Below are 47792 nucleotides of genomic sequence, written 5' to 3'. Positions count from 1 at the left end.
CGTTGCTGCGTCAGGCTTTCGCCCATTGCGCAATATTCCCCACTGCTGCCTCCCGTAGGAGTCTGGGCCGTGTCTCAGTCCCAGTGTGGCTGATCGTCCTCTCAGACCAGCTACCCGTCGTCGCCTTGGTGGGCCGTTACCCCACCAACAAGCTGATAGGCCGCGAGCCCCTCCCGAAGCGGAATCCATTTCCTCACCAGACCATGCGATCCGGTGGGGACATCCGGTATTAGCAGCGGTTTCCCGCTGTTATCCCGGTCTTCGGGGCAGGTTGCTCACGTGTTACTCACCCGTTCGCCACTAGGTCTTCACCGGTATTGCTACCGGATGGACCCCGTTCGACTTGCATGTGTTAAGCACGCCGCCAGCGTTCGTCCTGAGCCAGGATCAAACTCTCCATCGAGATCTACTCACCACGAGGGCGAGCAAACCAGAGAGCCGGACAAGCTCTGGCGAACTTGTCCAACTGGCATCGGACGGAATGTTGTCCGTCTAATGCTGAATTGATGGCATCACAGCACCGATCGAGACCGGCGCGGAGATGCCCGCACTAGCTTTTAACTTCCTCTGTTCCGTTTTCAAGGAGCACTGCTGCGGAGCGCACACGGCCCTTCCAGAAGAAGGGCCGGAGGTGTCTCTCCGACTTGGTCCCGGAGGCCGCGGTTCGAACCGCGGCCCTTTGGGAATCCCCCGAGAACGCCTTACGGCTCTCAGGGGCGGCTTCTCAGCCTACCGGCTGCCCGGTGGAGTGTCAACCTGGGTCGACCCGGGGAGGCGGCGGCCTTCGAAGCGGAACCTCACCGTATCAGATACGCCGCCCGCCATCGGCGTCGGATCACCCGCTACCGGATGACTACCTGCACCACCCCGGCCATGTTGGCGGTGGGAACGGGCACGACCTGGACGTCGAGGCCCGTGTGGGGGGCCTCCACCATCATCCCGTTGCCCAGGTAGACGGCGACGTGGTCGACGAAGGTCGGATCGTTGGGGTCGTAGGTCCAGAACAGAAGATCACCGGGCTGGGCCTGCGACAGCTGGATGTGCACGCCGGTGAGGAACTGCTCGGCGGCCGTTCGCGGCATGAGGATCCCGGCCTGGCGGAACGCCCACTGCACCAGACCGGAGCAGTCGAACTGGTCCGGGCCGGCGGCGCCCCACACGTACGGCTGGCCCACCTTCGACAGGGCGGCTGACACGATCCTCGCCCGGGTCGAGCTGCCGAGCAGGTTGCCACCGGTGATCTGCACCTGGGACGGCCTCAGCAGCTCGACCGTGGTGCCGGGGAGGGCCTGCTCGATCTCGCTCTGGAGGCTCGCCCCGGCGACGCTCGGGGCGCTGACGACAGCGGCGGTGTTGGGAGAAAGCGCCAGGTCCGACGAGTACGCCTTGTCCACGACCATGTCGACGCCCGGCAGGCCGAGCGAAGCGAACGCGCCCATCCATCCCTGGGTCGACTGGTTGGACCCCGCAGGGGTGATCGAGTCCTCAACCCCCAGTTGCAGGTGGCGGTCGGTGGCCATGTCGTACGAGGAGACGAGCGCTCCCCCCGCCAGGTACTGCCAGAGCCTGTCCACCGAGGCGCTCGACTGCGGCGTGAACGCCCGGAAGGTGGCCGGGTCCACGCCGTAGGTCACGACCTGCGCCCCGGCGAGGTTGACGGTCCCGGTGTCGGCGATGTTGACGGCGGTCACACCCTTCAGGTGCGACAGGCGGGCCTGCTGGGCGCTGCTCATCGGATTCGAGAACATGACGATGGCGTCGGCGCTGTGCAGCGTCCGCAGCCCCGCCACCGACGGCAGCTGGCCGGCCCGCGGCACTGGCAACGACGCAGGCACCGACGACCCTGCCCCACCGGAATCTCCTGCGGCGACGGGCGGAAGCGTGCCGACCGGGATACCAGAGGCCGGGGCCCGCATGCCCGCGTGCAGGTAGCCCACCGCCGACCCCTTGCCCTGGCCGGCCTCGGATCCGAAGGCGGCCTGGGAGATGGCGGATCCGGGGCGCGGCGGGGAAACCGTCGCCGCGGTCGCCACACCCGCCGCCATGAGGGCGGCAACGCAGCCGGCGAGTGCCTTCGGTAGCCTCACCCGCCCCCTTCCAAAGAGGCCGGGCGGGGGCTCGGGGCGGGGGCTGGGCAGGTCATCAGGGGGGCACGCCGAAACGAAAGGCTTCCGATGAGGATTCCGCGGCGGCGCGCGGATCTCCTGCCCGCCGGGGACCGAGGAATTTCAGCCCGACCGGCGTACCACAGGCCGGGACAGACCTGGGTGATCCCCCACGGCGAACCGCCACGGGAGGTCGGTCCCCACCGAGATGCCGACCCGAGCGGTGCCCGCCGGCGATTCGGGCGGGGCGACCCCGTCGTCGGCGATCCAGACCGGCGAGGACGGCCGGGTCAGGTCGATCCCGTCGTCGGACCGGTCTATCCCCATCGCCTGGCACAGCCGCCCGGGCCCCCGGCACAGGTCGCGATCGTCGCGGCGCCGCTGGTCCCGCCAGCGCGCCGCTCGCATCAGGTCGAGGCCCTCGACCGGCTGGAGCGCACGCAAGAGCACGGCCTGGGCCTCACCTTCGGGACCGCAGACCACGTTGGCGCACCAGTGCATCCCGTAGCTCAGGTAGACGTAGAGATGCCCGCCCCGGCGGAACATGGTCGCGTTGCGGGCAGTACGCCCGCGGTAGGCGTGGCTGGCGGGGTCCTGGGCGCCCCAGTACGCCTCGACCTCGACGATGCGCCCGGAGCGTCCGTCGGCGGTGACGAGAAGCTTGTTGAGCAGGAGCGGAGCGACGACCAGCGGCGAACCCGTATAGAACGTCCTACCGAGCCGCCTGGACTTGCTACGCGGTCCCATCCGAATCGAACGAAGTCCGGGCCATGGGCGACTCTGCGAGGCTCATCAAGCGGCCCTCGGCTTCCTCGAGATGGGAGGCGAAGCGCTTGAGCTGCTCCGACACCGGTGCGGGCCCGGCTCCGCCCGGCGTCGTGCGGCGGGTCACCGCCACGCCGGGCGCCAGCAACTCGACCGCCTCCGCACCGAGCGCTGGATGCGCCTCGACGAGCTCGGCGAGCGGGACGTGCCGTTGGACGGCGTCGCGTACGAGGGCACCCACGATGCCGTGTGCCTGCCGGAAGGGGAGGCCCCGTTCGACCAGCCACTCGGCGAGGTCGACCGCGGCTGCGTAGGGGGTGTCGGCCGCTTCACGCATCCTTTCGGGGTGCCAGGTAGCGGTTGCCAAAAGACCGGACAGCGCGGACAGTGCGCCTGAGACCTGGTCGAGCGAGTCGAACAGGGGCTCCTTGTCCTCCTGCAGGTCCCGGTTGTAAGCGAGGGGCAGCCCCTTGAGCGTGGCCAGGAAACCGGTGAGGTGCCCGAGGAGGCGCCCGGAACGGCCGCGTGCAAGCTCGGCTATGTCGGGGTTCTTCTTCTGCGGGAGCATGGAGCTCCCGGTGGCGTACTCGTCCGCGAGGGAGACGAACCCGAACTCCTCGCTCGACCACAGCACGATCTCCTCCCCCAGGCGGGAGAGGTGGACCCCGAGCAGAGCGAGGTCGAACAGCGCTTCGGCTACGAAGTCGCGGTCGGAGACCGCGTCGAGTGAGTTCTCGAACCGCCGCGCGAAGCCGAGCTCGGCAGCGACGAGATCCGGCTCGAGGGGCAGCGAGCTCCCGGCAAGAGCGCCGGCGCCGAGGGGCGAAACGTCGAGACGGCGCCGGGTGTCCTCGATTCGGTCCACGTCCCTTGCGAGCGCCCAGCCGTGCGCCAGCAAGTGGTGTGCCAGCAGGACCGGCTGCGCTCTTTGCAGGTGGGTGTAGCCGGGCAGGTAGCTGTCGCCGGCCTCCTCCGCGCGGGTGAGAAGCACACGTTGCAGCCCGACGATCCGTCGGGCCACCGCGAGAAGCTCGCGCTTGGTGAAGAGGCGGAGGTCGGTGGCGACCTGGTCGTTGCGGCTGCGCCCCGTGTGGAGGCGGGCCCCCACTTCACCTGCCAGCTCGGTGACCCTGCGCTCCACAGCGGTATGGACATCCTCGTCGCCGGGTCTGAACTCGAAGGTGCCCGTGGCGAGCTCGTCAGCGACCCGGTCGAGAGCGGCGAGCAGGATCTTCCCGTCGCCGTCGGTGAGGATCCCCGCCGCCACGAGGCCGCGAACGTGCGCCTTCGAGCCGGTGACGTCGTCGGCGGCCAGGCGCTTGTCGTAGGGAAGGCTCACCGTGTAGGCGAGCAGTTCCTCCGCCGGGGCGCCCGACCCGAAGCGCCCCTGCCAAAGCGTCACGAGCGGTTGACCTGGCGGGCGGCCCAGGTCGACACGCCGAGCCCCCAGAGACGCACGAACCCCTCGGCGTCCTGGTGGCGGAAGCGGTCAGCCGCCTCGTAGGTGGCGAGCGAGTAGTCGTACAGGCTCACATCGCTTCGCCGGCCCGCCACGATGCAACGACCCGGCAACTCGCAATGAAGCCTCACGTCCCCGCTCACGAACTTCTGGCTCTCGTCGACGAAAGCATCTAGCGCCTGCTTCAGCGGCGAGTACCACAGGCCGTCGTAGACGAGTTCGGCGTAGCGCGGCTCGAGCCGCGCCTTCTCGTGCGCGAGGTCCCGCTCGAGAGTGAGGTCCTCGAGGTCAGCGTGCGCCATCAAGAGCGCCAGCGCGCCGGGGCACTCGTACACCTCGCGGCTCTTGATCCCGACCCTGCGGTTCTCGACCATGTCGATCCGGCCCCAGCCGTATGAGCCGACGATGCGGTCGACCTCCCCGATCAGCTCCGCGAACGACATGCGCTTTCCGTCGAGAGCGACTGGAAGCCCCTGCTCGAAGGTGATCACGATCTCCGTCGGACCAGTGGCGGTCGGCGTCGTGAGCTCGAACACCTCCTCCGGCGGTTGCTCCCAGGGGTCTTCGAGGATCCCGCACTCGATCGTGCGGCCCCACAGGTTCTGGTCGATGCTGTAGGGGCTCGACTTGGTGACCGTGATGGGGATGCCCCATTTCTCGGCCAGCTCGATCGACTCCTCGCGTGTGATGCCCCACCCGCGTACGGGTGCGATGACCTCGAGGTCGGGAGCGAGGGCAGCCGTGGAGACTTCGAAGCGGACTTGGTCGTTGCCTTTACCGGTGCAGCCGTGCGCCACCGCGTCCGCTCCGTGCTGTCGCGCTGCGGCGACGAGGTGCTTCACGATGATCGGCCGCGACAGCGACGAGATCAACGGGTACTTCCCCTCGTACTTCGCGTTCGCGCGCAGCGCGGGGGCCACGAAGTCGTCGGCGAACTCGTCGCGCAGGTCGAGCACGATCGCCTCGACCGCGCCGGCAGCGACCGCGCGCTGCTTGATCGCCTCCCAGTCTCCTCCCTGGCCGACGTCGGCGGCGACGGCGATCACCTCGACGCCCATCTCCTCGATCATCCAGCGGACGGCCACCGACGTGTCCAATCCCCCGCTGTAGGCCAGCACAACTCTCTTCGCCACTATCGGAGCTACCTTTCTTCTTGTCTCGGAGGTTATGGCCTTCGGGTGTTCACAGGCCGGCGAGATTGCGCAGGCGCCGGGCGAGCCCCGCGCCGCCGGTCCTCTCCGCCGCGACCACGAGGATGGTGTCGTCGCCGGCGACGGTGCCGACGATGCCGGCGAGCGATGCCCTGTCGAGGGCGGAGGCGACCACGTGAGCGGAACCCGGGGGGGTCCGCACAACGACCAGGTTGGCGGACGACGCCACCTCGACAACCCACTCGCCGAGGACCCTTCTCAGGTGGTCGCCCGGTGCGACACGGTCCTTGGGATGCTCGGGGATCGCGTAGACGGCTTCTCCTCCTGCGGCGCGGACCTTCACCGCACCGATCTCCTCGAGATCGCGCGACACCGTCGCCTGAGTGGCGGGGATTCCCGCCTTGGCGAGCAGCTCCACGAGTTGTGCCTGGCTCGTGACAGCAGACTGCTCGAGGATCTGCTCGATCCGGTGGTGGCGCTGGTTCTTCGACAACCTCATCTGTCTCGCGCGTCGAGAAGCCACATCAACAGGCCGCGAGCCGCGTGCATGCGGTTCTCCGCCTGGTCGAAGACCACGCTTGCCGGGCCGTCGATCACCTCGGCGGTCACCTCCAGGCCCCGGTGCGCCGGAAGGCAGTGCAGGAAGACGGCGCCGGGCGCCGCGGCGGCCATGAGCTCGGCGTTGACCTGGTAGCCGGCGAAGGCGTCCTGGCGCTCCGCCGCCTCTGCCTCCTGGCCCATCGAGACCCACACGTCGGTGTAAACAGCATCGGCGCCCTCGACCGCAGCGCGAGGGTCCCGCTCCGGCACCACCGAACCCCCTGAAGCCCGGGCCCCGTCCACCGACGCCTCGTCCAGTTCGTGGCCAGGCGGGCACGCAAGGCGAATCTCCATGCCAGCCAACGCGCAACCCAGGGCCAGGCTGCGGGCCACGTTGTTGCCGTCACCCACCCAGGCGAGGCTCCGGCCTTGGAGGCTCCCCCACCGCTGGCGGAGGGTCAGCAGGTCTGCGAGCACCTGGCAGGGATGAGAGTGGTCCGAGAGCAGGTTCACGATCGGGACCTCGCCGACGCGGGCCATCGACTCGAGCAGGGTGTGGTCGAAGACACGAGCGGCTACAACGGCGTGATACCGGGCCAGAACCCTCGTCACGTCCTCGACCGACTCGCGGACACCGAGTCCGATCTCGTCCCCGCGGATCGTTATGGGATGCCCTCCGAGCTGCACCACCGCCATCTCCGTCGAGTTGCGGGTCCGGTTCGACGGTTTCTCGAAGATGAGAGCGGCACCCCGCCCCGCCAGGACCGGCCGCGTAGGAGCCTCTGCGAGATCGAATACCTGAGCCAGCTCGTCGCGGGTCAGGTCATCCATATCCAGAAACGAGCGCATCATTGCTCGCCGACCCTGTCGATCGCACGGGCGATAATGCCCACCGCTTCGTCGATCTCCCCTTCTGTGACCAGCAATGACGGGGCCAGCCGCAGCGCCGACGCGGTCACCGCGTTCACGACCAGACCGAGATCGAGCGCGTGAGCCGCGACGTCGCCGGCTCCTTTCCCGTCCTCCAGCTCCACGGCGACGAGGAGTCCCATCCCCCGCACCTCCCGTACCCCCTCGACCTCGGACAGCTTCGACGTCAGGTACGCACCCGCCTCCCTCGCCCGCCGCGGCACGTCCTCCGACTCCATCACCGCGAGGACCGCACGTGCCGCAGACGCCGCCAGGGGTTGACCGCCGAACGTCGTGGCGTGGTCGCCCGGACCGAACGCCGACGCGACGTCGTCGCGCGCCCAGCAGGCTCCGATCGGCATCCCGTTCCCGAGCGCCTTGGCGACGGTGACGACGTCGGGAAGAACGCCGTAGTTCTGGAAGCCGAACCACTCCCCTGTGCGCCCGAGGCCGGTCTGCACCTCGTCGACGATGAACAGCACGCCGCGCTCGTCGCAGAGCCTGCGGACGTCGCTGAAGTACTCGGCGCCGGCAGGGTTGACGCCACCCTCGCCCTGCACCGCTTCGAGGAGCACCGCCGCGACGCTGGGGTCCAGCGAGGACGCGAGCGCCGCGGCATCCTGCCAGGCGACGTGACGGAAACCCTCGGGCAACGGCTGGTACGGCTCGTGTTTGGTCGGCTGGCCGGTCGCATGGAGGGTCGCGAGCGTCCGGCCGTGAAACGACCCGTACGCGCTCACAACCACGTGGCGCCCAGGTCCCGCCCAGCGGCGCGCGAGTTTGATCGCGGCCTCGTTGGCTTCGGCACCGCTGTTGCAGAAGAACACCTTCCCGTCGCCGGCGTCGACGAGGCGGTTCAGCGTGGCGGCCACCTCCTGCTGCGGAAACGTCGCGAAGAGGTTCGACACGTGCAGGAGGGTTCGTGCCTGGTCGCAGATCGCGTCCGCGACCGCGGGGTGCGCGTGACCCAGGGATGTGACGGCGAGACCGCTGAGGAAGTCGAGGTAGACCTTGCCCGAGTCGTCCCAGACGCGGCTGCCCTCACCCCGCACGAACGTGACCGGCTGCGGCGGGTAGGTGTCCATCAGCCGGGTCGCCGCAGCAGGCGAGGCGCTCATCGGATCGCTCCGGATGTGATCATGGTGCCGATCCCCTCCCGTGTGAAGATCTCGAGCAGCAACGAGTGCGGCAGCCGGCCATCGAGGATGTGCGCCTGGCCGACACCGTTCCGAACGGCCCTCACGCACGAGCGGACTTTCGGGATCATCCCGCCGTCGACGGTGCCGTCGGAAAGCATCACTTCGAGCTCCGCGTCCGTGGCGGTCGAGATCCTCGAAGCCGGGTCGTGACGGTCGCGGCGGATCCCGTCGACATCCGTGAGGTAGACCAGCTTCGCGGCGTTCAGGGCTTCCGCAACCGCGCCTGCCGCAGTGTCGGCGTTGATGTTGTACGCCTGCCCGGTGTCGTCGGTTCCGATGGTCGCTACGACAGGTATCAGATCCTCGGCGACCAACCGCAGCAGCAGGTCCGGGTTGACGGACGCGACGTCGCCGACGAAACCGAGTTGCGGGTCGCGGGCCTGCGCGCTGATCAGGCCGGCGTCCTCACCCGAGACGCCAACCGCGAGAGGGCTGTGCACGTTGATCGCGCTGACGATGTCGCGGTTCACCTTGCCGACCAGGACCATGCGCGCGATGTCGAGGGTTTCTGCGTCGGTCACGCGCAGCCCGTCGACGAACTCGGGGACCTTGCCCAGGCGCGCCATCAGATCGCCTATCTGCGGTCCGCCGCCGTGCACGACAACGGGGCGCATCCCCACGGAACGCATCAGGACCACGTCGCTCGCGAACGAGGACAGCGCGTCCTCGTGCCCGCCGTCCCCGGCCGCTGCGAGCGCGTTGCCCCCGTACTTGACGACCACGGTGCGTCCCCAGAACCGGCGTATGTAAGGGAGCGCTTCGATCAACACGCCGGCTTTCGTGGCGGGATCGATATCGGTTTGGGGAGCCAAGGCGCCGCCGGTCACGGGTAGAGGCCGACCAAGGGAAGGCCGGTCGTCTGCTCGAGGCCGAGCGCGATGTTCGCGCACTGGATCGCCTGGCCGGCAGCTCCCTTGGTGAGGTTGTCGATGGCCGATATCACGACGATCCAGCCGGTGCGGCTGTCTGTCCGAGCGGTGATGTGGGCGCAGTTCGAACCGAGCGTGGCTTTGGTCGAGGGCAAGCGTTCGTCGACCACGACGAACGGCTCGCCCGCGTAGAAGTCCTCCAGCACACGCAGCGGATCCGGCGCGGCAGTCCCTGAAGAGGCAGGGCGCGCGTAGCAGGTGGCGAGGATCCCACGGTTCATCGGCGCGAGATGCGGGGTGAAGAGAACCTCCACGCCGGCGGCCTGCTCGATCTCCGGAGTGTGCCGGTGAGTCAGCAGCCCGTACGCGGTGAAGTCCTCGTCGACCGTGTTGAAGTGGGTGCTGGGTTTGGGAGCCCTCCCCGCCCCCGAGACGCCGCTGGCCGCGTCGACGACGACTCCTGTCGCCTCGATGGCCCCTGCTCTCGCCAAAGGGGCCAGCGCGAGGGCTGCCGCGGTCGGGTAGCAGCCCGGGGCGGCGATGAGCCTGGCTCCGGGCAATGCTTCCTTGAACAGCTCAGGTATCCCGTACACCGCTTGTTCGAGTAGTTCCGGATGGTGGTGCTCCTCGCCGTACCAGACGGGATACAGCGAGGTGTCGGACAATCTGAAATCTGCGGCGAGGTCGACGACGGTGCCGTTGCGTTCCAGGAGATCCGGGACGAGATCCTGCGAAGCCCCGTGGGGCATCGCGAGAAAGACGAGGTCCAGACCGTCCGCCTCGCTCTTGTCGGAAGCCGTGAAAACCAGCGACCGGTACGCCGAGGCCAGGCTGGGATACAGGTCCGCAACCCTGCCTCCCGCCTGCGTGTCGGCGGTGGCGAGGACCACGTCCATCGCTGGATGGCCGGCCGCGAGTCGCAGTAGCTCGGCGCCCGCGTACCCCGAGGCTCCGAAGACCCCTACCTTCAACTTGGCGGACACAGCGCAAGACTATACACAAGACTGCATAGTGATGCACACGGGTCGCTCACGCCCCGTTGCGTCAGCTTCGCAGCGACGCCTCGAACCTGGCGGTGACCGATTCGATGGCCAGCTTCCGTAGGTCGGCCAGCTCGCTCTCACCGAGGGTCCGGTCGCTGGCGCGGAACCTGAGGCGGAACGCCAGGCTCTTGTTGCCGTCGCCGATCTGGACACCGCGGAACACGTCGAACAGCCAGACGTCCTCGAGCACGTCCCCGGCCGACTGGTCCAGCGTTTTCCTGACCTCGGCCGCCAGGACTGGCTCCGCTACGACGAACGCGAGGTCGATGTCGCTCGCCGGGAACCGGCTCACCGCCTTGGCTTCCCGTGGTAGTCGAGGGTGCTCGTAGACGGCGTCCAGGGAGAGCGACAGGAACCCCACCCGCCCGGCGATCCCGTAGGCGGCGAGGACGTCGGGATCGACCTCTCCTGCGACCCCGAGCGCAGATCCTGACGGGCCGGCGAGCTTGACGGCGCGAGCGGGATGCCATCCGCCGGTCTGCTCGGGCGTCATGGAGCCATGTTCGAGTCCCAGGGCTTCGCTCAACGTCCTCCAGGTCGCTGCAGCGGCGTAGGCAGCGGACCCGTCGGAGTTCGCCGTCGCGGCGGAGGCGGGAGCGATGATCACACCGAGATGTTCCGACTCCTCCGGCGTCGCCTGGTCCCCCGCCGGCAGCGCGAACACGCGCCCGATCTCGAACAGGAAGATGTCGCCGGCCTGGCGGTCGCGGTTGAACCGTGCCGCCTTCAGCAGTCCGGGCAAAAGCGACGTGCGCAGGATCGACTCGGACCTGTCCAGCGGGTTCTCCACCTCGACCGCACGGGGATCCAGGCCGGCGCGCTCGAGATCCCCCGGCGCGAGGAACGTGGTCGTCCACGCCTCGTCGAAACCGGCGCCGGCCAGCACCTGGCGGATCTGGCGTCTCTCCCGCTGGCGGCGCGTCAGACCGCCGACTCGTCCAGCGGCACCGGAGGGCACGGTCCGGTCGATCCGCTCGTACCCCCACATCCGCGCGACTTCCTCGACGACGTCGATCTCCCTGTCGGAGTCCAGCCTCCACGAGGGGATGGTCACGTCGAGGCTCCCCGTAGAGTCGCCCGCGCCGCGAGCCTTGAAGCCGATCGGCTCCAGGAGGGACACGACCTCCTCTTCCTGCAAGTCGGTCCCCAGCAGAGAGTTGACGCGATGCACGCGCAGCTGAACGGTCGTGGTCGCGGGAAGCGCTGAGCTGTCGACCACGTCGGTCGTGCGCCCGCGCCTCAGCGATCCGGCGCCGGCGACCGACGCGAGGAGCCCGACGAAGCGCTCCACCGAGTTGAGCGTGACATCCGGGTCGACACCCCTTTCGAAGCGCGAACGGGCCTCCGAGCCGAGCCCGAGACGCTTGCCGGTCCTGGCGATTGCCATGGGGGTGAACCACGCCGCCTCGAGCAGGACCCGGCTGGTGGATCCTGAGATCTCCGAGTCGGCTCCTCCCATGATCCCGCCGACGCCGACACCGTCGCCGTTCGCGTCCGCGATGACGCAGTCGCCGGGTTGAAGCGACCGCTCTACCCCGTCGAGGGTCACGAGGGTCTCGCCGGGGCGCCCCCTTCGCACGAGTATCCCCCCGCCCCCCAGCCGGTCCAGGTCGTAGGCATGGTTCGGTTGGCCGAGGTCGAGCATGACGTAGTTGGAGACGTCGACCACAGCGTTGATCGGGCGCATGCCGGCCATCGTGAGCCGTCTGGCGATCCAGGCGGGCGAGGGACCCTGCGGGACTCCCTCGATGACGGTGCCGGTGAAGCGGGGGCAGAGGTCTCCGCATTCGACCGAGACCACCGCGTCCGGCACGCCTGCGGAGGGGGCCGGCGGAGCCGGCTCTGCCGGCAAGGTCCACGGTTGGCCGAGCCGCGCTGCCAGGTCTCTGGCGATGCCCGCCATGCAGAGCGCATCCGGCCGGTTCGGGCTGACGTCCAGGTCGAACACAACGTCGGGGTGGAGGCCCATCGCCTCGACCAGCGGCGTGCCCGGCGCTGCAAGGCCGGCCGGCAGGATCAGAAGCCCCCCGGCGGAACCTTCCTGTTCGGGAAGCTCCAACTCCGGCGCCGAGCAGAGCATCCCGTTGGACCACTCGCCGCGCATCTTGCGGCGGGAGATCTCGAAGCCTCCGGGAAGCACGGCGCCGGCGGGTGCGAGCGGTACGAGGTCGCCTTCGGAGAAGTTCCACGCTCCGCAGACGATCTGCAGTGTGTCGCCACCTCCGGCGTCGACGTCGACGAGGCGGATCCGGTCGGCGTCGGGGTGCGGCCGGATCGCCTCCACTTTCGCAACGACGACGTCGCCGAGTCCGGCCCCGATCTGCTCGACTCCCTCCACGACCAGCCCGAGTTCCGACAGCGCGGTTGCGAGGTCCTCGACGCTGCCTTCGAGTGGCGCGTAGTCGCGAAGCCATGACAGTGGTGCACGCATGTCGGTCCTAGAACTGAGTGAGGAAACGGATGTCGTTGTCGAGCAGGGCGCGCATATCAGGCAGGCCGTGGCGCACCTGAGCGAGACGGTCGATGCCGAACCCGAAGGCGAACCCGCTGTAGATCTCGGGGTCGATGCCGACGGCCTCGAACACGTTCGGGTCGACCATCCCGCAACCGCCGAGCTCGATCCATCCCGAACCGCTGCAGGTCCGGCACCCGGAGCCGCCGCAGATGGGGCAGGTCACTTCGAACTCGGCGGAAGGCTCGGTGAACGGGAAGAACGACGGCCTCAACCGCGAATGCATCCCCTCCCCGAAGAATGCGTTGGTGAACTCCTCGATGATGCCGGCCATGTCGCCGAAGGTGATGCCCTCGTCGACCACGAGCCCTTCGATCTGGTGAAAGACGGGGAGATGGCGAGCGTCGGGCGTGTCGCGCCGGTAGCACCGCCCCGGCATGACCGAATAGAGCGGAAGCTGCTTCGATTCCATCAAACGGATCTGCACCGGTGAGGTGTGGGTTCGCAGCAGGACGGTCTCGGGCTCGCCGAGCTTGAGGTAGAGCGTGTCCCACATACCTCGAGCGGGATGTGCTGGTGGCATGTTGAGAGCCTCGAAGTTGTACCAGTCGGTCTCGGCTTCGGGGCCCTCGGCCACCGCGAACCCCATGGACACGAACGTGTCCTCGAGCTCGTCTCGAGTCTGGGTGACCAGGTTGAGACGGCCGCGGCGGCGGTCGAACCTGCCGAGGGGTGCTCCGGCCTGACGTGCGAGAACCTCTGTCAGGTCGAGTCTTTCGGCTTCGGAGCGCCGGGACCGCTCGACCGTCTCCAGCTCGGACCGGCGGCTCGAGGCGAGCTGTTCGAGGCGGGAGCGGGCGGCGTGGAGGACGGCTCCGGCCGCGCGGCGCTGGTCGGCGGTGAGCTTGCCGAGCTGCGAGTTGAGGCCCGCGAGCTTCGACCGCTTACCGAGCGCGTCGCGCTCCGCGTCCCGAAGGGCCGCTGCGTCGCCGACCTTCCCGAGCAGCTCGGCAGCGTCGTACTCCGCTTGCCGGACCGCTGCGGTGAACTGCTCGAGGTCGTGCCCTTCGTCTGATGCGTCGTTGCTCACTGTTCCTGAAGCCTGTCCAAGTCGATGAGGGGGAGGGTGAAACGGAAGGTGGCGCCAACGCCTGGAGCGGACTCCGCGGTGAGGTCGCCGCCGTGAGACTCCACCAGGCCACGGCTGATCCACAAACCGAGCCCTGACCCGGTCGGGCGTCCTTCTGATCTTCTGAAGAATTTGGTGAACACCTTCGGCAGGTCGGCAGCCGGTATTCCTTCGCCGCGGTCGGACACCGCGACGGACACCTTGCCGTCTTCGACCGCCCCGACGATGCGCAGTCCGCGCGGGGAGCCGTACTTGCACGCGTTCTCCACCAGGTTGGTGAGGACCTGTTCGACCTTGTCGGGATCGGCGTACACCTTCGGGAACTCGACGGGGAACTCGGTCGTCGCTTCGAGCTCCGGGTACTCGAGTGTCACCTTCTCGACCACGTTCGACGCGATCCTCGGAAGGTCCACGAGCTGGCGCCGGAGACGCAGACGCCCCGTCTCGAGCCGGCTGATGTCCAGCAACTCCGTGATCAACCTGGTGACACGGTCGGCGTCGTGGTTGACCTGCTCGAGCATCATCTGCTTCTGATCGTCCGGCAAGCGGTCCCAACGGTTCAGAAGCAGGCTGGTGTAGCCCTTCACCGAAGTGAGAGGCGACCGCAGTTCGTGACTGACCGTCGAGACGATCTCGATGCCGCTGACATCGGACCCGGTCCGCCCAGCAGCGTCGCGCAGGCTGATGACCGCCCCGGTCAGAGCTCCGGCACTGTCGCGCTGGTACGAGCCGGCCAGCGAGGCCACGAGGTCGCGCCCGTCCTTGCGCCGAACCACGACGGTCTGCTGGGACATGCCGCGCACGGACCGCAGCCTCGTCGAGGGGTGCCACCCTCCGCTGAGGAGAGGCCGGCCGTCGAGATCCCTCGCCGACAGGCACTCCGCACACAGCCGACCGGTGAGGTCATCGGAGGTGTACCCCGTCAGCTCCAGCGCTGCGCGGTTCGCGAAGGTCACCTTCGCGTCCGCGTCCAGGCCGAAAACCGCGTCGGGCAGCAGGTCGACGACGCCGGCAGGAACGCCGGGGTTGTCGTTCACGCGGCACCTGCCACTCTGGCGAGCCGTCTCTGGCGTGCCGCTTCGAAGAAGATCACCGCTCCGGCCGCCGCCACCCCCAGCGACTCGGTGCCGCCGGCCATCGGGATGCTCAGCGCGGAGTCGCACGCGCCGGCGAGGCTTGCGGGCAGACCGTGCGCTTCGTTGCCGAGGATCACCGCCACAGGACCTGACAGGTCCACCTCCGTGTAGGCCTCGCCCGCGCCGGCGGATGTGGCGATGACCCGGAAACCGAGGCTGCGCAGCTGCGGGGCGATCTCGTCGCCGGACGGTCCTTTGACCACCGGGATCCGGAAGATCGCGCCGGCGCTCGCCCGGACCGTCTTGGGGTTGTACAAGTCGACCGAGCCGTCGCAGATCACGAACCCGCCGGCACCCGACGCGGCCGCGCTCCTCAGGAGTGACCCCGCGTTGCCGGGATCGCTCACCCCCGCCAGGACAGCTACGAGCTGCGGCCTGGTGTGCCCGAGTTCGGCGAGGGTGACGTCGATGCTGCGCACCGTCGCGGCCACCGGCTGGGGTGTCACCGTGTCACAGACGCGCCCGAGCACGCCCGGCTGCACCTCTGTGACCGCCGCGCCGGCGGAAGCGGCCGCCGCGACCACGGCGAGCTCGCCGTCACCGGCGGCGGCGGGATCGACGTAGACGGTCTCGACGTCCGCCCGCGCCGCGGTTGCCTCCTCCAGGGCCTTGCGTCCCTCGACGACGAACAGCCGCGCCTCCTCGCGCGCGGCACGTCGCCCTATGAGCTGCCTAAGACGCTGTACCGGCTCGCTTCGGAAGCCGACCGCCGTCAGGGGAGGCTCCTCTACCTCTCAGGCGGTGGCGGAACCGGCGCCACCGTCGGCAACGGCGGCGGCCGCCCCTTCCAGCGCTTCTTTGGCCGTGCCCACCAGGGAGCCGAAGGCCGCGTCGTCGCGAACGGCGAGATCGGCCAGGATCTTGCGATCGACCTCGACACCTGCGACTCGCAAGCCGGCGATTAGCCGGCTGTAGCTGAGACCGTGCAGGCGAGCCGCGGCGTTGATTCGCTGGATCCAGAGCTGCCGGAAGTCACCCTTGCGGGCGCGGCGGTCACGGAACGCGTACTGCAAGGAGTGCATGACCTGCTCGTGCGCGGCGCGGTAGCTACGGCTCTTGTTGCCGTAATAGCCCTGCGCCTGCTCCAGCACGGCGCGGCGGTGCTTCTTGCTGTGGACGGCACGCTTGACCCGGGCCATCGGGGTTCTCCTCTCAGTCCAAGGGTCGGTCGGGGTCCCGACCGGTGGTGTTACGGAATCGGTGCTTGGTGCCGGGCGGCTGCCCAGGCGGTTCAGATGCCGAGGAGGCGCTTCACTGCCTTGACGTCGCCAGGAGCGACGTCGACCTCGCGGGCGAGCCGGCGGGTGCGCGTGGACGACTTCTTCTCCAGGATGTGAGAACGGAACGCCTGGCGCCGGCGCAGCTTGCCGCTACCCGTGATCTTGAAGCGCTTCGCCGCGCCTCTGTCGGTTTTCATCTTCGGCATCTCGACTCCTGGTTCATGTCGGTTCGGCTGCTTGTGTCGCTCGGCTGTCTAGGAGGGTTCCGCGGTGGCTGGTGCGGTGGAAGCCGCCCCGGCTTCCTCGGCGGTGGCCACGGCGCCTGCTGCACCCTCGTCCTGCGGCGGGGTCCCGTTGGGATCGCCCTTCTTCACTTGCTGCGCCCTGCGGTCTGGGGCAAGCACCATGATCATGTTCCGACCATCGAGCTTCGGGGCTGCTTCCACCTTCGCCACGGCGCCGACTGTTTCGGCGACGTGGTCGAGGATCCGCTTGCCGAGCTCGGGATGGCTCATCTCGCGGCCCCGGAACATGATGGTGATCTTGACCTTGTGGCCCTCCCCGAGGAAGCGGGCGACCTGGCGGGTCTTGGTGTCGAAGTCGCCGCTGCCGATCTTCGGGCGGTACTTCATCTCCTTGATCCCCGTGGTCGTCGCCTTACGCCGGGACTCCTTGGCCCTCTGGGCCGCTTCGTACTTGAAGCGGTTGTAGTCCATGACCCTGCAGACCGGCGGGTTTGCCTCGGCGGCCACCTCCACAAGGTCGAGATCGAGCTGGCGGGCGATGCTCAATGCCTCGGGCAGCGGCTTGATCCCAAGCTGCTTGCCGTCCGGATCGATGAGCAGGACCTCGCGGGCCCGGATCCTGTCGTTGGTTCGGTGGTCGTTCTGGTCAGGTGCAGCGGCTATGCGGCATCACTCCTTGGTGCTGGAACCCATTCTCTGGCGCGAAAAGGGCGAGCGTCAGGAAGCAACGCCCGCCCAAGCGGTCATTCGACCCGGACGCACGCTCGCCGTGGCCTGCCGCTGTGGCAATTACCTCGGGTCGGTGGCCGGGTGGGGGCCGAGACCCCGCTTCCCGTATTCGGTTTTCAACATAGGGTAGCGGAATGAGCACGCTTTGGACGCCCGGCGGGGAAAGACCGGTATCCCGTGGGCCGCAGGAAGATGCCGGCGGACGGCCCGCTCCCGGCACGCAAGAGCCATCCGGCGAACCGACGCAGGAGGAGATGCAGGCACGGCTCGCCCAGCTCCAGGACCAGCTCGCCCGCACCCCGGCCGAGGTCGTCGTGGCGAACCACGCCTTCGGGCTGTTCGAGCTGGGCGCTCTCCATTTGTCCCTGCAGCCGCCCCAGCTCGACCAGGCGCGCCTGGCCATAGACGCCCTCGCCGCCCTCGTCGACGGGCTCGGGGACCGGCTCGGAGAGCACGCCCCGGAGTTGGCGGACGCGCTGGCCAACCTGCGGATTGCGTTCGTGCAGATCCACGCAGCCACCAAGACTGGGGCCGAGCCGGAGCCCGGCACGACGGCGCCCGAGGGCTGAGCCGACGGCCGAGCCGGCCGAACGCCGCCCCCACCCGCCTTCGAGTCAGCTCAGCCGACCACACGGATGTCGCCGGCCTCCCAGCGTCCTGCGCGCCCGGGGATCACCGCGAAGCTCACGTGCGCGCCGCGCTCGATCGTCCGGCTGCCGCCGGCGATCTGGGTGCAGTGGAACGGGTAGCGGGCGCCGCCGCCGTCAACAACGACACCGAGGCCGACGGCCTCATCGAACTCGTCCACCTCGCCCGAACGGCGCCCCGCCCCATCTGGGACACCAACCTGTCCCGAGGCGCCGATCACGGGACGATCTTGGCGATCGGCAGCTCGATGATGTCCGTGGCGCCGTGATCCTTCAACGCCGGGATGAGCGTATTGATGGTGTGCTTGGGGACGACCGCCTCCACGGCGAAGCCGTCCTCCCCGAACAGCTTCGACACGGTAGGCGACTTCATGGCCGGCAGCAGTTCGATGACCGAATCGAGGGCGGTCTCCACCACGTTCAGCTTCACCAGCACCCTCCCGCGAGCGATCAGCGTTCCGGTCAGGAGGCTCATCAGCTGTTGCATCGCGTGACGCTTGGCGTCGTCGGCGTACGACGCCGGGTTGGCGATCAGCTCCGTGTAGGACTCGAGGATCGTTGCGATGATCCGCAGGCCGGCGGCGCGCAGGGCTCTGCCCGTCTCGGTGATCTCGACCACAGCGTCGGCGATCTCGGGGATTTTCGCCTCTGTCGCACCATGGGAGAGGCGTACCTCCGCGTCGACGCCGTGCGATTCGAGGAACCTGCTGGTGAGCTTCGGGTACTCCGTGGAGACCCTGGTGCCGGAGGGAAGGTCGGCAACCGATTTCACGGCGGACTCCTCGGCCACAGCCAGCACGACGCGGACCGGCTGAGCGGTCACCTTGCTGTAGCGCAGCTCGCCGAGTGAGGCGACGTCGCTGGATGTCTCCTCGATCCAGTCCCTACCGGTGATGCCAAGGTCGAACAGCCCCTCCGCGACGTACTCGGGTATCTCCTGGGGCCGGAGGATCCGCACCTCGGATATCCGGGGATCGTCGATCGAAGCTCGATAGTCGACCGACGAGCTGCGGATGACCGCGAGATCGGCCGCTTCGAACAGCTCGAGGGTTGCGCGCTCCAACGACCCCTTCGGAAGTACCAGGCGGAGCAAGCCGGATCAGGCCTCTCGCTTCGGCAGCGCCCCGAGCAGGTTCGCCATCTCGATGGCAGTGGCCGCCGCCTCGAAGCCCTTGTTGCCCGCCTTGGTCCCGGAGCGTTCGATCGCCTGCTCGATCGTGTCGGTCGTCAAGACGCCGAACACGACGGGCACACCCGAGTCGAGCTGCACCCGTTGGATCCCGGCTGCGCACTGGCCGGCGACGAAGTCGTAGTGTCCGGTGGCACCGCGTATGACGGCACCGAGAGCTATGAAGGCGTCGTAGCCTCCCGTCTCGGCCAGGCGCGCGACCACGAGCGGCAGCTCGAACGCGCCGGGCGCCCATGCCAGGTCGATCCTCGAGTCGTCGACGCCGTGCCGCCGGAGCCCGTCGACCGCACCCTCGACGAGGCGCTCGACGATCGTGCCGTTGAAACGGCTCGCGGCGATGGCGAAACGAAGACCGCCGCCTCCGAGATGCCCTTCGAACACGTTCACGACAACTCCTCGCTGGCCACGGCGTCACCCTCCAGGACGGCAGGTTCGAGTCGAGGGTCGATCAGGTCGATGTCGTCGAGAAGATGCCCGAGGCGATCACGCTTGGTCCGCAGGTACCGCAGGTTCTCCTCGTTGGGTTCGATCCGGACGGGTACCCGCTCGGTGATCTGCAGCCCGAAGCCCTCGAGGCCTCCCCTCTTGGCCGGGTTGTTGGTCAACAGACGCATGGTGGTGATCCCCAGGTCTACGAGTATCTGGGCCCCGATACCGTACTCGCGGCTGTCGACGGGGAGCCCCAACTCGACGTTCGCGTCGACGGTGTCGAGCCCCTCGTCCTGCAACCCGTAGGCCTGCAGTTTGTGGGCTATCCCGATTCCCCGGCCTTCGTGGCCGCGCAGGTACACCACGATGCCGAGACCCTCCCGGGCGATCATCTTCAGCGCCTCGTGCAGTTGAGCGCCGCAATCGCAGCGCTTCGAACCGAACACGTCCCCGGTCAGGCACTCGCTGTGAACCCTGACCAACACGTTGGGCTCGCCGACCGGCTCACCCATGACGAAAGCCAGGTGGGTCTCGCGGTCGAGGACGCTCTCGTAGGCGACGCACCGAAACTCGCCGAACTCCGTTGGCAGGCGCGCCTCTGCGGTGCGCTTCACCAGCCGCTCGGTCTGCCGGCGGTATTTGATCAGGTCGGCAATGGTCACAAGGAGCAGTCCGTGCTTCTGGGCGAAGGCTTCGAGTTCGTCGCGCCGGGCCATTCCTAGCCCGTCTTCGGTGACAACCTCGCACAGCACACCGGCCGGCGCCACACCGGCGAGCCGGGCGAGGTCGACGGCGGCCTCGGTGTGGCCGGCTCTTTTGAGAACCCCGCCCTCGCGGGCTCGCAGAACGTGGAGGTGGCCGGGACGCGCGAGATCCTCCGGGCGGGTCATGGGGTCCACCAGTGACCGAGCGGTCAGGGAGCGGTCGGTGGCCGAGATGCCCGTCGTGGTGCCCTCCCGGTAGTCGACCGTGACCGTGAAGGCGGTGCGCTGCGCCTCGGTGTTGCGTTCGACCATAAGGGGCAGGTCCAGTTGGTCCGCTCGCTCGGTAGTCACCGCTGCGCAGATGAGACCTGACGTGTGGCGGACGAAGAACGCCATCGTCTCCGGTGTCGCGTGCTCTGCGGCGATGATGAGGTCGCCTTCGTTCTCGCGGTCCTCGTCGTCGACGACGACCACCATCTGCCCGGCGGCGATGGCGGCGATCGCATCTTCGATCAGAGCCGGCGCGAGGCTCACGAGCGCACCGAGCCTTGGTCCGCGTACGGCGAGGCTGCTCCAGCCCTCAGCAGGCGCTCTGTGTACTTCGCGATCACGTCGGCTTCGAGGTTGACGACGCCACCGGGCTCTCGCCGTCCGAGCGTGGTCACTTCCATCGTGTGCGGGATCACGGCGACGGTGAAGCCATCGTCGAGCACCGACACGACCGTGAGGCTGACGCCGTCGACGGTGACCGAGCCCTTCTCGACCAGGTAAGGCATGACTTCCCGGCCGGCCGCGATCCTCAGCTCCGGAGCCGGGTCGACGACCGTGCCGACACAGTCGACGTGACCCTGCACGATGTGGCCTCCGAAGCGGCCGCTCACTGGGAGGGACCTTTCGAGGTTGACCGTGTCGCCGGGTCGGAGAAGTCCCAGGTTGCTGCGGGCCAGCGTCTCGGCGACGGCGTCCGCGGCCCACCAGCCTGGACCGAGGTCGACCACGGTGAGGCAGCATCCGTTGACGGCTATCGAGTCGCCGATGCCGGCGTCCTCGAGGACCGTCTGCGCGGATACGACGAGCCGCGAAGCGGAGCCCCGAGACTCGACTTCGCGCAAACAGCCCAGCTCCTCGACTATGCCGGTGAACATCACGTTCACGCTACGGCACCCCCGCCGCCGCGAGCCAAAAGATCAATCCGCACATCGGGACCGACGCGGCGCAGCGACGCTATCGAACCCCTCCATGCGTCCTGGAGGGTTGCCGCTCCGGGACCGCGGAACAGGGGCACTCCGTCGTCGCCTCCGAGGAGCACGGGGGCGAGGTAGATCACGTACTGGTCCACGAGGTCCTGATCGTGAAAAGACCACGCGACGCGTGCCCCGCCTTCTACGAGCAGTTGCAGGACCCCGCGGCTGCCGAGGTTGTCGAGAAGCGCCGCGAGATCGCCCTCATGCTCCATGGCAGGCCGGGCGCGGGCTCCCTCCGGGATGGTGCCGAGCACGACGCGCAGAGGGTCGTTTCCCGGAGCGTCCCTGACGTTGAGGGCAGGATCGTCGGCCCGGATGGTGCCGGCCCCGACGAGGATCGCGTCGCTCTCGGCGCGCAACCGGTGGGCGTCGGCCCTGGCTTCGGGGCCTGTTATCCACTTGCTCGAACCGTCAGGGGCGGCGATTCGGCCGTCGAGGGTGGAAGCGAGCTTCAATACCACCCAGGGCCGGCCCGTCCGGCGATGCTTCAGGTACGGAGCGAGGAGCTCCTCGACCTCCGAGGCGAGGACCCCGGCTTCCACCTCGATTCCCGCGTCGCGTAGCCGCTGGATGCCGAGTCCCGACACGCGAGGGTCGGGGTCGAGGATCCCGACGACTACGCGCTTCACCCCAGCCGCGACGACAGCGTCGGCGCAAGGGGGGGTGCGGCCGTGATGCGAGCAGGGCTCGAGAGTGACGTAGAGCGTCGACCCGCGGGCGGAGTCCCCCGCCAGGTCGAGTGCGACGGCCTCCGCATGAGGACCTCCGGGCGGCTGGGTGGCGCCCTCGGTCACGGGGTCGTCGCCTGCCGGCACGACGAGCGCGCCCACCCACGGGTTGGGCGCGGTGGAGGCGCGCACGGATCGTGCAAGGCCGATCGCGGCCTGCATCCAGATCTCGTCTTCGTGTGTGCTCACGGGTGGCGGGTCGGCTGCTCCGCCAGGAGTTCGAGGGCGTGCGGGAGGACGTCGGCAACAGCGGAGAAGCACTCGACCGCGCCCTTCGGCGAGCCCGGCGTGTTGAGGATGATGCTGTGCCCACGGATGCCCGCGACACCCCGGGACAACCGGCCGAGGGGGCTGGCGAGGCGCATCGCCTCCGCGATCCCCGGCGCGTCGCGCTCGAGTATCTCCTTGGTCCCTTCCGGTGTCTGGTCCCTCGGCGCGAAGCCGGTCCCGCCGGTCGTCACTACCACCCCGAAGAAGCCGGCGCTCACCCGCGCCAGCTCGCCGGCGACGGAGGCGACCCCGTCCGCGACGACCGACCGCTCGACCACCTGGAATCCGGCCTTCTCGATCGCTTCCTGCAGGGCCTCACCGGAGCGGTCCTCCCGCGTGCCGGCGACGACCCCGTCGGACACGGTGACGATCTTGGCCTGCCGGCGGGGATCCTGCGATTCGCTCATCGGATGCTCGCCGGGTAGGCCGCCGCGGCAGCGGACCGGATGGCGCGTGCCGCCGCGAGCGGGTCCGGCGCGCCGAATATCGCGCTTCCGGCGACGAACGTGTCCGCGCCGGCACGGGCGACGAGCTTCACGGTGTCGGCGTCTATCCCACCGTCGACCTCGATGGCGAGATCGAGACCATCACGCCGCGCTATCTCGGCCACACGGGCGATCTTCGGGATCGACACCTCCATGAAGTGCTGGCCCCCGAAGCCGGGGTGCACGGACATCACCAGGACGACGTCGACCTGATCCAGCCACGGTTCGCAGGACTCGATCGGGGTCTCGGGGTTCACAGCGATGCCGACCTTCATCCCCAGCTCCCGAGCCGCCCGGATCAGCCCGGCCGTACCGCCGACCTCGACGTGGACGCTGCAGCTGTCGGCTCCGGCCTTGGCGAAAGCCTCGAGGTACTCGCCGGGGTTGGTCATCATCAGGTGGCAGTCGAGAAGGTCGTCGGTGTGCCTGCGTATCGCGGCGACGACAGGCGGTCCGATGGTGAGGTTCGGCACGAAGTGCCCGTCCATGACGTCGACGTGGAGCCAGTCCGTCTCAGGCCTGATGCGCTCGATCTCATCGCTCAACTTCGCGAAGTCCGCTGAGAGGATCGACGGCGCTATCCGCAGCATCCCGCTAACCCTACCTGGGGGCCCGCAGGGCCAGCATGAACATCCCGTCGGTGCCCTCCGCCTGCGGGAGCAGGATCGCGCCGCGCCCGGCCGGACGCCACGGCGACCCCGGTGGCGGTAACGGCTCGAATCCGGCCGCATCGCGGGCGAGCCAGTTGTCCACCGCGGCCGTCTCGGTCGAGGTGAGCGTGCACACGCTGTAGGCCAGCACCCCGCCCGGGCGGACCAGGTCCATCGACGCGCGGAGCAGGCGCCTCTGGATTCCGGCGAGACGTTCCACATCGGATGGTTTGACCCTCCACCTCGCGTCCGGCCGGCGGCGCAGGACCCCAAGTCCGGAGCAGGGCGCGTCGACCAGCACCGCGTCGAAGCTCTTCGGCCGCCATGGCGGGACGGTCCCGTCGGCGACCGCCGTGACCACTGCCGACGCTGCGAGGCGCTCGGCGTTGAGGGCGACGACGTGGGCCCGTGCCGGCGACAGGTCGGCGGCGACGACGAGCCTCGCTCCGGCGGCGGCAAGCGCTGTCGACTTGCCGCCCGGCGCCGCGCACGCGTCCAGGACGGCGGCTCCCGGACCGACGAGCTCGGACACGTACGCTGCGACCATCTGGCTGGCGGGATCCTGTATGTACCCGTCGGGGCGGGCCGTCGCGGTTGCCGGTTGGTTCATCACCTCCAGCGCCGCGCGCGCGTCCACCGGCCCGAGATCCTTCGAGAGCCGCTCCACGATCCAGTCCGGGTAGCTCAGCTCCGTGGCCGGATCGGGCCACGCCGGCTGGGACTTGGCCAGCGAGGATGCGCAGCGGCGCAGCACCGCGTTGGCCACAGAACGACCCGGTCCGCTCACCTCGCCCACCGTCGCGTCCACCGCTGCGTGGGCAGGTATGCGGGTCCAGACCAGCTGGTATACGCCGAGGCGGATCGCCGAGCGGACCTGGTCGTCAAGCGTTCCTTTCACGTACCGGTTCGACAACCAGTCGCACGCACGACGCATTCTGGTCGTCCCGTACACGAGCTCGGTGACGAGGTGGCGGTCCCTCCCGTCCAGGCCTGAGCGGTCGAGAAGCTGAGGGACCACGACGTTGGCTCTGGCACCCTGCTCGACGGCGACGAGGGCCTCGAGAGCCACCCCGCGCGCGGTCACCGAGACCTTCGGGACGTTCACGTCCCGAAGGTCTCGCGGGGCGCGGGCCGGGAGCCCCGGATCCAATCCGATGCCGTCAACGCCGCCCTGCCTTCAGGCTGGACGCGCAGCAGGCGGAGTCCTCCGGCGCCGGTCGCCACGACGTCGCCGTGGAGCTCGCCCGGGTTCGCGTCCGGCGACGGTCCCGGAACGACCTTCGCCTGCATGATGAGGAGGCGCTTTTCGCGCCACGTCGTCCAGGCCCTGCCCACCCGCACCACCCGGTTGAGCTCCTCTGCCGGCCTGCTCCACGAGAGGTGGAGATCCTCGGGTTCGATCTTGTCGGCGTACGTGGGTTCCCCTTGCTGCGGTAGCGGTTCGCCGAGTCCGGTTTCCAGGGCGTGCACGAGCATGGACGCGCCGAGTTCCGCGAGCCGTTCACGAAGTTCGCCGGCCGTCTCCTCGGCGCCGATGCCGACCCTCTCGCACGCGTACACAGGGCCGGTGTCGAGCCCCGAATCGATCGCCATCAGGCACACGCCCGTCTCGGGGTCTCCGGCGAGGATGGCACGCTCGACGGGAGCCGCTCCCCTCCATCGGGGCAGCAGCGAGAAATGGGCGTTGACCATCGGGACCCGTTCGAGGACCTCGTCCTTGATGATCCGGCCGAACGCCACGACGATTCCCAGCTCCGCCCCGGCGTCGAGAACATCTTCGATGCGCTGCGTGACGGGGAGTCCCAGCTCCAGCGCGGCCTGCTTGACGGGGCTGGGGGTGGGGGCCGCGTTACGGCCGCGTCTTTTGTCCGCGCGGGTGACAACGATGGCTATGTCGTGACCTGACGCCGCCAACGCCCTGAGCGCTACGGCGGCAGGGCTGGGCGTGCCCAGGAAGGCGATGCGCAGCCTGCTCCCCTAGCTGGCGACGGTCTCCGCCCTCCGGCGGAGCTCCCTCATGGCTTCCTTCTTCTGATCCTTGTCCAACATGCCCAGCAGGAGCCGCCCGTCCAGGTGGTCGAGCTCGTGCTCGAGACACCTCGCCTCGAGCTCGTCGGCTTCGATCGAGATCTCGTTGCCGTCGAGGTCGTAGCCGGTGAGGTGGATCTCCTTGGGCCGTACGATCGGGAAGAACAGGCCCGGGATGGACAGGCAGCCTTCCTCGTACTCCCATTCGCCCCTGCTCTCGGTGATCACCGGGTTGACGATCGCGACCGGGTCCCTCTCCTCCATCTGGTACACAAAGAGCCTCTTCTGCACCCCGACCTGCGGGGCCGCGAGGCCGAGGCCGTGGGCCTCGTGCATGGTCTCGACCATGTCGTCGACCAGGCGGGCGAGCTTGCCGTCGATGTCGGTGATCTCGGATGCGCGCTGCGTCAGTACGGGATCCCCGAAGAGCCGGATCTGGTAGGAGGCCACGAAACCATGGTACCGGTAGCGTCTCAGGCGGCATGCCCGACGACCACTACTTCTCCGCCGCCCCGTCGGCAACGTCACGCCCGCAGGAGCTGGAGTTGACCCTCCCCGACGTGCACTTGACACTGGTCGCTGACCGCGGCGTCTTCTCGGCGAGGGCGGTGGACCCCGGCACCGTCGAGTTTCTCAAAGCGGTTCCGCCCCCGCCGCCGGAGGGCCACCTCCTCGATCTGGGCTGCGGCTATGGCCCGATCGCCTGCACCCTGGCGTTGAGGGCGCCGCGGGCGACCGTGTGGGCTCTCGACGTCAACGAACGGGCGCTCTCGCTCACAGCGTCCAACGCGAAGCGAAACGGTGCGCCCAATGTCAGGGCCGTGACGTCGGCGGACATCCCAGCGGACGTGACGTTTTCCGGCATTTGGTCCAACCCTCCGATCCGGATCGGAAAACCTGCCCTGCACGCTCTGCTGGAAGGGTGGCTGGCGCGCCTGGTCCCGGGGGGTTTCGCGTGGCTGGTGGTGCACCATCATCTCGGGGGTGATTCGCTGGCTCGCTGGCTCGATGCGCAGGGTTGGGTCACTTCGAAGGTCTCGTCGCGCAAGGGCTACCGGATCATGAAGGTAGCGGCGCGGTGAAACAGCTCGGCCCCACCGACCTGAAGCGGCTCCACAGAGAGTGGAACCGGAAGAGCAAGGGCAGGCTGGCCTTGATTCTCGACGGGGTCAGCTCTCCCTACAACGTGGGTGCGATGGTCAGGACCGCCGCGGCCTACCGGGTCGAACACCTCTACCTGGCCGGCGCGACCGTGAGCCCCGCAAACCCGAAGGCGGGGAAGCTCTCGATGGGGACCGAACGGTACCTGTCGTGGACGTCGTTCGAGAGGGGGCCCGATGCGGCGGACGCCGCTCGTGAGGACGGGTTCACCGTCCTGGGTCTGGAGCTCGCCGACGCAGCAGTTCCTCTTCACCAGTTGCGCGCCGGGCCTGACGTGTGCGTGGCAGTGGGGCACGAGGATCACGGGTTGCCGCCAGCGACGCTCGCCGCGTGCGACGCGGTCGCCTTCTTGCCGCTGATGGGTCGGGTTGGCTCTCTGAACGTGGCGACCGCTGCGGCGATCGCGCTGTACGAGCTGCGCCGCCAGGAGTGGAACTGACCTCAGAGGCGCGCCGGATCGACTGCTATGCGCAAACGTGTGGCGGGCCGTGGTACGGATGCGAGCGCTGAGGCCAGTGATTGCGGGGTGGTCGACTTGACCATCCACTCCCCGTCGCGCGGCCCGAGCACCTCGACCTGCTGATCCGCCAGGCCCGCCACATACTCGCCAGCGCCCTCGCCCGACACGAGGGCGAGCGCGCAGTACGGGGGGAGCTGCAGAGACTTCCTCATGGCGAGGTCCCACCCGACGAGGATCCTCGGGTCGGCGAACAGCGCCGCTCGGATCGCAGGATGCTCAGGCTGGCGGGTCTGCACCGCGACGCGCCCCTGGCGACCGCCGACGAGCCGTGACGCGAGCGCGAGCAGCGCGAACGCCTCGGTGGCGGCGCGGAACCGCGGCGCCATCAGCTCATGGTCGAAGTCGACGAAGACGACGTTTCGGTAGCCGTCGGCCGGCACGAGCCGGTGCAACACAGCTTCCGTACCGATCAGCAGGTCCGAATCCGGCACGTCCGCCGTCGAGGCGGTGACCTCCCCCACGGGGCGACCGGTGAGGAGCTCCAGCTCCTCTCTCGCGCGCGACACGCCGACCTTCAGGCGCCGGAGGAGCGTCGAAGTGCACGACGCGCACATCTCGGGGCGGACGAGGCCACAGCGGTTGCACTCCAGCCCTCCTGCGTCGTCCTGCGACAACGCCGATCCACACCGCTCGCAGCGCGCCAGTTCCCCGCAAGCCGCGCACGCGAGCAGCCTGGCGCGGCCGGTTCTGTTCAGTACGCACACCGCCCTGTCAGCACTTCTCAGAAGTGTCACGAGCCGCTCGGAGTACAGACCGAGCCGGGGATCGTCGCCTCGCCGGTCGACGATCTCGAGCTGCGCCCAGCCGGATCGTTGCCTGTCCGGCTCCGCGACGGTGAGCGGTCCGAGCGCCAGGAGTTCGGGGGTCGGGCATGGGGTGATCAGGACGAGGGGCACGGACGATCGCGCCGCTCGCTCCGACACGACGGCGACGGCGTTCCAGGTCGGGGCGCCTTCCTGGGAGAGACCCTCGTCGTGGGCGTCGATGACGACGGCGGCGGCGAGCCCGGGGCATGGACCCCACGCAGATGCCCGGGCACCGACCACCACCGCAGCACCGGCGCGCGCCCTTGCCCAATCGCCGGGGAGCAGCGCGACGTCCCCGCCTGCGCGTGAAAGGCGACCGGCCAGCACGTCCGCACGGGACGCGGACGGGACGATCACCAACGTCGGCCCCAGCTGGGCCACGGCGCCCACGAGGGCGGTCGGATCCGAGGACGGCGGCAGCTGCACGACCTCGGTACGGGCTTGCAGCCTCGACGCGAACTCCGCCGCCCATCCCGGTCCCGGGGGAGCCGGCGGGCGCGACCGTGGAGGTGGGAGGAACGGAACCGCGTGCTCGGCCGACGCCGTCTTCAGGAACGCTCCGCGCCGCGACGCCCAGCGGTGAGCGGCCCACGAAGCCAGGTCCACGAGCTCCGGCTCCGGCCCCCACCCGCGTACCTTCGACAGGGGGCGGAGGGCGAGCCCTTCAGGCGGTTCCACTCCGAGCTCCGACACCCATCCTCCGACGCGGCGTCCGTGAAGCTCGACGCGCACCTCCGTCCCGACCGACACCACGCTCTCGGAAGACACCGGGACGACATAGTCGAATTCCTTGTCGATACCCGCGACATCGGTGATCACCCGGACGACCAGCGCCCCGGGATCGGGTTGGGAGGCCGGCGACGAACGCCGGCGGCCGGTCTTTTTCCCGGGAAGCGTCAGACGCCCAACGCCGACTTGAAGTCGTCGAGCTTGCTCACCTGCTCCCAGCTGAAGTCCTTTTCGTTGCGGCCGAAGTGGCCGTACGCGGCGGTCTTGCGGTAGATCGGCCGGCGCAGGTCGAGATCACGGATGATCGCCGCCGGGCGCAGGTCGAACACCTCGTCGACAGCCGCGCCGATCCTCGCCGGATCGACCTTCTCGGTCCCGAACGTCTCCACCAACAGGGAGACGGGCCGTGCGACGCCGATCGCGTACGCCACCTGAATCTCGCAGCGCGACGCGGCGCCCGCCGCGACGACATGCTTCGCAACCCAACGCGCGGCATACGCGGCGGAGCGGTCCACCTTCGACGGGTCCTTCCCCGAAAACGCCCCGCCACCGTGGCGGGCGGCACCCCCGTAGGTGTCGACGATGATCTTGCGGCCCGTCAGGCCCGCATCTGCGTGCGGGCCTCCCATCTCGAACTTCCCGGTCGGGTTGGCGAGGATCTTGTAGGAGTCGCCGGCGAACTCGGCCGGCACCAACGGGGTTATGACGTGATCGCGCAGGTCAGGCAGGAGCAGCGTCTCGAGGTCGATGTTCGGGTTGTGCTGCGTCGAGATCAGCACGGTCTTCAACTTCACGGGCCGGCCGTCCTCGTACTCGAACGTGACCTGCGTCTTGCCGTCGGGGCGAAGGTACGGCAGCACACCAGCTTTGCGAACCTGCGCCAGCCGCTGCGCGAGCCGATGGGCGAGCCAGATCGGCATCGGCATCAGGTCGTCGGTCTCGTCGCACGCGTAGCCGAACATCATCCCCTGATCGCCGGCGCCTTGCGCGTTGAGGATGTCCTCGCCGCTCGTGCCTGTACGGACCTCGAGGGCGGTGTCGACTCCCTGGGCGATATCGGGTGACTGCGAGCCGATCGAAACGCTCACGCCGCACGTCCGGCCGTCGAATCCCATCTCCGAGCTCGTGTACCCGATGTCGGTGACCACCTGGCGCACCAGCTCGGGGATCTCGACGTACGCGCTCGTGGTGATCTCACCTGCCACGACCACCAACCCGGTAGTCAGCAGGGTTTCGCACGCGACCCGCGAAGTGGGATCCTCGCTCAAAAGAGCGTCGAGCACCGTATCGGAGATCTGGTCCGCCATCTTGTCCGGATGGCCCTCGGTGACTGACTCGGACGTGAACGTCCAGCGACTCATGGTTCCTCCTGTGATGTTCCTTGTCCGGGTCCGCCCCGTCGAGACGACAGCGCGGCGGTGATCGCGTCGACGACAGCCCGCGCGACCTTGTCCTTGCTCGCGAGCGGCACCTCTGTGACTGCGCCTCCGACTCCGACGATCACCACTTCGTTGGTGTCATGGGAAAATCCTGCACCGGGGGCGGCTACGTCGTTGGCGACGACGAGATCCGCGCCCTTGGCTGACAGCTTCGCCCGCGCGTAGTCGAGCAGATCCTCCCGTGCACTGCCCGGGTGGCCGGTTTCGGCAGCGAACCCGACGATCACCTGCCCCGGGCGGCGCCTGCGGCCCAGCTCGGCGAGGATGTCCGTGGTCGGCTCCAGCACGACATCGGGTGGACCCTGGGCCTTCTTGATCTTCGCGGCCGCGACCACCTTGGGGCGGAAGTCTGCGACGGCGGCCGCCATGACGACGACGTCGCTGTTGCTCGAGCGTGAAAGCACTGCGTCTTCCATCTCCGACGCCGTCTCGACGTCTACCGCCTCGACTCCGGCAGGAGGCTGCAGGTCCGACGCGGTGACCAACGTGACGGTCGCACCGCGCCGTGCCATCTCGGCCGCGACGGCATAGCCCTGCTTGCCCGACGAGCGATTGCCTATGAAGCGCACCGGGTCGATCGGTTCGCGCGTTCCGCCCGCGGTTACGAGCGCTCGGATGCCGCTGAGCGGCGAACCGCCCGGAGCGAGGATCGCGTTCACTGCCGCGACGATCTCGGGCGGCTCGGCGAGGCGGCCGGCACCGACGTCACCGCCGGCAAGACGACCAGCCGCCGGTTCGACGATGTGAACCCCGCGCCTTCGCAGGGTTGCGATGTTCTCGACGACCGCCGGGTGCTCCCACATCTCGGTGTGCATGGCAGGGCACACCACGACCGGCGCGCGGGTCGCCAGAAGGGTCGCGGTCAGAAGATCGGAGGAGATGCCTGCGGCGTAGGCGCCGATCAGTCGCGCCGTGGCCGGCGCCACCAGTACCAGGTCGGCTCCCTGGCCGAGACGGGTGTGCGGGATCGGCTCTTGCTCTTCCCACAAGCTGGTGCGGACCGGTTCGGACGCAAGCGCGGAGAAGGTCACCTCGCCGACGAACCGCGTGGCGCCGCGCGTCATGACGGGGCTGACGATCGCGCCCGCGTCGACGAGCCGCCTGCAAACCTCGACAGCTTTGTACGCGGCGATCCCGCCGCACACCCCCAGCACGATGCGCCGGCCGGTCAGCGCCGGCGCGGGCATGCCTATTGTCCGGCCTCCGCCTCCGGGTCGGTGCCGTCACCGGCTTCCTCACCGGCTCGCGTGTAGGTGATCTTCCCGGCGGCGATCTCCTCCAGGGCGATGGAGAGCGGCTTGCGCGAAACCGAGGTGACCTGAGGGGGGACGATCGTCCCGAGCCCTTCGCCCAACTGGTTGAAGTAGGAGTTGATCTGCCTGCCCCGGGTGGCGGCAAGGCTCACCAGGGTGAACTTCGAGTCGACCCGCTCGAGCAGATCCTCGAGTGGGGGCTCCATCATCGTGGGGTGACGATCCGGCATCTCGGGGTTGACTCCAGTCCGTTTGAGAGTGCGCTTCTCCGGCGCTTCAACGCCCGGCGCGGTGGGCGTCGATTATACCAGCGACCTCCGCTGCGGCCCTGTCGAGGTCGTCGTTGACGACGACGTGGTCGGCGAGGCGCTCCCCTTCACGCTGCTCCGCCTGGCCCAGCGCGATGCGCCGGGCGACGCTGTCCTCGTCGTCGCCCCTGCCACGCAGCCGCTGCTCCTGAACCTCCTGCGAGGGCGCGACGACCAGGATCAGGACGGCATCGGGATACCGGGTCTTCACCTGACGGGCGCCGTTGAGCTCGATCTCCAGCAGCACGTCGCGGTCATCCGGCTCGATCACCGGGGTGCCGTACAGGGCACCGTTGGCAGGGAACTCGTTCCACTCGAGGAAGCCACCCCCCGCAAGGCGTTCCTCGAAGGTCGCCCGGTCGACGAAGACGTAGGCGTCCCCAGGCTCGCCGGTCCTGCGGGGGCGGGTGGTCCAAGACCGCGACAGCCACAGATCGGGGACGACCTGAAGCACCCTCGCGACAACCGTTCCTTTTCCGACCCCGCCCGGGCCGGACATGATGAAGATCAGCTGAGCTTTTCGAACAGCTTCTTGCGCTGTTGCTCCCCGAGACCGTGCAGGCGCCTTGTCTCGCTGATACCCACGTCGTCCATGAGCCGGCGGGCTTTCACCTTGCCGAGGCCGGGCAGGGATTCGAGGACAGCGAGGACCTTCATCTTCCCCACCACCTCGTCCGCGTCAGCCTGCTGGAGGAGCTCCCGGAGGGAGATCGAGCCCATCTTGAGCTTCTCCTTGAGCTCGGCTCGCATCCGGCGGGCGACAGCGGCCTTCTCCAAGGCGGCCTGGCGTTGGTCGGCTGACAGCGAAGGCGGCAGTGGCATGCCGCGCACCATAGCGCGCTCGACGGCGCGCCGAGTCGTTGAGCCTCGTGTTCAGGGCTGCAACGACTTGACCAGCGCCTCGGCAGCCGCCGTCCGATCATCCGCTGCTGTGACAGCGCGCCCGATCACCAGCAGATCGGCCCCCGCATCCATCGCATCCTGAGGGGTTGCAGCACGGGCCTGGTCATGCGTCGGGCTGCCCGCGGGGCGGACACCCGGCACGACCGCCAGCAATCGCGGGGCCAGCTGTTTGGCCTCACGTACGTCGGATGCCGCGCACACGACGCCGGCGCAGCGGGCCTCGACCGCGGCGGCCACGCGCTTTCCGAGAATGTGCGGAGGCGCGTCCGGGTCGCTGGTGAGAATCGTCACCGCGAGAGCCGAAGGAGAGGGCAGGCCTGCGCGATCGGCGCCTTCGTTGAGCCCTTCGACCGCTGCGCGCAGGACAACCGGTCCAGCGAATGCGTGCAAGGTGAGGTACGACACTCCCAGCGCTCCCAGGACGCGAGCCGTCTTGTTGACCGTGGTCGGGATGTCGGCCATCTTCAGGTCCAGGAACACTTTGTAGCCGTCGTCGATGAGGGTCTGAACCACCCTCGGGCCCGACGCGCAGAAGAGCTCCAGCCCCACCTTGGCCGTGGCGAACCACGGGTTCAGCTGCTTGGCAAGGCGCTGCGCCTCGACGGGGTCGTCGACGTCGAGGGCCAGGATCAAACGGTCCCTGACATTCGCGGTGGCGGGTTCAACGGCCGTCATGGGCCCGTCCTTTCAGTTGGTCGATACTCGAGATCCCGTTGTGGTCGCACCACTGCCCCAACTCCGCGAGGATCCTCTCCGGTGCCCTCGGATCCGCGAAGGTGGCCGTCCCCACCTGTACGGCATCCGCGCCGGCGGCGATCATCTCGGCTGCCTCCTCACCGCTGGTTACCCCGCCCACGCCGACGATCGGGAGCGTCGGGAATGCCTGCCTGCAGTCGAATACCGCTCGCACAGCGACGGCATGTACCGCGGGGCCCGACAACCCTCCTCCTCCCCCGCCGAGCCGCTGCCGGCCTGTCGCGGGGTCGATGGACATCCCCATCACGGTGTTGATGACGGTGATCGCCCGCGCGCCCGCCGCCCGGGCGGCGGCGGCCATCTCCGTCACGTCGGTCACGTTGGGGCTGAGCTTCGCCCAGAGCGGGAGAACGCCGTCGATTCCCTCGACCGCGGCCCCGACCGCCTCTGAGACTCCGCCGGTGCTGTGGGCGAACATCCGCCGGCGGTCCTCGACGTTGGGGCAGGAGATGTTCGCCTCCACCGCGACGATCTGGTCGGTGCCGCGACGGCCTTCGTGAAAGGCCCCGGCGATCTCCGCCGCCGCATCGCGGTACTCCGCGGCGCTGAAGCCCCAGATGCTCGCGACCACCCGGGCTCCGGTGGCGGCGAGAGGAGGAAGCTCGCTCTCGACCCACTCGCGCGCGCCGCGGTTCTGGAGACCGACGCTGTTCAACATGCCGCCAGTCAGGGGCAGAAGCCGCGGCGCCGGGTTGCCGTCCCAGGGCCGTGACGAGACGGATTTGACCACCACGGCCCCGAGATGGCCGAGGTCCATGTAAGCGGACAGCTCCGCGCCGTGACCTGCGGTGCCGGACGCGGTCATGACCGGGTTGCGCAGCTCTACGTCCGCCACGGAGGTCCGCAGGTCGACCATGGTCGGCGGGGCGCTCACGTGAGCGGGAGCTGCTCCGACTCGTGGTACTCCTGCAGGCTCCGCACCGTGGGCGCGCTTGCCGAGCGGTCGGCGATCCCCGCGGCGGCGGCCCTTGCAGCGGCGATGGTCGTGAGGCACGCGACGCGGTGCTGGTTGGCAGCACGCCGGATGTACGCGCCGTCTGCTCTCGGGCCGCGCCCTCTCGGGGTGTTGACCACCAGGTCGACCTTCCCGTCCCGGATGAGGGTGACAGCGTCGACGCCTTCGGTCGCTGCGGGGTCGTCGGAGGTCACCTTCGCGACGACGGTGGTTACGGGGACGCCCTCTGCCTCGAAGTAGGACGCGGTGCCGGCGGTAGCGGCCAGCGAGAAACCGAGCTGCACGAACCGCCGGGCGACGCTCACGCCCGCGGACTTGTCCCGGTCCGCCAGGGAGAAGAAGATCGTCCCGCCGGCGGGTAACTCGTCGCCGGCGGCCGCTTGGCTCTTCGCGAAGGCCAGGCCGAAGCTCGAGTCGATTCCCATCACCTCGCCTGTCGAGCGCATCTCGGGGCCCAGGAGGGTGTCGGCTTCAGGGAAACGGGTGAACGGGAGAACGGCCTCTTTCACACTCACGTGACCGCCCGTGACCGGTGGGCGGAGGAGGCCTTCGGTCCGCAGCTCCTCGAGGGTCGCCCCTGCCATCACCCGGGCGGCCACCTTCGCGAGCGGCACACCCGTCGCCTTCGACACGAACGGCACGGTCCGGCTGGCACGGGGGTTCGCCTCGATCACGAACACCTGCGTCCCGCCTCCGTTGGTTCCGCCGGGGCGCTTCACCGCGAACTGCACGTTTATGGGGCCGATCACCCCGAGCGCTTCCGCAATGTCGCACGTATAGCTCTCGATGACCTTTACGGTGCCGGGCTCGAGAGTCGGAGGAGGGATGACGCACGCGCTGTCGCCCGAGTGCACGCCGGCCTCCTCGACGTGCTCCATCACGGCCCCGATGACGATCTCCCCGGTCGCGTCGCGCACCGCGTCGACGTCGACCTCGATCGCGTCCTCCAGGAACCGGTCGACCAGCACGGGGCGTTCCGCCGAGAGGCCCCCTTCGCGGCCCAGGGAACCGAACCCGGCGAGCTCGTCCATGGCGCGGCGGAGATCCTGCTCGTCGTAGACGATCTCCATCGCCCGGCCGCCCAGGACATAGCTCGGACGGACCAGTGCCGGGTAACCGACGCGCCCGACGATGGCGAGTGCCTCGTCGATGGTCGACGCCGTGCCGCCGGCTGGCTGGGGAATCTCGAGGCGGGCGCAAAGGGCGTTCCAGCGCTCCCGGTCCTCGGCGAGGTCTATCGCCTCGGGTGAGGTTCCCAGGATCAGGCTGGGCGGGAGTTGGCCGGCGAGCTTCAACGGCGTCTGCCCGCCGAGCGCGACTATCACGCCGGCGACGGGGCCCGAGGCCGACTCGGCGTCGATGATGTTGCTCACGTCCTCCCAGGTGACCGGCTCGAAGTAGAGGCGGTCGCTGGTGTCGTAGTCCGTAGAGACGGTCTCCGGGTTGCAGTTGACCATCACGGTCTCGAAGCCCGCGTCGTGCAGCGCGAAGCTCGCTTGAACGCAGCAGTAGTCGAACTCGACTCCCTGCCCGATGCGGTTGGGGCCCGAGCCGAGGATGATCACCTTGGGACGCTCGCCGGGACGCACCTCGTCGTCGTCCTCGTAAGTCGAATAGTGGTACGGCGTGTGAGCCTCGAATTCGGCGGCGCACGTGTCGACCGTCTTCATGGTCGCCCGCACGCCCCGCGCCAGGCGGGCGTCGCGCACCTGCTGCTCGGTCACCGACCACAGCCAGGCCAGCTGGGAGTCGGAAAAGCCGAGACGCTTCGCGCGCCGCCAGTCCAGCCGGGTCAGGACGCCCGGACCGCCGAGCTCCGAGAGCCGCCGGCGTTCGTCCACCACCAGCTGGATCTGGTCGAGGAACCAGGGGTCGACGCCGGTCGCCTCGTGCACCCTCTCGACGCTGATCCCCCGGCGCAGCGCGGCCTCCAGATGGAACGGGCGATCCGGCGTGGCGATGGCCGCGCGGCGGACCAACTCGTCGTCGTCCCATGCGTCGCAGACCGCTTCCGCCGGGTCGCAGTTGAGCCCGAAACGACCCCGCTCCAGCGATCGCAACCCCTTCTGCAACGACTCGGTGAACGTCCGGCCGATCGCCATGGCTTCACCCACCGACTGCATGCGCGTGCCGAGCACATCGGAGATCCCGGGAAACTTCTCGAACGCCCATCTCGGGACCTTCGTGACGACGTAATCGATCGTGGGCTCGAAGCAGGCCGGTGTCTCTCCGGTGATGTCATTGACGATCTCGTCGAGCGTGTAGCCGACCGCGAGCCGCGCGGCGATCTTCGCGATGGGGAAGCCGGTGGCCTTGGAAGCGAGCGCGCTCGAGCGGCTCACCCTCGGGTTCATCTCGATGACGACCTGCTCGCCGGTCGCCGGGTTCACGGCGAACTGGATGTTGGATCCGCCCGTCTCGACGCCGATGCGGCGGATGCACGCGAACGCGGCGTCGCGCATTACCTGGTACTCGCGATCCGACAGGGTCTGCGCCGGCGCGACCGTGATCGAGTCGCCGGTGTGAACGCCCATCGGATCGAAGTTCTCGATCGAGCAGATGATCACGCAGTTGTCCGCGCAGTCGCGCATGACCTCGAGCTCGTATTCCTTCCACCCGGCGATGGATCGCTCGACGAGGATCTCGGAAATCGGGCTCGCCGCGAGCCCTACCGCCGCTATCCGTTCGAGATCGTCGTGATCGAAGGCGATACCGGTGCCCGCCCCGCCGAGGATGTACGACGGCCGGACGATGAGCGGGTACCCGATGCCGTCACCGATGTCCAGCGCCTCCGGGAGGGTGTACGCGAAACCCGATTCGGGCACGGTCAGGCCGATCTCGGTCATGGCCTCCTTGAAACGCTCGCGGTCCTCGGCGGTGGCGATCGCCTCGGCCTTGGCGCCGATCATCTCGACACCGAAGCGCTCGAACGTTCCGCGCTCGTGAAGCGCCATCGCCAGGTTGAGCGCCGTCTGGCCGCCCAGTGTCGGCAGGACGACATCGGGGCGTTCGCGCTCGACGATCGCTTCGAGCACGTCCGGCGTGAGCGGTTCGATGTAGGTGCGGTGCGCGAATTCGGGGTCGGTCATGATCGTCGCCGGGTTCGAGTTGGCGAGGATCACCCGGTATCCCTCGGCCGAAAGGGCGCGGCATGCCTGGGTGCCGGAGTAGTCGAACTCGCACGCCTGGCCGATGACGATCGGGCCGCTGCCGATGACGAGGATGCTGTGGATGTCGTCGCGGCGCGGCATCAGCGCGACTTCTCCATCAGCGACTGGAACTCGTCGAACAGGTAGCTCGCATCGTGGGGACCCGGCCCGGCTTCGGGGTGGTACTGCACGCTGAACGCAGGTATGTCACGGCAGGCGAGGCCTTCGACGACCCCGTCGTTGAGGTTCACATGGGACACGTCGGCCCCCTGGACGGAACCGTCCACGACCGCGTAGTTGTGGTTCTGGCTGGTGATCTCCACCGACCCGGTCGAGATCCGCCGCACGGGGTGGTTACCCCCGTGGTGGCCGAACGGAAGCTTGTAGGTCCGCGCTCCCAGTGCCGTAGCCATCAGCTGGTGACCCAGGCAGATGCCGAAGACGGGCACTTCGCCGAGCAACCCCCGGATGGACTCGACGGCGTATCCGACGGCCGCCGGGTCGCCGGGGCCGTTGGACAGGAACACCCCATCCGGCTTGCGCGCCAGTACCTCGGCCGCCGGAGTCGAAGCGGGCACGACGTCGACGGTCGCCAGCCTCCCCAGATGGTCGAGGATGGCCGTCTTGATCCCGAAGTCGTACGCGACGACCCTCAGAGGTCCGTCCCCGACGGTGTAGGGCTCAGGGGTGGTCACCTCCGAGGCCAGGTCGACGCCGTCGGTCCCGGGCGCCCGGAGCGCAGCTTCCTTCAGGTCGGTCTCCGCCAGCGCGCCGGGCCCCGCCACAGGACCGAAGGCCGCGGGCATGGCGCCGGCCTCCCGTATATGGCGGGTGAGGCGCCGGGTGTCGAGCCCGGCCATCCCCGGCAGGCGCTCGGCCTGGAGGAACTCGCCGAGGGTCTGCTCGGAGCGCCAGCTGCTCGGCCTCGGCGCCACCTCCCTGACGATGAGGCCCCTGCAGAACGCGCGGCGGCTCTCGTTGTCCTGGCGGGTCACGCCGTAGTTCCCGATGTGCGGATAGGTGAAGCAGACGATCTGCCCGGCGTAGCTGGGGTCGGTGAGCACCTCCTGGTAGCCGGTGAGCGTCGTGTTGAACACCACCTCGCCCGTCGCCGGCACCGGCTGCTCAGGCCACCAGCCGATCGCCTCGCCCTCGAACACCGTCCCGTCGGCGAGGACCAGCAGCCCCTCCACAGGCCCCATCACCTTTGTGCCTCGCCACCGATGACGACGGGTTCGCCGCGGAGCACCGTGTGCCGCACCTTCCCGACCAGCGCCCGCCCCGCGTACGGGGTGTTGCGGCTCCGGCTCGCCAGCGCGGCCGGGTCGACGACCCATTTCTCGGTGGGATCGATCACGCACAGGTTCGCAGGGCCGCCCACGACGACCGGTCCCCCGTGCTCGCCGGACAAGCCGGCGATAGCCGCCGGCTGCCAGCTCATCAGCGCGAGCACCCCCTCGACGGGGATCTCCAGCTCCGTCAACGACAACCCGAGCGCGGTCTCCAACCCCAGCATCCCCGGAGGGGCCTGGTCGAATGGGGCTTCTTTGGTTTCCTGCGTGTGCGGCGCGTGGTCGGTCGCGATCGCGTCCGCTGTGCCGTCCGCGAGAGCCGCCTTGACCGCAGCGACGTCCCCGGCCGTCCTGAGCGGCGGGTTCACCTTGAACAACGGATCGTAGGTGCGGACGGCCTCGTCGGTCAGCGTGAAATGGTGCGGGGCGACCTCCGCCGTGACGACGAGGCCGGATCCCTTCGCACCGCGCACCATCGCGAGCGAGCCGGCCGTGGAGAGGTGCAGGAAGTGGACCTTCGCGCCGGTCAGGCGCGCCAGGGCGAGGTCGCGCATGACCATCAGCTCCTCCGCCTCCGCGGGCTGCCCGGGAATGCCCAGGCGGCTCGACCACTCACCCTCGTGCATATGGCCGCCGCCGGCCAGGGAGGCGTCCTCGCAGTGTTGTGCCAGGGTGACACCCAGAGCCGACGCGTACTCCATTGCCCGGCGCATCAACCGGGCGTCCTGCACGCCGGCGCCGTCGTCGGTGAAGATGGACACGCCCAGTTCGGCCATCTCCGCCATCGGCGAAAGGCGTGTCCCCTGCCGGCCGACCGTGATGGCGCCGGCGACCCGGACGTCGCAGCAGGCGGACCGGCCGAGGTCGAGGACCTGGCGTACCACCGCGGCCGAGTCGATCGCCGGTTCCGTGTTGGGCATCGCGACGACCGCCGTATACCCGCCGAGGGCAGCCGCTCGAGCACCGGTCTCGACGGTCTCGGCTTCCTCGCGTCCCGGTTCACGCAAGTGGGCGTGGAGGTCCACCAGCCCGGGGGCGACGATGCAGCCGGCGGCGTCGAGGACGACCGTGCCCGCAGGCACCGAGCTCACCTTGGAGCCGACGGTGGCGATCTTGCCGTCCTGGATCAGCACGTCGGCGGGGCGGGATCCGGTCGAGTCCACGACCGTCCCTCCCCTGATGACGACCGCGGAAGGGTTACGCGGCGGCAAGCTCCACCCCCGATCCGAGCAGAAGGTACAGGACCGCCATGCGCACCGCGACCCCGTTGGCCACCTGCCGGGTGATGACCGACGACGGATCGTCGGCCACCTCAGCGGCGATCTCGACACCGCGGTTCACCGGTCCGGGGTGCATGACGAGGCTCCCCTCGGGGAGCAGCGAGGCCCGCCGGCGGGTCAGGCCGTAGTAGGCCGTGTACTCGCGCAGGGATGGGAGCAGCGCTTCGGTCATGCGTTCTTTCTGGATGCGAAGGACGTAGACGACATCGAGCTTCGGCAGCACGGAGTCGAGGTCGTGGGAGATCTCCACCGGCCATCCGGCGAGAGAGGGTGGGAGCAGGGTGGGCGGTGCCACAAGGGTGACGTGGGCTCCGAGGGCGCTGAAAGCGAGCACGTCCGAGCGGGCGACCCTGCTGTGGCGGATGTCGCCCACGATGGCGATGCGCAGGCCGTCCAGAGCCGGTCTGCCCTCCCCCGGCGAGGGGGCACCGCGCTCGTTGCGCTCCTTGCGGATGGTGTAGCAGTCGAGAAGCGCCTGGGTCGGGTGCTCGTGCCAGCCGTCGCCGGCATTGATCACCGACGTGCCGTCGACCCAGCGGGCCACCTGCCACGGGACGCCGGCGCCCTGGTGGCGCACGATCACCGCGTCCACGCCCATCGCCTGGATCGTCTCGACCGTGTCCCTCAACGACTCCCCCTTGTTGACCGACGAGCTCGACACGGAGAAGGTCATGACGTCGGCGGACAGTCGTTTGGCAGCGGTTTCGAAGCTGAGGCGTGTCCTCGTGGAGTCCTCGAAGAACAGCGACACCACGGTCTTGCCGCGCAGTGCGGGGACCCGGGGTATGGCCCGGGAGCTGACCTCCACGAAGCTGTCGGTGAGGCGGAGCACTTCCTCGATGCCGTCGGTGCCGAGGTCGGACACCGACAGGAGGTGGCGGGCCGCCGGCGCTCTCCTGGGTGAGCCCTGCGGGTTCAACGTGTCCTCACATCGCCGATGACGACACCCGATTCGGTGGCATCCACCATCTCGTCGCGGCGGGTGGGCAGGTTCTTGCCGACATAGTCAGGCCGGATGGGCAGTTCCCTGTGCCCCCGGTCGACCATGACCGCCAGCTGAACGGCGCGGGCTCTGCCGTAGTCCGACAGGGCGTTGAGCGCGGCCCTGATGGTCCGGCCGGTGTAGAGCACGTCGTCGATGAGCACCACCGTCCGGCCGGTGAGCTCGACGGGGATCTCGGTCGTCGCCTCGGGGAGGACCGGCCGCAGCCCGATGTCGTCGCGGTAGAACGCGACGTCGAGGGTTCCCATCGCCACGTCGTGGCCGGTGACCTCTCCGATCACCCGGGCGAGGTTCGAGGCCAGCCACACTCCCCCGGTCTGCAGCCCGACGAGGAGCAGCTCGCCGACCTCGTGGTCGCGCTCGATGATCTCGTGCGCCATCCGCCACGTCGCCCGGCGCACCTCTTCGGCGTTCATGACCGTGGTCCGGGCAACAAAAACGCCCCCGTATGGGGGCGCCAGGGCACGCTCGCGTTCGGCCAAATGATTTCCTCCTCGTCCGTCCCGGCCTCACTGGACCGGCTTCACGGGTCGAGACCACATAGTAGCCCGGGTTCAGGCCTCCTCGCGCACCTCCGAGGCGATCGCGGCGAGCACGCCGTTGACGAAACGGCCGGAGTCGTCGGTGGAGTACTGGGCGGCGAGGTCCACCGCCTCGGATATCACGACCGCCGTCGGGACGTCGGGCCGGCCGATCAGCTCGTATGTCGCCATCCGCAGAAGCGCTCTGTCGACGACCGGCATCCGTTCGAGCTCCCAGCCGATGGCGTGCGACGAGATCAGCCGGTCTATCCGGTCGAGATCGCGGCCGACGCCGGCGACCACATCCGCGACGTAGGGGTCCGGGTCGACCGGAAGATCACCGAGAACAGCGGCCGGCTCGACGCGCTTCGACTCCGCCTCGTACAGGAGGGAAAGCGCGCGTTCGCGCGCCTCTCTTCGCGTCGGTGGGAACAACGGACGGGGGCTTGCCGGCGATTCAGCTGCCGGCGCGGGTCAGGTACTCGCCGGAGCGGGTGTCGACCTTGACCCGGTCGCCGGTGTTGACGAACAGCGGCACCTGCACCTGGATGCCGGTCTCCAGGGTGGCCGGCTTGCGCGCCCCCGAGACCCGGTCCCCCTGCAGGCCCGGTTCGGTCTCGGTCACGGTCAGCTCGACCGCTGCGGGAAGGTCGACGCCGACGATCTCACCGGAGTACATCTGCAGGATCGCCGAGTCCCCTTCCTTGAGGTAGTTGGCCGACGAACCCAGGCTCTCCTTGGAGGCGTGCATCTGCTCGTAGTCGGAGGTGTCCATGAACACAAACGACTCACCCTCCATGTACAGGTACTGCATCTCCCGCTTGTCGATGTGCGCCTGCTCGAGCTTCTCGTCAGCACGGTAGGTGCGCTCGATGACCGCGCCGGTCCTGACGTTCTTCAGCTTGGTGCGCACGAACGCGCCGCCCTTGCCGGGCTTCACGTGCTGGAACTCGACGACCGAGAACAGGCCTTCGGGCAGGTCGAGCGACATACCGTTCTTCAGGTCGTTGGTGGATACGGCAGGCATCAGGGCGTGTCCTTGGGTGTGTTGGTGAGGGGTCGGCAGCCATCTTCTGTCACGACGACGGTGTCCTCGATCCGGACCCCTCCGAGCCCCGGCAGGTACACGCCCGGCTCGACGGTGACGACGTGGCCGGGCTCAAGTGTATCGGTCGAGCTGGCAGCGACCGATGGGGCCTCGTGGATGTCCAGGCCGACGCCGTGGCCGGTCCCGTGAACGAACGCGTCTGCCCAGCCTGCATCGGCGATGACCTCACGGCAGGCCTTGTCGACGTCAGAGGCAGCGACGCCCGCCCGCACCGCCGCGACGCCGGCGGCCTGGCTTGCGAGGACGACCTCCACCGCCCGCCTCAGCGTCGGGTCGTCGAGGCGCCCGGTCCATACAGTCCTGGTCATGTCCGAGCAGTACCCGTCGACGAGGGCGCCGAAGTCGATGACCACCGGCGCGTTGGCGGTGACCCTCGTGTCGTCTGGCCGGTGGTGAGGCTTGGCGGCATTGGCTCCCGAGGCGACAATGGTCTCGAAAGACGGGCCCGTCGCGCCGAGGCGCCGCATCTCGAAGTCCAGCTCCCGCCCGAACTCGGCTTCCGCGGGCTCCTTCGTGAGGCGGTCCCTCAAATTGCCCAACGCGGCGTCGGCGATCCGGCAGGCCTCGGCTATGCGCGCGATCTCGCCGGCGTCTTTCACCCTCCTGAGCCTCTCGACCATCCCGACGGTCGGTACCAACTCGGTGCGGGGGAACCAGGTCTCGGCGAACGCCCGCTGGCGCGCCCAGCTGACATGGGCCGCTTCGAGGCCGAGGACCGGGAGGTCCTCGACGATCTCCCTGGCCGTGTCGTGCTGCGCCGCCGCAGCTGCGACCGCTATTTCGGCTTCGACTCCGGCGGCGGCCAGCTGCTCGCCCGCCTGGGTCCGGTAACGGCCGTCCGTGAGCAGCACGGTCCGGCCCGGGAAAACGAACAGCATGCCAGCCGAGCCCGTGAAGCCGGTCAGGTACCTGATGTTCGTGAGGCTGGTGACGAGGAGAGCGTCGATTGGTGCAGCGCCGCCGTCGGGACGCTTGAGGGCGTCGCGGAGGCGGGGCAGCCGGGCGGCCTGGTCCATCGGGGGAAGCACGCTGGCAACAGTACCGGCGGCGTGGCGAGGGTCCTAGCGGCCGAGCAGGCCGGCCACTGCTTCGATGGCGAGGCGGTAGCCGGCACTTCCGAAGCCGGCGATCGACCCCGTGGCGACCGGGGCGATGACGGAGGTGCTTCGCCATGCTTCCCGGCTCACAGGGTTCGACAGGTGCAGCTCGATGACAGGGCCGTCGAACGCCGCGAGCGCGTCGTGCAACGACCACGCGTAGTGCGTGAACGCCCCAGCGTTGATGACGATCGCCGCGGCTCTGCCCCTGGCGGCGTGGATCACGTCCACCAGCTCCCCCTCGTGATTGGACTGGTGGTGCTCGACGTCGAGGTCGTGGGCGGCGGCTTGTTGTGCCGCTGCCTTGACGTGATCGTCGAGGGTCTCAGTGCCGTAGATGTCGGGCTCGCGTTCTCCGAGGAGGTTCAGGTTCGGGCCTGACAGGAGCAGGACGACTGGTCTGGTCCCGGCCGCGGTCACGATCGGATCTCCTCGAGGCTCGCCCTGACTGCGCCCTCCCCCACTCCTCGCACGACCTCGAGACCCGCTGCGCCGTCGAGCACGAACGTGAGGCCGCCGCTCGTCGCCTTCTTGTCGCGCGCCATGACCGCGATCAGCTGGTCCGGATCGGCGCCGGGTGGCAGCCGCGACGGCAGGTCGTAGGAAGCGACGAGCTTCTCGTGCTCGTGCACCCGGTCGTCACCGATCCTGCCCAGGTGCCTCGCGAGGATTGCGGCGTAGAGGAGGCCGATGGCGACAGCCTCACCGTGGCGGAGGTCGTAGCCGCCGGCGGTCTCGATCGCGTGCGCGAGCGTGTGTCCGTAATTGAGCAGCGCTCGCCGGCCGGATTCGCGCTCGTCGCCGGCGACGACCTCGGCCTTGCACGCGACGCAAGCTGCGACCGCTTCGTCGAGTGGCATGTCGCGCAACCCTTCGACGCCCAGGAACGCGTACTTGGCCATCTCGCCCAACCCGGAGCGGTACTCGCGGGGAGGAAGCGTCTCGAGAGTCTCCGTGTCGCAGAGCACCGCTTCGGGCTGCCAGAAGGCGCCGACGAGGTTCTTGCCCTCGGGAAGGTTCACACCGGTCTTGCCCCCGATGGCTGCGTCGACCTGGCCGAGCAGCGTGGTCGGGACGTGGATGACCGCGATACCGCGGTGGTAGACCGCGGCCACGAAGCCGGCGACGTCGGTGACGACACCGCCGCCTACCGCGACGATCGCATCCGAGCGGGTGAGACCCCAGCGCGAGAACTCGCGGCAGAGCTGCTCGACCGACTCGAGGTTCTTGGCCTCTTCCCCCTCATCGAGGAAAAAGACGCACTGCTCGACGCCGGAGTCCACCTGCCACGGGATCGTCTGCTGGGTGACGACGGCTGCCCGGCGCGCGCCTTGGGGCATCAGCTCGATCAACCGGTGGCGCGCCCCGGCGCCGACGAGCACCGGGTATGAGCGGTCGCCCAGGTCGACCGTCAGTTCACGCATGCTTCGCCTTCGAGAGCATCCGCGATGGCGTCCGCGACATCGCGCGGGTTCATCCGGTCGACATCGAACACCAGGTCCGCGATGCTCTCGTAGATCGGTGCGCGCGCCTGGCTTATGCGCCGCAGTGCGTCCTCGGGTCCCTGACGGAGGAGAGGGCGGGAGCCGACCGCCTGTTTTCCAAGCCGCCCGAAGAGCGTGCCGGGATCGGCGCGCAACCACACGACGAGGCCGGCCCTCTGGATCGTCTGGCGGTTGGACTCGTCGAGGACCGCTCCCCCGCCGAGGGCCACGACGGCAGGGCCGGGCCGCGCGGAGACCTCTGCCACCGCTTCGGTTTCGAGCCGGCGGAACTCCCGCTCACCGTCTTGCTCCCAGATCTCCTCGAACGGTCTTCCTGCGCGGCGCGGGACTTCGTCGTCGGTGTCCACGTACGGCCAGCCGAGGGTCTCCGCCAGCAACCGCCCGGCAGTCGATTTGCCCACACCCATCATCCCGATGAGGAAGACCCGGTCGTCGGCGCGGGTCACTGGTGGACTTGGTCGAGGTACGACCCGTGGTTGCGGAGCACCTCCGACATCGAGTCGCCGCCGAACTTGCGCATGGCCTCGCCGGCGAGCACCAGCGCCATCATGGTCTCCGCGACCACGCCCATCGCGGGAACAGCAGTCACGTCGGTCCGTTCCTTGAAGGACACGGTCTCTTCCTTGGACTCGACATCCACGGTCTTGAGCACCGGTCGGTTCAACGTCGCAAGCGGCTTCATGGCTACGCGGGCGACCACGGGCTCACCGTTGGTCATGCCGCCCTCGATGCCGCCGCTGCGGTTGGTGTCGCGCCGGTAATCGCGCTCGCCGGTGTCCCAGCCGATGGCGTCGTGGGCCTCCGACCCGCGCCGGCCGGCTATCTCGGTCGCGTCGCCGATCTCGACGCCCTTGACCGCCTGAATGCTCAGAAGCGCCTGGGCGAGCAGGCCGTCGATCTTGCGATCCCAGTGGACATGGCTGCCCAGACCGACCGGCGCCCCGTACGCGATCACCTCTGCGACACCGCCGAGCGAGTCGCCGACCTTCGCCGCCGCCTTGATCTCGGAGATCATCGCCTGCTCGGCCTCGGGGTCGAAGCAGCGGACCTGGGACTCGTCGACCGAGGGCAGATCTTCGGGGAGCGGGCGCTTGGTCGACTTCGATACGACCGGGCCCAACTGCACGATGTGGCTGACGATCCTGACGCCGAGCTCGTCGAGAAAGAGCTTGGCGATGGCTCCAGCCGCGACCCGGGCGGCCGTCTCCCTGGCAGAGGCACGCTCCAGGACGTCCCGGGCGTCGTCGAAGCCGTACTTCTGCATGCCGGGCAGGTCGGCGTGTCCGGGCCTCGGCTGGGTGAGCGGCTTCTGGGTCCTGCCGGGCGCCGCCGACATCTCCTCCTGCCACTTCGGCCATTCGGTGTTGGCGATCTCTATCGCGACCGGCGAGCCGAGGGTCCGGCCGTGGCGGATACCGCCGATCAGGGTCAGCTGGTCCTGCTCGAAGCGCATTCTGGGGCCGCGCCCGTACCCGAGCCGCCGGCGCGCCAACTCGGACTGGATCTGCTCCTCCGCCACCTCGAGGCCGGCGGGTAGGCCCTCGAGTATGACCACGAGGCCTTGGCCGTGGGATTCGCCGGCGGTCAGGAAGCGCAGCACACGAAAATCCTACTTGGCAAGGGGATCCGCCCTCGCTGCCTGGGAGGGATGCGGCTTGCTCGGCACTGTCAGGGAATGGACACCGAGCTCGGATTGATCTGGGAATAGCCGGAGATGGCGGGCGGACCGAGCACGTCCTTCAATGCAGTGTCGTAGTACACCTGCAGGTGGGGTCCGCCATTGCAGGTGAGCGTGTTGATGGTGAGCGATCCGTAGTAAGCGCTCTTGCAGCCGTCGCCGACAAGGTTGGCAGTCGGCGCGTACAGAACTCCTCCGAACGTGTAGGGCCCACTGGTGCCGCCTCCATTGGCGTTTCCAACCGTTCCGGTGCTGTTGCTCAGGATCTGCAGCGCCTGAGCAACCGGGAGGGTGGTTCCGCTCGGAGGTGGCCCCGTGGTGCCGTCAAATGTGGTGTTCACCTCCGAGCCGCCCGCGATGTAGAGGGTCTGGAGTCCATTGTTGATGAAGGTGTTGTCGGTGCTCGGATCGAGAATGATGTACAGCAGGACCGTTCCCTGAACCGACAGGTTTCCGCTGATGGCGATCGCGGTGTTCTGGCAGTAATAGGTGCTGGTCGTGCCTACCGCACCGATTGAAGACGGCGCTCCCGCGTAGCCGGAGCCCAGTTCGTTGATGGCGTCCCCGAACGAATCCGTGGTGGCAAGCCCGGGACAAGTCAACGGGGATCCCGACGTAGGTGCTGTCGGAGGACTCACCCCGGTGTACTTCGAACCGTTGGGGACAGGATTCGCACACTGGCTCGCTCCTCCACCGCCCGTGTAGTACACCTCGCTGACGTTGCCGCCAAGACCGCCAGCGCACTTGATGGGACCATTGCTTCCGACTTGCACGCAAGAGGTTCCGACACCTCCCGTGCAGTCGGCTGAAGACGAGTCTGGGTTCGTGCTCGACGAGGTGCTTGTGTCGCTATAGGCACCGACGGTATTGGGGTTTTGCCCGTTGAAGTCCAGTCCGCTGGTTCCGAACACCGCGAAGGGGTAAAGGGCGCTGTAGGAGGCGGTCTCTTGAACAGCACCCCAGATCGTGTTTACTAAGGCCTTCGCCTTGATGCTCCACACCGT

Annotated in this window: 51 protein-coding genes and 1 rRNA gene; 3 read left to right on the top strand and 49 right to left on the bottom strand. The window is 68.8% G+C overall.

Annotated elements, in window-relative coordinates:
* The 17 genes from VNF71_15730 to infC all read right to left on the bottom strand — a co-directional run.
* A 16S ribosomal RNA gene (locus VNF71_15730) occupies positions 1–403 on the bottom strand; the annotation flags it as partial.
* A 439-nt stretch (positions 404–842) separates the two neighbouring features.
* A complete protein-coding gene (locus tag VNF71_15725) occupies positions 843–2087 on the bottom strand; it encodes a C40 family peptidase (protein ID HVA76005.1) in 1245 nt (414 codons plus the stop codon).
* Between the two features lie 141 nt (positions 2088–2228).
* On the bottom strand, positions 2229–2852 hold the full coding sequence (locus tag VNF71_15720; protein ID HVA76004.1) for a DNA-3-methyladenine glycosylase: 624 nt from the start codon (positions 2850–2852) through the stop codon (positions 2229–2231).
* Positions 2839–4272: an argininosuccinate lyase gene (gene argH / locus VNF71_15715; GenBank protein ID HVA76003.1), complete on the bottom strand. Its 1434-nt coding sequence runs from the start codon at positions 4270–4272 to the stop codon at positions 2839–2841. The genes VNF71_15720 and argH overlap by 14 nt, the downstream gene beginning before the upstream one ends.
* Positions 4269–5462 (bottom strand): argininosuccinate synthase, encoded by a 1194-nt coding sequence (locus tag VNF71_15710; protein HVA76002.1) that lies wholly within the window; start codon positions 5460–5462, stop codon positions 4269–4271. The genes argH and VNF71_15710 overlap by 4 nt, the downstream gene beginning before the upstream one ends.
* A gap of 49 nt (positions 5463–5511) precedes the next feature.
* On the bottom strand, positions 5512–5979 hold the full coding sequence (gene argR, locus VNF71_15705; protein ID HVA76001.1) for an arginine repressor: 468 nt from the start codon (positions 5977–5979) through the stop codon (positions 5512–5514).
* Positions 5976–6869 (bottom strand): ornithine carbamoyltransferase, encoded by an 894-nt coding sequence (gene argF / locus VNF71_15700; protein ID HVA76000.1) that lies wholly within the window; start codon positions 6867–6869, stop codon positions 5976–5978. The genes argR and argF overlap by 4 nt, the downstream gene beginning before the upstream one ends.
* A complete protein-coding gene (locus VNF71_15695; protein ID HVA75999.1) occupies positions 6869–8047 on the bottom strand; it encodes an acetylornithine transaminase in 1179 nt (392 codons plus the stop codon). Before VNF71_15695 ends, argF begins: the two co-directional genes overlap by 1 nt.
* Positions 8044–8940, bottom strand: a complete 897-nt coding sequence (gene argB, locus VNF71_15690; protein HVA75998.1) for an acetylglutamate kinase — start codon at positions 8938–8940, stop codon at positions 8044–8046. Before argB ends, VNF71_15695 begins: the two co-directional genes overlap by 4 nt.
* A gap of 11 nt (positions 8941–8951) precedes the next feature.
* A complete protein-coding gene (gene argC / locus VNF71_15685) occupies positions 8952–9980 on the bottom strand; it encodes an N-acetyl-gamma-glutamyl-phosphate reductase (GenBank protein HVA75997.1) in 1029 nt (342 codons plus the stop codon).
* Positions 9981–10041: 61 nt separating this feature from the next.
* A complete protein-coding gene (pheT, locus tag VNF71_15680; GenBank protein ID HVA75996.1) occupies positions 10042–12471 on the bottom strand; it encodes a phenylalanine--tRNA ligase subunit beta in 2430 nt (809 codons plus the stop codon).
* A gap of 7 nt (positions 12472–12478) precedes the next feature.
* Positions 12479–13582, bottom strand: coding sequence for a phenylalanine--tRNA ligase subunit alpha (gene pheS, locus VNF71_15675; protein ID HVA75995.1), 1104 nt, complete (start codon positions 13580–13582; stop codon positions 12479–12481).
* Positions 13579–14658: a PAS domain-containing sensor histidine kinase gene (locus tag VNF71_15670; GenBank protein ID HVA75994.1), complete on the bottom strand. Its 1080-nt coding sequence runs from the start codon at positions 14656–14658 to the stop codon at positions 13579–13581. The genes pheS and VNF71_15670 overlap by 4 nt, the downstream gene beginning before the upstream one ends.
* Positions 14655–15389: an RNA methyltransferase gene (locus VNF71_15665; protein HVA75993.1), complete on the bottom strand. Its 735-nt coding sequence runs from the start codon at positions 15387–15389 to the stop codon at positions 14655–14657. The genes VNF71_15670 and VNF71_15665 overlap by 4 nt, the downstream gene beginning before the upstream one ends.
* A 102-nt stretch (positions 15390–15491) precedes the next feature.
* Positions 15492–15896, bottom strand: a complete 405-nt coding sequence (gene rplT / locus VNF71_15660; GenBank protein HVA75992.1) for a 50S ribosomal protein L20 — start codon at positions 15894–15896, stop codon at positions 15492–15494.
* Between the two features lie 92 nt (positions 15897–15988).
* Positions 15989–16183, bottom strand: a complete 195-nt coding sequence (gene rpmI / locus VNF71_15655) for a 50S ribosomal protein L35 (protein ID HVA75991.1) — start codon at positions 16181–16183, stop codon at positions 15989–15991.
* A gap of 48 nt (positions 16184–16231) precedes the next feature.
* Positions 16232–16885: a translation initiation factor IF-3 gene (infC, locus tag VNF71_15650; protein ID HVA75990.1), complete on the bottom strand. Its 654-nt coding sequence runs from the start codon at positions 16883–16885 to the stop codon at positions 16232–16234.
* 200 nt (positions 16886–17085) lie between these two features.
* On the opposite strand from infC, the gene VNF71_15645 reads away from it, so the two are divergent.
* Positions 17086–17520, top strand: a complete 435-nt coding sequence (locus tag VNF71_15645) for a hypothetical protein (GenBank protein HVA75989.1) — start codon at positions 17086–17088, stop codon at positions 17518–17520.
* A gap of 50 nt (positions 17521–17570) precedes the next feature.
* Here VNF71_15645 and VNF71_15640 read toward each other — a convergent pair whose 3' ends face one another.
* Genes VNF71_15640 through def form a run of 11 tightly spaced genes read right to left on the bottom strand, consistent with a single transcriptional unit; the run spans position 17571 to position 25775 of the window.
* On the bottom strand, positions 17571–17819 hold the full coding sequence (locus VNF71_15640) for a hypothetical protein (protein HVA75988.1): 249 nt from the start codon (positions 17817–17819) through the stop codon (positions 17571–17573).
* A complete protein-coding gene (hisG, locus tag VNF71_15635; GenBank protein ID HVA75987.1) occupies positions 17816–18691 on the bottom strand; it encodes an ATP phosphoribosyltransferase in 876 nt (291 codons plus the stop codon). Before hisG ends, VNF71_15640 begins: the two co-directional genes overlap by 4 nt.
* Before the next feature lie 6 nt (positions 18692–18697).
* On the bottom strand, positions 18698–19174 hold the full coding sequence (gene ribE, locus VNF71_15630; GenBank protein HVA75986.1) for a 6,7-dimethyl-8-ribityllumazine synthase: 477 nt from the start codon (positions 19172–19174) through the stop codon (positions 18698–18700).
* Positions 19171–20454 carry a bifunctional 3,4-dihydroxy-2-butanone-4-phosphate synthase/GTP cyclohydrolase II gene (locus tag VNF71_15625; GenBank protein ID HVA75985.1) on the bottom strand — a complete coding sequence of 428 codons (1284 nt, stop codon included), beginning with the start codon at positions 20452–20454 and terminating at the stop codon, positions 19171–19173. Before VNF71_15625 ends, ribE begins: the two co-directional genes overlap by 4 nt.
* Positions 20451–21065 carry a riboflavin synthase gene (locus VNF71_15620; protein HVA75984.1) on the bottom strand — a complete coding sequence of 205 codons (615 nt, stop codon included), beginning with the start codon at positions 21063–21065 and terminating at the stop codon, positions 20451–20453. The genes VNF71_15625 and VNF71_15620 overlap by 4 nt, the downstream gene beginning before the upstream one ends.
* A gap of 5 nt (positions 21066–21070) precedes the next feature.
* A complete protein-coding gene (gene ribD, locus VNF71_15615) occupies positions 21071–22081 on the bottom strand; it encodes a bifunctional diaminohydroxyphosphoribosylaminopyrimidine deaminase/5-amino-6-(5-phosphoribosylamino)uracil reductase RibD (GenBank protein HVA75983.1) in 1011 nt (336 codons plus the stop codon).
* Positions 22078–22569 (bottom strand): MogA/MoaB family molybdenum cofactor biosynthesis protein, encoded by a 492-nt coding sequence (locus VNF71_15610; protein ID HVA75982.1) that lies wholly within the window; start codon positions 22567–22569, stop codon positions 22078–22080. The genes ribD and VNF71_15610 overlap by 4 nt, the downstream gene beginning before the upstream one ends.
* On the bottom strand, positions 22566–23237 hold the full coding sequence (gene rpe / locus VNF71_15605; GenBank protein HVA75981.1) for a ribulose-phosphate 3-epimerase: 672 nt from the start codon (positions 23235–23237) through the stop codon (positions 22566–22568). Before rpe ends, VNF71_15610 begins: the two co-directional genes overlap by 4 nt.
* 10 nt (positions 23238–23247) lie before the next feature.
* Positions 23248–24402 carry a transcription antitermination factor NusB gene (locus VNF71_15600; protein ID HVA75980.1) on the bottom strand — a complete coding sequence of 385 codons (1155 nt, stop codon included), beginning with the start codon at positions 24400–24402 and terminating at the stop codon, positions 23248–23250.
* The gene (locus tag VNF71_15595) at positions 24399–25259 is read right to left on the bottom strand and encodes a methionyl-tRNA formyltransferase (GenBank protein HVA75979.1); all 861 of its coding nucleotides are present in this window, start codon (positions 25257–25259) and stop codon (positions 24399–24401) included. Before VNF71_15595 ends, VNF71_15600 begins: the two co-directional genes overlap by 4 nt.
* A gap of 15 nt (positions 25260–25274) precedes the next feature.
* A complete protein-coding gene (gene def, locus VNF71_15590) occupies positions 25275–25775 on the bottom strand; it encodes a peptide deformylase (protein HVA75978.1) in 501 nt (166 codons plus the stop codon).
* 32 nt (positions 25776–25807) lie between these two features.
* Here def and VNF71_15585 point away from each other — a divergent pair, with 32 nt between their 5' ends.
* Positions 25808–26407, top strand: a complete 600-nt coding sequence (locus VNF71_15585; protein HVA75977.1) for a methyltransferase — start codon at positions 25808–25810, stop codon at positions 26405–26407.
* Positions 26404–26925 (top strand): TrmH family RNA methyltransferase, encoded by a 522-nt coding sequence (locus VNF71_15580; GenBank protein ID HVA75976.1) that lies wholly within the window; start codon positions 26404–26406, stop codon positions 26923–26925. Before VNF71_15585 ends, VNF71_15580 begins: the two co-directional genes overlap by 4 nt.
* Before the next feature lie 2 nt (positions 26926–26927).
* Here the strand turns inward: VNF71_15580 and VNF71_15575 are convergent, their stop codons facing one another.
* From VNF71_15575 to VNF71_15475, 21 genes are all read right to left on the bottom strand, one after another.
* Positions 26928–28631, bottom strand: coding sequence for a hypothetical protein (locus tag VNF71_15575; protein ID HVA75975.1), 1704 nt, complete (start codon positions 28629–28631; stop codon positions 26928–26930).
* Between the two features lie 77 nt (positions 28632–28708).
* Complete coding sequence (gene metK, locus VNF71_15570; GenBank protein HVA75974.1) at positions 28709–29902, bottom strand: methionine adenosyltransferase; 1194 nt, start codon at positions 29900–29902, stop codon at positions 28709–28711.
* Entirely contained in the window at positions 29899–31167 is a 1269-nt protein-coding gene (coaBC, locus tag VNF71_15565; GenBank protein HVA75973.1) for a bifunctional phosphopantothenoylcysteine decarboxylase/phosphopantothenate--cysteine ligase CoaBC, read from the bottom strand. The genes metK and coaBC overlap by 4 nt, the downstream gene beginning before the upstream one ends.
* A gap of 2 nt (positions 31168–31169) precedes the next feature.
* Positions 31170–31442 (bottom strand): DNA-directed RNA polymerase subunit omega, encoded by a 273-nt coding sequence (gene rpoZ / locus VNF71_15560; protein ID HVA75972.1) that lies wholly within the window; start codon positions 31440–31442, stop codon positions 31170–31172.
* A 67-nt stretch (positions 31443–31509) separates the two neighbouring features.
* Positions 31510–32040, bottom strand: coding sequence for a hypothetical protein (locus VNF71_15555; protein HVA75971.1), 531 nt, complete (start codon positions 32038–32040; stop codon positions 31510–31512).
* An 8-nt stretch (positions 32041–32048) separates the two neighbouring features.
* Positions 32049–32363: an integration host factor, actinobacterial type gene (gene mihF / locus VNF71_15550; protein HVA75970.1), complete on the bottom strand. Its 315-nt coding sequence runs from the start codon at positions 32361–32363 to the stop codon at positions 32049–32051.
* Between the two features lie 51 nt (positions 32364–32414).
* Entirely contained in the window at positions 32415–33119 is a 705-nt protein-coding gene (gene pyrF / locus VNF71_15545) for an orotidine-5'-phosphate decarboxylase (GenBank protein HVA75969.1), read from the bottom strand.
* A complete protein-coding gene (locus VNF71_15540; GenBank protein ID HVA75968.1) occupies positions 33106–34074 on the bottom strand; it encodes a dihydroorotate dehydrogenase in 969 nt (322 codons plus the stop codon). The genes pyrF and VNF71_15540 overlap by 14 nt, the downstream gene beginning before the upstream one ends.
* Positions 34071–37406, bottom strand: coding sequence for a carbamoyl-phosphate synthase large subunit (gene carB / locus VNF71_15535; protein ID HVA75967.1), 3336 nt, complete (start codon positions 37404–37406; stop codon positions 34071–34073). The genes VNF71_15540 and carB overlap by 4 nt, the downstream gene beginning before the upstream one ends.
* Positions 37406–38506, bottom strand: coding sequence for a glutamine-hydrolyzing carbamoyl-phosphate synthase small subunit (gene carA / locus VNF71_15530; protein HVA75966.1), 1101 nt, complete (start codon positions 38504–38506; stop codon positions 37406–37408). Before carA ends, carB begins: the two co-directional genes overlap by 1 nt.
* Positions 38506–39759, bottom strand: coding sequence for a dihydroorotase (locus VNF71_15525; protein ID HVA75965.1), 1254 nt, complete (start codon positions 39757–39759; stop codon positions 38506–38508). Before VNF71_15525 ends, carA begins: the two co-directional genes overlap by 1 nt.
* Before the next feature lie 34 nt (positions 39760–39793).
* Positions 39794–40795, bottom strand: a complete 1002-nt coding sequence (locus tag VNF71_15520) for an aspartate carbamoyltransferase catalytic subunit (protein ID HVA75964.1) — start codon at positions 40793–40795, stop codon at positions 39794–39796.
* Positions 40792–41361, bottom strand: a complete 570-nt coding sequence (pyrR, locus tag VNF71_15515; protein HVA75963.1) for a bifunctional pyr operon transcriptional regulator/uracil phosphoribosyltransferase PyrR — start codon at positions 41359–41361, stop codon at positions 40792–40794. The genes VNF71_15520 and pyrR overlap by 4 nt, the downstream gene beginning before the upstream one ends.
* Before the next feature lie 72 nt (positions 41362–41433).
* Positions 41434–41835 carry a transcription antitermination factor NusB gene (gene nusB / locus VNF71_15510; protein HVA75962.1) on the bottom strand — a complete coding sequence of 134 codons (402 nt, stop codon included), beginning with the start codon at positions 41833–41835 and terminating at the stop codon, positions 41434–41436.
* A 22-nt stretch (positions 41836–41857) separates the two neighbouring features.
* A complete protein-coding gene (gene efp / locus VNF71_15505) occupies positions 41858–42427 on the bottom strand; it encodes an elongation factor P (GenBank protein ID HVA75961.1) in 570 nt (189 codons plus the stop codon).
* Complete coding sequence (locus VNF71_15500; GenBank protein HVA75960.1) at positions 42427–43536, bottom strand: aminopeptidase P family protein; 1110 nt, start codon at positions 43534–43536, stop codon at positions 42427–42429. The genes efp and VNF71_15500 overlap by 1 nt, the downstream gene beginning before the upstream one ends.
* Before the next feature lie 33 nt (positions 43537–43569).
* Positions 43570–44025, bottom strand: coding sequence for a type II 3-dehydroquinate dehydratase (locus tag VNF71_15495; GenBank protein HVA75959.1), 456 nt, complete (start codon positions 44023–44025; stop codon positions 43570–43572).
* The gene (aroB, locus tag VNF71_15490) at positions 44022–45029 is read right to left on the bottom strand and encodes a 3-dehydroquinate synthase (GenBank protein ID HVA75958.1); all 1008 of its coding nucleotides are present in this window, start codon (positions 45027–45029) and stop codon (positions 44022–44024) included. Before aroB ends, VNF71_15495 begins: the two co-directional genes overlap by 4 nt.
* A complete protein-coding gene (locus VNF71_15485; protein HVA75957.1) occupies positions 45017–45556 on the bottom strand; it encodes a shikimate kinase in 540 nt (179 codons plus the stop codon). The genes aroB and VNF71_15485 overlap by 13 nt, the downstream gene beginning before the upstream one ends.
* Positions 45553–46710, bottom strand: a complete 1158-nt coding sequence (gene aroC / locus VNF71_15480) for a chorismate synthase (protein ID HVA75956.1) — start codon at positions 46708–46710, stop codon at positions 45553–45555. The genes VNF71_15485 and aroC overlap by 4 nt, the downstream gene beginning before the upstream one ends.
* Before the next feature lie 68 nt (positions 46711–46778).
* Positions 46779–47792, bottom strand: a 1014-nt coding sequence (locus VNF71_15475) for a hypothetical protein (GenBank protein HVA75955.1), incomplete at its 5' end; no start/stop codon positions are given.

The organism is Acidimicrobiales bacterium (assembly GCA_035533095.1).
Lineage (GTDB): Bacteria > Actinomycetota > Acidimicrobiia > Acidimicrobiales > Palsa-688 > DATLUM01.
The sequence above is the reverse complement of the archived record's forward strand: the minus strand, read 5'-3'. Positions and strand labels throughout refer to the sequence as shown.

Bases quoted from the DNA above. Each gene is read 5' to 3' on its own strand.
- VNF71_15720 (HVA76004.1), bottom strand. From the start codon at position 2,852: ATGGGACCGCGTAGCAAGTCCAGGCGGCTCGGTAGGACGTTCTATACG.
- argR (HVA76001.1), bottom strand. From the start codon at position 5,979: ATGAGGTTGTCGAAGAACCAGCGCCACCACCGGATCGAGCAGATCCTC.
- argF (HVA76000.1), bottom strand. From the start codon at position 6,869: ATGCGCTCGTTTCTGGATATGGATGACCTGACCCGCGACGAGCTGGCT.
- VNF71_15695 (HVA75999.1), bottom strand. From the start codon at position 8,047: ATGAGCGCCTCGCCTGCTGCGGCGACCCGGCTGATGGACACCTACCCG.
- pheT (HVA75996.1), bottom strand. From the start codon at position 12,471: ATGCGTGCACCACTGTCATGGCTTCGCGACTACGCGCCACTCGAAGGC.
- rplT (HVA75992.1), bottom strand. From the start codon at position 15,896: ATGGCCCGGGTCAAGCGTGCCGTCCACAGCAAGAAGCACCGCCGCGCC.
- rpmI (HVA75991.1), bottom strand. From the start codon at position 16,183: ATGCCGAAGATGAAAACCGACAGAGGCGCGGCGAAGCGCTTCAAGATC.
- VNF71_15645 (HVA75989.1), top strand. From the start codon at position 17,086: ATGAGCACGCTTTGGACGCCCGGCGGGGAAAGACCGGTATCCCGTGGG.
- VNF71_15620 (HVA75984.1), bottom strand. From the start codon at position 21,065: ATGTTCACCGGCATAGTCGAGGAGCTGGGCTGTTTGCGCGAAGTCGAG.
- VNF71_15610 (HVA75982.1), bottom strand. From the start codon at position 22,569: ATGAGCGAATCGCAGGATCCCCGCCGGCAGGCCAAGATCGTCACCGTG.
- rpe (HVA75981.1), bottom strand. From the start codon at position 23,237: ATGCTGCGGATAGCGCCGTCGATCCTCTCAGCGGACTTCGCGAAGTTG.
- VNF71_15585 (HVA75977.1), top strand. From the start codon at position 25,808: ATGCCCGACGACCACTACTTCTCCGCCGCCCCGTCGGCAACGTCACGC.
- metK (HVA75974.1), bottom strand. From the start codon at position 29,902: ATGAGTCGCTGGACGTTCACGTCCGAGTCAGTCACCGAGGGCCATCCG.
- coaBC (HVA75973.1), bottom strand. From the start codon at position 31,167: ATGCCCGCGCCGGCGCTGACCGGCCGGCGCATCGTGCTGGGGGTGTGC.
- rpoZ (HVA75972.1), bottom strand. From the start codon at position 31,442: ATGATGGAGCCCCCACTCGAGGATCTGCTCGAGCGGGTCGACTCGAAG.
- VNF71_15555 (HVA75971.1), bottom strand. From the start codon at position 32,040: ATGTCCGGCCCGGGCGGGGTCGGAAAAGGAACGGTTGTCGCGAGGGTG.
- mihF (HVA75970.1), bottom strand. From the start codon at position 32,363: ATGCCACTGCCGCCTTCGCTGTCAGCCGACCAACGCCAGGCCGCCTTG.
- pyrF (HVA75969.1), bottom strand. From the start codon at position 33,119: ATGACGGCCGTTGAACCCGCCACCGCGAATGTCAGGGACCGTTTGATC.
- carB (HVA75967.1), bottom strand. From the start codon at position 37,406: ATGCCGCGCCGCGACGACATCCACAGCATCCTCGTCATCGGCAGCGGC.
- carA (HVA75966.1), bottom strand. From the start codon at position 38,506: ATGGGGCCTGTGGAGGGGCTGCTGGTCCTCGCCGACGGGACGGTGTTC.
- efp (HVA75961.1), bottom strand. From the start codon at position 42,427: ATGCCTGCCGTATCCACCAACGACCTGAAGAACGGTATGTCGCTCGAC.
- aroB (HVA75958.1), bottom strand. From the start codon at position 45,029: ATGCGTGAACTGACGGTCGACCTGGGCGACCGCTCATACCCGGTGCTC.